Origin of the sequence: Rhodococcus sp. 06-462-5 (assembly GCF_002258315.1) — a bacterium.
Lineage (GTDB): Bacteria > Actinomycetota > Actinomycetes > Mycobacteriales > Mycobacteriaceae > Rhodococcoides.
Genome location: NZ_NOYD01000060.1, coordinates 1 through 57,671 on the forward strand (window position 1 = coordinate 1; position 57,671 = coordinate 57,671).

The 57,671-nt window shown below is 62.4% G+C and carries 52 protein-coding genes and 1 pseudogene (1 of these 53 running past the window's edge); 30 read left to right on the forward strand and 23 right to left on the reverse strand.

Annotated elements, in window-relative coordinates; all coding sequences use genetic code 11:
* The 14 genes from CH251_RS25855 to CH251_RS25925 all read left to right on the forward strand — a co-directional run.
* A partial coding sequence (locus CH251_RS25855; protein ID WP_141215049.1) for an alpha/beta fold hydrolase occupies positions 1-912 on the forward strand: 912 nt, incomplete at its 5' end.
* Complete coding sequence (locus tag CH251_RS25860; RefSeq protein ID WP_032364855.1) at positions 881-2,344, forward strand: methylmalonyl-CoA mutase family protein; 1,464 nt, start codon at positions 881-883, stop codon at positions 2,342-2,344. The genes CH251_RS25855 and CH251_RS25860, both read left to right, overlap by 32 nt.
* A gap of 98 nt (positions 2,345-2,442) precedes the next feature.
* Entirely contained in the window at positions 2,443-2,703 is a 261-nt protein-coding gene (locus CH251_RS25865) for a phosphopantetheine-binding protein (protein ID WP_032382025.1), read from the forward strand.
* The gene (locus tag CH251_RS25870) at positions 2,700-4,283 is read left to right on the forward strand and encodes an AMP-binding protein (RefSeq protein WP_015586172.1); all 1,584 of its coding nucleotides are present in this window, start codon (positions 2,700-2,702) and stop codon (positions 4,281-4,283) included. Before CH251_RS25865 ends, CH251_RS25870 begins: the two co-directional genes overlap by 4 nt.
* Positions 4,280-6,124 carry a condensation domain-containing protein gene (locus CH251_RS25875; protein ID WP_015586173.1) on the forward strand — a complete coding sequence of 615 codons (1,845 nt, stop codon included), beginning with the start codon at positions 4,280-4,282 and terminating at the stop codon, positions 6,122-6,124. Before CH251_RS25870 ends, CH251_RS25875 begins: the two co-directional genes overlap by 4 nt.
* Positions 6,108-7,430, forward strand: a complete 1,323-nt coding sequence (gene ccrA / locus CH251_RS25880) for a crotonyl-CoA carboxylase/reductase (protein WP_015586174.1) — start codon at positions 6,108-6,110, stop codon at positions 7,428-7,430. Before CH251_RS25875 ends, ccrA begins: the two co-directional genes overlap by 17 nt.
* Positions 7,427-7,882, forward strand: coding sequence for a cobalamin B12-binding domain-containing protein (locus tag CH251_RS25885; protein ID WP_015586175.1), 456 nt, complete (start codon positions 7,427-7,429; stop codon positions 7,880-7,882). The genes ccrA and CH251_RS25885 overlap by 4 nt, the downstream gene beginning before the upstream one ends.
* Positions 7,879-8,634, forward strand: coding sequence for a methylmalonyl Co-A mutase-associated GTPase MeaB (gene meaB, locus CH251_RS25890; protein ID WP_015586176.1), 756 nt, complete (start codon positions 7,879-7,881; stop codon positions 8,632-8,634). Before CH251_RS25885 ends, meaB begins: the two co-directional genes overlap by 4 nt.
* A 312-nt stretch (positions 8,635-8,946) precedes the next feature.
* Entirely contained in the window at positions 8,947-9,381 is a 435-nt protein-coding gene (mce, locus tag CH251_RS25895; protein ID WP_015586177.1) for a methylmalonyl-CoA epimerase, read from the forward strand.
* Between the two features lie 208 nt (positions 9,382-9,589).
* Positions 9,590-10,789 (forward strand): hypothetical protein, encoded by a 1,200-nt coding sequence (locus CH251_RS25900; protein WP_032384406.1) that lies wholly within the window; start codon positions 9,590-9,592, stop codon positions 10,787-10,789.
* Complete coding sequence (locus tag CH251_RS27670) at positions 10,786-10,938, forward strand: hypothetical protein (protein WP_155289037.1); 153 nt, start codon at positions 10,786-10,788, stop codon at positions 10,936-10,938. The genes CH251_RS25900 and CH251_RS27670 overlap by 4 nt, the downstream gene beginning before the upstream one ends.
* 390 nt (positions 10,939-11,328) lie before the next feature.
* Positions 11,329-12,165, forward strand: a complete 837-nt coding sequence (locus CH251_RS25910; RefSeq protein WP_015586180.1) for a hypothetical protein — start codon at positions 11,329-11,331, stop codon at positions 12,163-12,165.
* Positions 12,166-12,562: 397 nt separating this feature from the next.
* A complete protein-coding gene (locus tag CH251_RS25920; protein ID WP_032407149.1) occupies positions 12,563-12,793 on the forward strand; it encodes a heavy-metal-associated domain-containing protein in 231 nt (76 codons plus the stop codon).
* A 33-nt stretch (positions 12,794-12,826) separates the two neighbouring features.
* Positions 12,827-15,028 carry a heavy metal translocating P-type ATPase gene (locus CH251_RS25925; protein WP_037185689.1) on the forward strand — a complete coding sequence of 734 codons (2,202 nt, stop codon included), beginning with the start codon at positions 12,827-12,829 and terminating at the stop codon, positions 15,026-15,028.
* Between the two features lie 104 nt (positions 15,029-15,132).
* On the opposite strand, the gene CH251_RS25930 is transcribed toward CH251_RS25925, so the two are convergent.
* The 4 genes from CH251_RS25930 to CH251_RS25945 form a co-directional block, all read right to left on the reverse strand.
* Positions 15,133-15,759: a DUF305 domain-containing protein gene (locus CH251_RS25930; RefSeq protein ID WP_032364203.1), complete on the reverse strand. Its 627-nt coding sequence runs from the start codon at positions 15,757-15,759 to the stop codon at positions 15,133-15,135.
* Between the two features lie 85 nt (positions 15,760-15,844).
* Positions 15,845-16,264 (reverse strand): DUF6153 family protein, encoded by a 420-nt coding sequence (locus CH251_RS25935; RefSeq protein ID WP_032364204.1) that lies wholly within the window; start codon positions 16,262-16,264, stop codon positions 15,845-15,847.
* 51 nt (positions 16,265-16,315) lie between these two features.
* A complete protein-coding gene (locus tag CH251_RS25940) occupies positions 16,316-17,533 on the reverse strand; it encodes an MFS transporter (RefSeq protein WP_139278555.1) in 1,218 nt (405 codons plus the stop codon).
* A gap of 63 nt (positions 17,534-17,596) precedes the next feature.
* A complete protein-coding gene (locus CH251_RS25945) occupies positions 17,597-18,181 on the reverse strand; it encodes a TetR/AcrR family transcriptional regulator (protein WP_032407145.1) in 585 nt (194 codons plus the stop codon).
* A gap of 84 nt (positions 18,182-18,265) precedes the next feature.
* Between CH251_RS25945 and CH251_RS25950 the strand changes: the two genes are divergently transcribed.
* Positions 18,266-19,660, forward strand: coding sequence for an MFS transporter (locus tag CH251_RS25950; RefSeq protein ID WP_032407152.1), 1,395 nt, complete (start codon positions 18,266-18,268; stop codon positions 19,658-19,660).
* Positions 19,661-19,738: 78 nt separating this feature from the next.
* Here the strand turns inward: CH251_RS25950 and CH251_RS25955 are convergent, their stop codons facing one another.
* From CH251_RS25955 to CH251_RS25970, 4 genes are read right to left on the reverse strand one after another with little or no spacing between them, the layout of a single operon-like run.
* Complete coding sequence (locus CH251_RS25955) at positions 19,739-20,107, reverse strand: hypothetical protein (RefSeq protein ID WP_032407144.1); 369 nt, start codon at positions 20,105-20,107, stop codon at positions 19,739-19,741.
* Complete coding sequence (locus CH251_RS25960; protein ID WP_032407143.1) at positions 20,104-22,239, reverse strand: hypothetical protein; 2,136 nt, start codon at positions 22,237-22,239, stop codon at positions 20,104-20,106. Before CH251_RS25960 ends, CH251_RS25955 begins: the two co-directional genes overlap by 4 nt.
* On the reverse strand, positions 22,236-24,044 hold the full coding sequence (locus CH251_RS25965) for a hypothetical protein (RefSeq protein WP_072692251.1): 1,809 nt from the start codon (positions 24,042-24,044) through the stop codon (positions 22,236-22,238). The genes CH251_RS25960 and CH251_RS25965 overlap by 4 nt, the downstream gene beginning before the upstream one ends.
* A complete protein-coding gene (locus CH251_RS25970) occupies positions 24,041-25,561 on the reverse strand; it encodes a site-specific integrase (RefSeq protein WP_072692250.1) in 1,521 nt (506 codons plus the stop codon). Before CH251_RS25970 ends, CH251_RS25965 begins: the two co-directional genes overlap by 4 nt.
* 123 nt (positions 25,562-25,684) lie before the next feature.
* On the opposite strand from CH251_RS25970, the gene CH251_RS25975 reads away from it, so the two are divergent.
* From CH251_RS25975 to CH251_RS25990, 3 genes are all read left to right on the forward strand, one after another.
* On the forward strand, positions 25,685-26,440 hold the full coding sequence (locus tag CH251_RS25975) for a hypothetical protein (protein WP_139278554.1): 756 nt from the start codon (positions 25,685-25,687) through the stop codon (positions 26,438-26,440).
* Between the two features lie 400 nt (positions 26,441-26,840).
* Positions 26,841-27,302 carry a hypothetical protein gene (locus CH251_RS25985; protein ID WP_094717151.1) on the forward strand — a complete coding sequence of 154 codons (462 nt, stop codon included), beginning with the start codon at positions 26,841-26,843 and terminating at the stop codon, positions 27,300-27,302.
* Between the two features lie 94 nt (positions 27,303-27,396).
* Positions 27,397-27,657: a hypothetical protein gene (locus CH251_RS25990; RefSeq protein ID WP_032375870.1), complete on the forward strand. Its 261-nt coding sequence runs from the start codon at positions 27,397-27,399 to the stop codon at positions 27,655-27,657.
* A gap of 77 nt (positions 27,658-27,734) precedes the next feature.
* Here the strand turns inward: CH251_RS25990 and CH251_RS25995 are convergent, their stop codons facing one another.
* Positions 27,735-28,574: a hypothetical protein gene (locus CH251_RS25995; RefSeq protein ID WP_141215047.1), complete on the reverse strand. Its 840-nt coding sequence runs from the start codon at positions 28,572-28,574 to the stop codon at positions 27,735-27,737.
* Positions 28,575-29,123: 549 nt separating this feature from the next.
* Complete coding sequence (locus CH251_RS26000) at positions 29,124-30,101, reverse strand: hypothetical protein (RefSeq protein ID WP_032407140.1); 978 nt, start codon at positions 30,099-30,101, stop codon at positions 29,124-29,126.
* Between the two features lie 389 nt (positions 30,102-30,490).
* On the opposite strand from CH251_RS26000, the gene CH251_RS26005 reads away from it, so the two are divergent.
* The 4 genes from CH251_RS26005 (at position 30,491) to CH251_RS26020 (ending at position 34,766) form a co-directional block, all read left to right on the forward strand.
* Complete coding sequence (locus CH251_RS26005) at positions 30,491-31,669, forward strand: sensor histidine kinase (RefSeq protein ID WP_139278552.1); 1,179 nt, start codon at positions 30,491-30,493, stop codon at positions 31,667-31,669.
* Positions 31,666-32,334 carry a response regulator transcription factor gene (locus CH251_RS26010; RefSeq protein ID WP_015586188.1) on the forward strand — a complete coding sequence of 223 codons (669 nt, stop codon included), beginning with the start codon at positions 31,666-31,668 and terminating at the stop codon, positions 32,332-32,334. The genes CH251_RS26005 and CH251_RS26010 overlap by 4 nt, the downstream gene beginning before the upstream one ends.
* Positions 32,335-32,406: 72 nt before the next feature.
* Positions 32,407-33,609: a glycosyltransferase 87 family protein gene (locus CH251_RS26015; RefSeq protein ID WP_015586189.1), complete on the forward strand. Its 1,203-nt coding sequence runs from the start codon at positions 32,407-32,409 to the stop codon at positions 33,607-33,609.
* A complete protein-coding gene (locus CH251_RS26020; RefSeq protein ID WP_015586190.1) occupies positions 33,606-34,766 on the forward strand; it encodes a glycosyltransferase family 4 protein in 1,161 nt (386 codons plus the stop codon). The genes CH251_RS26015 and CH251_RS26020 overlap by 4 nt, the downstream gene beginning before the upstream one ends.
* A 289-nt stretch (positions 34,767-35,055) precedes the next feature.
* Here CH251_RS26020 and CH251_RS26025 read toward each other — a convergent pair whose 3' ends face one another.
* From CH251_RS26025 to CH251_RS26075, 12 genes and pseudogenes are all read right to left on the reverse strand, one after another.
* Positions 35,056-35,433: a hypothetical protein gene (locus CH251_RS26025; protein ID WP_015586192.1), complete on the reverse strand. Its 378-nt coding sequence runs from the start codon at positions 35,431-35,433 to the stop codon at positions 35,056-35,058.
* The gene (locus CH251_RS26030; protein WP_139278551.1) at positions 35,430-37,511 is read right to left on the reverse strand and encodes a hypothetical protein; all 2,082 of its coding nucleotides are present in this window, start codon (positions 37,509-37,511) and stop codon (positions 35,430-35,432) included. Before CH251_RS26030 ends, CH251_RS26025 begins: the two co-directional genes overlap by 4 nt.
* Entirely contained in the window at positions 37,508-39,427 is a 1,920-nt protein-coding gene (locus CH251_RS26035) for a hypothetical protein (RefSeq protein ID WP_015586194.1), read from the reverse strand. The genes CH251_RS26030 and CH251_RS26035 overlap by 4 nt, the downstream gene beginning before the upstream one ends.
* Positions 39,420-40,175, reverse strand: coding sequence for a site-specific integrase (locus CH251_RS28100; protein ID WP_230598334.1), 756 nt, complete (start codon positions 40,173-40,175; stop codon positions 39,420-39,422). The genes CH251_RS26035 and CH251_RS28100 overlap by 8 nt, the downstream gene beginning before the upstream one ends.
* Before the next feature lie 294 nt (positions 40,176-40,469).
* Positions 40,470-40,901: pseudogene (locus CH251_RS28330) on the reverse strand (site-specific integrase); the annotation flags it as partial.
* Between the two features lie 130 nt (positions 40,902-41,031).
* Complete coding sequence (locus CH251_RS26045) at positions 41,032-42,936, reverse strand: hypothetical protein (RefSeq protein ID WP_015586196.1); 1,905 nt, start codon at positions 42,934-42,936, stop codon at positions 41,032-41,034.
* Between the two features lie 752 nt (positions 42,937-43,688).
* Entirely contained in the window at positions 43,689-44,423 is a 735-nt protein-coding gene (locus CH251_RS26050) for a type 1 glutamine amidotransferase domain-containing protein (RefSeq protein ID WP_015586197.1), read from the reverse strand.
* The gene (locus CH251_RS26055; RefSeq protein ID WP_015586198.1) at positions 44,420-45,427 is read right to left on the reverse strand and encodes a cupin domain-containing protein; all 1,008 of its coding nucleotides are present in this window, start codon (positions 45,425-45,427) and stop codon (positions 44,420-44,422) included. Before CH251_RS26055 ends, CH251_RS26050 begins: the two co-directional genes overlap by 4 nt.
* Positions 45,424-46,902: a pyridoxal-dependent decarboxylase gene (locus tag CH251_RS26060; protein ID WP_015586199.1), complete on the reverse strand. Its 1,479-nt coding sequence runs from the start codon at positions 46,900-46,902 to the stop codon at positions 45,424-45,426. The genes CH251_RS26055 and CH251_RS26060 overlap by 4 nt, the downstream gene beginning before the upstream one ends.
* A complete protein-coding gene (locus tag CH251_RS26065; protein WP_015586200.1) occupies positions 46,899-47,210 on the reverse strand; it encodes an antibiotic biosynthesis monooxygenase in 312 nt (103 codons plus the stop codon). Before CH251_RS26065 ends, CH251_RS26060 begins: the two co-directional genes overlap by 4 nt.
* A 22-nt stretch (positions 47,211-47,232) precedes the next feature.
* Entirely contained in the window at positions 47,233-48,069 is an 837-nt protein-coding gene (locus CH251_RS26070; protein WP_015586201.1) for a hypothetical protein, read from the reverse strand.
* Positions 48,020-49,012, reverse strand: a complete 993-nt coding sequence (locus CH251_RS26075) for a DMT family transporter (RefSeq protein WP_230591638.1) — start codon at positions 49,010-49,012, stop codon at positions 48,020-48,022. Before CH251_RS26075 ends, CH251_RS26070 begins: the two co-directional genes overlap by 50 nt.
* 92 nt (positions 49,013-49,104) lie before the next feature.
* On the opposite strand from CH251_RS26075, the gene CH251_RS26080 reads away from it, so the two are divergent.
* The 4 genes from CH251_RS26080 to CH251_RS26095 all read left to right on the forward strand — a co-directional run bounded on the left by CH251_RS26080 (position 49,105) and on the right by CH251_RS26095 (position 52,270).
* A complete protein-coding gene (locus CH251_RS26080) occupies positions 49,105-49,962 on the forward strand; it encodes a LysR family transcriptional regulator (protein ID WP_158514280.1) in 858 nt (285 codons plus the stop codon).
* 374 nt (positions 49,963-50,336) lie between these two features.
* Positions 50,337-50,534, forward strand: a complete 198-nt coding sequence (locus CH251_RS26085; protein WP_032375875.1) for a hypothetical protein — start codon at positions 50,337-50,339, stop codon at positions 50,532-50,534.
* 106 nt (positions 50,535-50,640) lie between these two features.
* Entirely contained in the window at positions 50,641-51,210 is a 570-nt protein-coding gene (locus CH251_RS26090) for a MerR family transcriptional regulator (protein WP_015586205.1), read from the forward strand.
* A gap of 52 nt (positions 51,211-51,262) precedes the next feature.
* Complete coding sequence (locus CH251_RS26095; protein WP_139278550.1) at positions 51,263-52,270, forward strand: DUF6615 family protein; 1,008 nt, start codon at positions 51,263-51,265, stop codon at positions 52,268-52,270.
* A gap of 136 nt (positions 52,271-52,406) precedes the next feature.
* Here the strand turns inward: CH251_RS26095 and CH251_RS26100 are convergent, their stop codons facing one another.
* Entirely contained in the window at positions 52,407-53,273 is an 867-nt protein-coding gene (locus CH251_RS26100; protein WP_015586207.1) for a phosphoadenosine phosphosulfate reductase family protein, read from the reverse strand.
* A gap of 821 nt (positions 53,274-54,094) precedes the next feature.
* Between CH251_RS26100 and CH251_RS28105 the strand changes: the two genes are divergently transcribed.
* The 4 genes from CH251_RS28105 to CH251_RS26125 form a co-directional block, all read left to right on the forward strand.
* A complete protein-coding gene (locus tag CH251_RS28105; RefSeq protein WP_306436838.1) occupies positions 54,095-55,093 on the forward strand; it encodes a MinD/ParA family protein in 999 nt (332 codons plus the stop codon).
* Between the two features lie 750 nt (positions 55,094-55,843).
* The gene (locus CH251_RS26115) at positions 55,844-56,293 is read left to right on the forward strand and encodes a hypothetical protein (RefSeq protein WP_015586210.1); all 450 of its coding nucleotides are present in this window, start codon (positions 55,844-55,846) and stop codon (positions 56,291-56,293) included.
* A 458-nt stretch (positions 56,294-56,751) separates the two neighbouring features.
* The gene (locus CH251_RS28190; protein ID WP_306436839.1) at positions 56,752-57,150 is read left to right on the forward strand and encodes a hypothetical protein; all 399 of its coding nucleotides are present in this window, start codon (positions 56,752-56,754) and stop codon (positions 57,148-57,150) included.
* On the forward strand, positions 57,150-57,671 hold the 5' portion of the coding sequence (locus tag CH251_RS26125) for a hypothetical protein (protein WP_015586212.1). It continues 195 nt past the right edge of the window; only the first 522 of its 717 coding nucleotides appear in the window; its start codon is at positions 57,150-57,152; the stop codon falls past the right edge of the window. The genes CH251_RS28190 and CH251_RS26125 overlap by 1 nt, the downstream gene beginning before the upstream one ends.

Below are 57,671 nucleotides of genomic sequence, written 5' to 3' on the forward strand. Positions count from 1 at the left end.
TCGCTCTCTGCGATGCGTGTCGTAGCCGCCGTGCAGGAAACCTTCGACTGTGAAATCAGCGTCCGTGCACTCATGGAAGCCCCCACCGTAGCGGGCCTGAGCAAACAACTCTTCAACTGGTCCAGTTCCGACGAGATACCTCAGGTCGTGAAGTTGTGCCGAGGGCCAGGGCGTCCACTTTTCTGCATACACCCTGGTGGGGGCGTCAGCTGGGCGTACCGCGCCTTGGGAAGCATCGTGCAGCGCCCAATATTCGCTATTCAGCAAACCGTCGACGGCGAACGTCCGCGTACGGTCCGCGAAATGGCCGGCGAGTATGCCGACCTCGTCCAGTCAGTCCAGCCCGATGGGCCCTACGACCTGCTGGGATGGTCCTTCGGTGGTGTCGTCGCCCACCAGATGGCTACCGTGCTGGAACGGAGAGGGGCGCACGTACGTCGGCTAATACTGTTGGACGCAGCTCTAGTAGAACCCGGTACGACACGCTCGCCAGACGCGGATTTCAATGAGACCGACGTCCTGCGGCATTTCGTGTCCAAGAACGTCGACCTGCCCGATCTGAAAGAATTGACCTCTTACGAGCAGGCCACGGAATGGCTGGAAACTCATTCGTCACTCGGCGCAGCTATTCCGCCAGCTTGGATGATCAGCCACGTCGTTCGCAATCTCCGATTCAATTCTGACCTCTGGCACGGCCACACACCGGACCTATTCGGGGGCGGCGCTGTGGTGTTCCAGGGAAGCGATCACGAACGCGATCCAGGTTATTCAAGAGACTGGACACGTTTTATCGCTCGTCCAGTCACGGAGATCGCAGTGGAGTGCGAACACAACGACATGTTGAGTCCCGATGCGTTGGACGCCTACGGCGACCGGCTGCGTGCAGAACTGGAAGGCGACGATTATGAGTAAACCAGGCGAGTTTCCTTATGAGGCAGGTATTCATCCCAAGGGCTATGTGTCTAGGCCATGGACGATCAGGCAATTGGCTGGGCTTGGCGACGGCGTAGACACCAATAGGCGGTTCCATTATCTCCTCGACCAAGGCGAGACAGGTCTTTCGTTGGCTTTCGACCTGCCCACCCAGCTCGGACTCGACCCGGACGATCCAACGGCTGCCGGTGAGGTCGGTCGCGCCGGGGTCTCGGTGTCCACCGTCGACGACTTGGCCGCAGTGTTCGACGGAATACCGCTGGATCAGGTGTCAGTCTCTTTCACCATCAATGCGACCGCACCGATGATCTTGGCCCTATGGATCGTGGTTGCCGAAGAATCAGGCGTCAACCCTGCGCTATTACGTGGCACTTTGCAGAACGAAATGCTGAAAGAGCACGCGGCTCGCAAGGCGTTCGTGTTCGACTTGGACGACAGCTTCCGCTTCTCGTTAGACGTTATCGAGTACTGCATACGCAACTTGCCCAAGGTCAATCCGGTATCGATCTCGGGTGGACACGCCCGTGAAGCCGGTGCGAGCCGAGCAATGGAAGTGGCGCTCGGCATCGCTGATGCGGAGACGTACTTGCAAGGGATGCTGGAGCGGGGGTTTACCGTCGACGAGGTCGCACCCCGGCTCAGCTTCATCTTTGGGACCCATATGGAGGTTCTTGCCGAGGCGGCCAAGTTCCGTGTCCTACGCAGGATGTATGCCCGCCGCATGGTGGACCTCTTCGGCGCTGCTGACGCGAAGTCGAGCCGCATGCGTGTTCAGGTCAATACTTTCGGCTCCGCTCTCGCCGCCTCCGAACCGCTCAACAACATCGCGCGTACGACCATTCAGGCCGTAGCGGCCGTCCTCGGCGGGGTGCAGTCTCTGCATGTGTGCGGCTTCGACGAGGCCGAACAAACGCCTGGGCAGCTATCGGCACGCATTGCGCTGAGGATTCAGCAGATCATCTTGAAGGAAACCGATCTAGCCAGATACGTCGACCCCCTCGGCGGGTCCGAGGCAATAGCTCGCATCGCCGATGAAATCGAAGCAGAGGCTACGGGGTGGCTAGATGACATCGCTGCCCATGGTGGCTTGTTGGACTGTCTGCGCAGTGGCTGGCTGGAATCGCGCATTGACGACATGGCCTACGCCACCCGCGGCCCCGTCGTCGGCGTCGTCGAAGCCGAGAGTTCCGAAGAAGAGGAGTGGCTCACTGAAAGGCAACTGCGTTCGGGTGTCGTACCGGGCCGCCGCCGTCCCTTCGAGCGCGGGGTTTGTAGCGCAGAACTACGTGCTGTGACCGATGACGTGGCCGCGGGCCGCAATGTCATGAATTCGATGATCGCAGCAGCACGGGCTCGGGCCAGCATCGGCCAAATGCAACGGGCGGTGGCAGAAGGGCTCGAATCGAAATGACCGCATCTAACCGGAGCAGCAGCAGTCCGGGTCAATCCCGTACCCAAACACACTCAAGGGTGCAGCCAACTGACCACTCGGATGGGGAGCAGAGAAATATGAGCAAACAACGGATGGCTACCACTATTACGAGTTTCTGGGAACGGGCTCTCGGCGAAGAAAATCTCACGCTCGATGACAATTTCTTCGATTTGGGCGGTGATTCGCTCACGGCCGCGAAAATCCTTGCCCTTATCCAGCGGGAGTATGGGCTGCAAGCGGAATTGCATCTAATTTTTAACAACCCCACCATCGAAGAATTCGTGGAGGCCGTTGATGAAGAACTAGCAGGGGTAGCGCCGCGGGGAGAAGATGCATGACCGCCCCAAAATTCAAGTCACTGTGGGGAGGTCCGGCGACACCCGATTGTCACTTAACTGGATTTGTTCGCCGTGTCACCCACGATCCGGGGCGTACGGCTGTAGTCGACGCCGATCGTTCGTACACCTACGGAGAACTGGCAGCTTGGGCGCAAACGGTGTCGTCCAACTTGACGCTGGCCGGCGTGAACGTAGGAGACCGGGTTGCGGTATCGCTTCCGCGAGGCGCGGGTGCAGTCGCTGCATTACTCGGGGTGCTGCTGCATGGAGCGACGTACGTCCCGTTGGACCCCGAGTACCCCGTGGAACGGATTCAGTTCATGGTGGATGACTGCGCACCTCGCGCCCTAATCGCCACCACGCGATCACGTGTGAACCACCACGCCCCGCTGGTCGACATCGGGCTGCCCCCCGGAGTAACCCAACCGATCGACCTGCGCGCCGTCGCGTGCGATGCCGCACTTCCGGTCTACATCATCTACACATCCGGATCGACCGGCTGGCCGAAGGGCGTAGCGCTGAACCATCTCTGCATCGACACAATGGTCGATTGGCAAACATCCCACTCACCCCACCCCGAACTACGCACCGCACAGTTCGCCCCGCTAAATTTCGACGTCTCGTTCCAGGAGATATTGGGCACGCTGTGCGGCGGCGGCACGCTTGCGATCATGCCGGAGAAGCTACGCCGTGAACCAGCCCAATTGCTTCGATGGCTCTCCGATCAACGAATCGAGCGGCTGTTCGTCCCATTCGTTGCGTTGCAGATGCTGGCAGTGACGGCCCAGCGGGACATGCTGGCGCAACTGTGCTTGGTCGAGGTAAATACCGCCGGTGAGCAAGTAGTGTGCTCGGAAGATATTCGCGCAATGTTCGCATGTATGCCCGGCTGCCGGCTGGTCAACCACTACGGACAAAGCGAATCCGCCATGGTGACCTCGCACATCCTGGGGCCCGATCCGTATGCCTGGCCCAATCTGCCACCAATCGGCGAACCCCTGCCGGGATGCGAACTACTCATCGCGCCGGAAGTTCCAGAAACTCCGAACATCGGAGAGCTTCTCGTATCCGGAAATCCATTGTCGGATGGATATCTGGGGCGTCCCGAGCTGACAGTGGAGCGCTACGTCAGCATCCTTCCCTCACCAGCCGGTAACACCCGAGCCTTCCGTACCGGTGACCTGGTGGAGCTGACAGACAGCGGCTTGCGCTTCCTATCCCGAATGGACAGCCAGATCAAAGTGCGGGGAATCCGCGTTGATCTCCTAGAAATCGATGCGCAGTTGCTAACAGCTCCCGACTTCGCTGCAGCGGCGACGGTCATGGTGGTGACTAAGTCCGGCCATGCCAGCCTGCGCGCCGCAGTAGTCCTTCGTGAGGGCTGCACCGGCCCAGTCGAGGCCAACGCTCTTAAGCGACTACGCAAGGTACTGCCCGAGGTTTCGGTCCCTGTTTCGGTGACGGAACTGCCCGAACTGCCCAGGACCCCCAGCGGGAAGGTTAATCGTGAGAGAGTCGCTGAGCTCATCGCAGATGACTGCCGGCGGCGTCGCCGACACAGTCAGGGCGGTGACGAATGACCACAATCCTGCACGATAGGCCCGCCGATGCGGGCCAATACGCACTCTGGGCCGAAGCCACGATTGATCCCTCGATTAGTGGCGGCGGATATTTCGTGGCGACCTTTCGCGGTGTACTTGACGAGCATCACCTCGAGGCCGCTGCGCGCGCCGTGCTTGAACGACACGAGCCGCTGCGGTCGGTGCTGCGGCTTGTGCGGGGACAGTTGCGCCAGTGCGTCCTGCCGGCACTTGAGGCATGTTCTTTCGAGCGCGCCACTATCCCATGCGAAGACGGCTCCGAGTCGGCGGCGGTCCGAGAATGGTGCAAGCAGCGCGAACAGGACAAGCGCTGGGACCTAGCCACCGAGGCACCAATTCGTTTCCAACTTCTAACCCATGCTCCCAACCGCTGCTCGATGGTCTTCGAGGCTCATCACGCCGGCTTTGACGGGCGCAGCAAGTTTATTGTCGCCCGCGATTTCTCGAACTATCTGGGGAAACTGAGAATCGGCCATCAAGTGAATCCGACGCCGCTGGCCGCGCCCAGTACGCCCGTTGCCACGGAGGCAGTCACCGCGGAGGCCATCGAATTTTGGCGTACTGCTATCGACAAACGGATGCCCTTGACACTTCCCGAGGGCGGCCGTCTGGGGCAGCGGTCCATTGCTGCCTCGCCGACAATCGAACTGGAGCCCTCAGCGGTTGCCGCCCTTCGCGCGATCGCTCAAAACCTGCAGGTGAGCACATTCACGATGCTTTTCGCAGCGCTCACTCGACAAATGACGGCTTACGACAACATTGATCCGGTGTTGTCTGTGGCTTCGGACGTCAGTGACGAACACACCGGACATGTCGCCGGCTTGCAAACCAACGTGGTCCCCGTATCCATCGAAACCTCCCGCCAGATGGCGACGGAAAAATCCGTTGCCTCGGCCCGCCGGGCGCTCACACACTTGGCTCGCTATCGCCGCGTCCCGTTCGTGGACCTGGTGTCCGGTGTGCCCGGCAGACCCCTCGCTCGGCTCAGTACTGAGCTCGGCCTGTCATTTCCCCGTCCGCCAGCCCAACTTGACCTGGAAATCCCCGGCCTACGTTCGGAGTGGGAGTTTTTCACGCCAAACACAAACGCTGCTTTGGCCAGAACGCTGCAGATCCGTGCGCACTGGCCGCAGTGCCGGGTGCGGCTCGACTATCGCCAGGATCTGATGGGTGCAGCGGAAGCAGAAATATTTCTTGCCGATTTTCGCACTGCTGTCACAGATCTCGCTTCAGACCGAGAAACATCCTTGGTCAGCTCTACGAGCAAAGTCCGGCCCCGAGCAGCCGGCGCGGGGACCCCGTACATCTGTGCTGGCGTCCGCGCGGGGACACTATGTAACGACGACGCTCCCCACCCTCCGCGCTTGATGCCATCGGACGGTGTGAGATTCACCGTGCGTGGCCGGTCGGAACAGTTACTGCCCTGTTGTATAGCGGGCACGATCTGGGTTCATCTCGCCGACGGCCGCGAGGTTTGCACCGACGACTGTGGGTACGTCGCGGCAGACGGCGAGATGCGACACCTAGGACCTCGGGAGGGTCGGTGGATCCGCACCCGAAGCCTCATTGATGCCTCCGCAGTCGCCCGCGTCGCCCGAACCCACACTTGGGTACGAGAGGCGGAAGTGCAGCTGGTGAGGGGCCGTACCGACACCGCGGTGCTCAGTGTGTCTGGACCAACTCGCAATGTCCCGAGCGCACGAGAAATCCGAGCACATCTGCGGACTTTTCTGCACGCCAGTGATCTGCCTGGACGTATCAAAATCACCTGTACCGACACCCTACCGACGAACAAGGATGACAATGAACGAACTCTCTGAAGCTGTAATCGCGGGTGCCTCTCCGGACGTACTTGAGAGCCTTCCCGTCCCACCTGAATACAACGCCGCCTACCTAGATGTAGAAGACATCCAGATTTTCGCCGGCGTCGAGGACAAAGACGTTCGAAAGTCGATTCACCTCGGCAGTGTGCCCATGCCGGAACTTGCTCCTGATGAGGTGTTGGTCGCTGTTATGGCAGCGGCGATGAACTACAACACAATCTGGTCCGCTACCTTCGAGCCGATCCCCACTTTCAACTTCCTGCGGCACTACGCAAAACAGGGCGGCTGGGCCTCTCGTCACGACCAGCCGTACCACGTACTGGGGTCGGACGCAGCCGGGGTGATCGTGCGCGTCGGGGCCGGTGTGCGCAAGTGGAAGGTCGGGGACCATGTCGCCGTAGGGACGGCTCATGTCGATGACCAGGAACCGCTCACCCATCACGACGGCATGCTCGGCCACGAGCAGCGAGCATGGGGGTTTGAGACAAACTTCGGAGGCCTCGCTGACTATGCGGTCGTCCGCGCGAGTCAATTACTACCCAAGGCAGCGCACCTCACCTGGGAAGAGGCTGCCAGCAACCCATTGTGCGCGGGAACGGCCTACCGGATGCTCGTCAGCGAGCGCGGTGCCAACATGCGTCAAGGCGATGTAGTCCTCATTTGGGGCGCGGCGGGTGGCCTCGGTGGCTACGCCGTGCAATTCGTCCGCAACGGCGGCGGCATACCAATCGGCATAGTCAGCTCGGACGCAAAAGCCGAGGTCGCCCGCAAGCTTGGCTGTGAGCTGGTCATCGATCGGCGCGAGATCGGTGAGATTTCCGCTGACCCGGACGCCACCGTCGCGGCAGGAAAACTGCTGGGCAAGATCATCAGGCGAGAGATCGGAGAGGATCCGAACATCGTCTTCGAGCACGTTGGCCGCGAGACCTTCGGCCTCTCGGTATTCGTGGCCCGCCGCGGCGGCACAATCGTCACCTGTGGATCGAGCACGGGTTACCAACACACGTTCGACAACCGCTACTTGTGGATGCGCCTGAAAAGAATAGTAGGCAGCCACGGGGCGAATTTGTACGAGCAGTGGCAGACGAACCGCCTCATCCAGCGCGGCCAAGTGCAACCTATGTTGTCTGAAGTGCACCCGTTTCAAGAGACACCAGAAGCCGCACGCAGGATTCAACTAAACGAGCACCTCGGCAAAGTTGGCATACTTTGCCTAGCACCCTCGAGTGGGCTCGGTGTCACCGACGTCGACCTGCGTTCCCGGATCGGCGAGGCGCGGATCACACCGCTGGTGACGGCATGACAGCTCCGAACCCGAGCTTCGACGCAGGAAAGGCCGAAGGCCGCGTGCATCGTGTCCGAGTGGTGGTTGCCAAACCTGGGCTGGATGGCCACGATCGCGGTGCCAAAGTGGTGGCGCGCGCACTTCGTGATGCCGGCATGGAAGTTATCTACACCGGATTGCGTCAGACACCCGAGCAAATCGTCCGCACCACTTTGGAAGAGGGTGCCGACGCTGTCGGTCTGTCACTGCTATCGGGCGCTCACATGGAACTGGTACCCCGCGTAATCGAGCTGTTGGCCGAGAATAACGCGATGGAGATACCCATCTTCTGTGGCGGCGTCATTCCACCTGGAGACGCACGCAAGCTCGCTGAAATGGGAGTGCTCCGGGTCTTTACCTCTCGGGATTCCCTTCAGGAGATCACCCGTTGGGCACAAACGAACCTACATCCGCTCAAGGAGACGGAGTGACGAGGCACCAGAACTGTCAGACCTTGGAGTCTGCACGGCAAGGCAATATCAGGGCGCTGGCGCAACTAATGACTCGCGCGGAGAACTACGCCATCACTGAGGTTGACGTCATCTCTCCGGCTGCACCGGACCACCCCCGAACCGCCTGTACGGTGATTGGCTTGACAGGTCCTCCTGGTGTCGGAAAGTCGACGTTGATTTCATGTCTTATCGCCGAGTACCGCAAGCGGGGTCAGCGCGTGGCAGTGCTCTGCTTTGATCCGTCATCGCCGATAACCGGCGGTGCGCTCCTCGGTGACCGCATCCGTATGCAGGAGCACTCAGATGATCCCGGAGTTTTCATTCGGTCAGTGTCCAGTCGTGGCCATCTCGGAGGACTTTCGGCCACGGCCAGGACAATGATCGCGATCCTGTCTGAGATCGAATTTGACAGGATCTTGATCGAGACGGTCGGAACCGGGCAGTCAGAGGTGGAAATCGCATCAATCGCGGACGACACCATCGTTGTTCTAGCGCCTGGAGCAGGTGACGGCATCCAAATGGCCAAGGCTGGTGTTCTGGAAATCGCCGACCTCTACGTCGTAAACAAGGCAGATCAGAACGGAGTCCACGCAGTACTTCGCGAACTCCAGGCCGTGATCGAGCTTGGTCAACGCGACGTCCCCATTGTGACGACTACCGCCAGCCGTCAAGAAGGGGCCGCCGAGGTAGTTAGAGCCCTTGAGGCCAAGCGAAAATCTCCTATGACGTAGAGCTGGAGCAGATCGTTCCTCCAGTCATTACCTCTGCCGCGCTTTGCAAAGCAGCGAAGCTTTGGGCCACCGTTAGGTGATCGAAGTCTGCGACATCGACGGGGACACCTGCATGGCACGAAATCACCTGCGCAGCGGCTTGAACTGGGCCCGAGTCAAGGGTTGGGCTGAATTTGACGACCTAGGCAACCAAGCAAAGTAGGGACTGTTGGCAGAGTTCAGATTGACTGATCTTGTAAATATCAGTCAGACAAGCGGATTCGGTCATGTCAGCATGTTGCATAGCGAGCAGTTATGCGGTGGACTGTAGGCATGCTGACTCGAATTGACCATATCGGGATTGTTTGTTTCGACCTCGACAAAACCGTCGAATTCTACAGTGCCACCTATGGATTCGAGGTTACTCACCTGGAATCGAACGAGGAGGAGGGTATCCGTGAAGCGATGTTGAAGATCAACGAGACCCCGGACGGTTACGCCTCGTACCTCCAGCTGCTGGGCTCGACCCGGGACGACTCAGTAGTAGGCAAGTGGCTGGCCAAGAACGGAGAAGGCGTCCACCACATCGCATTCGGCACGAACGACGTGAGTGGCGAAACAGAAGCCATACGGAGTAAGGGCGTCCGGGCACTCTACGACGAGCCGAGACAAGGTTCAATGGGGTCCCGAATCAACTTCCTGCACCCAAAGGATTGCCACGGGGTCTTGACTGAACTCGTCACCGCCGCAACACCAGACTCCGAATGACAACTGCCAGTTAATGTTGCGATGGTCCATATCGTCAGAGTGTTGATGCGGATTTGTGCCATGGAGTGGTAGACGAGGGGGCGGGATGGGAAAATTGGCGCGGCGTTCGGATAGAAGAGGGCAGAAGCCTCGGAATGCGAAGGGCACTCGGGTTCGCCGTGATGGATTCGACGGTGAGTTCGTTCCAGGGCAACAATTTTCGGTCGACATGCGTATCCGCCGTCAGGCCGCCGAGGTGCTGGAAGCAAAGGTCACCGCGGCGCGGTGGCCCCTTGTGCTCGAGGCCATCGAGGCCGCAGCCTGGCCGGTGGAGACCTACCTGGGAAAATTCCTTAAGGGCGGCTACGACGTGATCCGGTTTCGGTCCGACCCGGCCGACGTGGGCGAGATGCTCCATAGGTTGTCCCGGATGACGAAGCTGCCGGTCGAAGCTGTTGCGCGGGAGCCCCACAAGCACTTGCCCTTCTGGCTCGATGACGAACCGGAATCGCACGATGTCGGCCTGCAGCCCTTCCGTTGGTTCCAGATGCTTTACTACAGCCACTTCCTTCTGCGCGCGTCGACGGCGGACCGGTATGCCTACTATGCGACGCCGGAGATGTCTGCGTTGATCGAGGCCGGCCAGAGTGCCGATCGAGACCATGATGTTGCTGTGACCGTGGCCGATCTTCCCTCGAGCAGAGGAGTTCTCTATCTCGCTCCAGCGGATGGAGTGCCCGACCACGGGCGGGTCCTGGTGTGGAACGAGACAGGTCGCGACAGTGGAAGTGGAACCGATGTTCTCCTGATAGCCATGCTTACCGTTCCTGCTTTGCGGTGGTGGTTGGCGCGGGCCGACGGGGCACTTCCTACTGACGGAAACCGGTTGTACCGCGTCGTCAACGACTACCTACCGGTGTTTCCTTTCGCCGAGGTCCAGCTCAGCCCAGCCGAATCCGATGCTGCGCCCAGTGCACCGAACCGATCAGGAGGCGCGGGTTTCACGGACGTCGGTCCCGACGAACCTGCGCATTCCGTGACCGCCATGAATGACCTGGATTACGTTGCGCGAACGTTCTTCTCGATGGTGAACATGCTGCGAGGCAACAAGTTCGTGGAGTCCACCCGCCAGCAGTCGGCGCGCATGCGAGACAACGACGGCGTAGTCAAGCGGATGCGTGAGGTGACGTATTTGTCGTACCGGCAGCCGCGGTCTGCATCCAGTGCTTCATCGTCGGAAGGATCTGGCAAGCTCTCGCACCGCCACGTCGTTCGGGGGCATTGGCGTCGGCATTGGTATCCATCGCAGAAGCGTCATCTACCCATGTGGATCGATGAGCATTTGCAGGGGCCCGCGGATGCCCCGATTGTCGTCAAGAGCAAGGTGACTGTGGTGCGCCCGCCTGCGGAGAATGAGAGTGTTGAATGACCAACGACCGTAGTTTCGATCCGGACGCCGATCACGGCCAGGCGGGCTGGGTGACTCTGCCCAGTGGACAGCGTGCTTACCGCTACCACGGCTCGGACGACCTGATCTACGACGGAGCAACCGCCCCCGAGGCCGACGCGTCGAACTAGACGTAGATTGGAACTCCTCGGCGCAGGCTCGAGAAGACCGATGCACCGTCATGCCGGAAAGAACGACGCAGCTCGTCCAGTCATTCACATGAATGATTGTTGCCTGGGAACCACAAAGCAGCGCTGTGCGTCCAACACAGCATGGACGACGACGAGTGCGCAGCCATCCGTGACGAGGGGCGCGACCCCAGCGACCCGGCCGTCGTAAGCGCCCTCGACCAGGTGAAACGAACGCTTCACCTATACCGGCATCTCGCCTGGACCTTCACGGCAGACGACCTCGACACTCGCACCCTCCACCGCTGAACGCGCCCACCTGCACGTTCGACAATCGAACATGCGTTCGATACGGTGTGGTGGTTCCTATCGGCGCGCGAAAGGTCGATCCACATGGCCACCGTCGACGCAATCGGGGACCTCACCGGCTTGGGCAAGGCCGAACAGCTCGCCGCGCTCCGACGCAGCATGGCCGCGATCCCCGGACGACGTGTCCACGCACCCATCGAGCCCGTCGACGCATCCCTGTTCGCCCCATCTCAGCCAACGGCCCCGCCCGCCGACGAACAGACCCTCAGCGGCCCTGTGCGTTCACAGACCCTGCGCACCATCCCCGTGCCCACGCCACTGTCGGAACTCCTCCCACGCGGTGCGCTGGCCCGCGGAACGGCCATCTCGATTACTGGTGCCGGATCGATCCTCGTCGGTCTCGTCGCTACAGCCAGCGCGGCCGGCCACCACGTCGCATTGATCGGGCAGTCGAAGTTCGGACTCCTCGCCGTCCACGAGCAGGGCGGCGACCTGTCGAAAATCCACCTGATCGACCCAGGCCAAACAGACCCCCTCGACGCTGCGAGCCTCTGTATCGAGGGCCTCGATCTGGTCGTGACGACCGTGCACGGACGCGATGTTCCGCCAACCCGGGCGCGTGCCCTGTTGGCCCGAAACCGTACGCACGCAGGAATTCTCGCGATCACGAACGGACGCATGCCCGGTCTCGACCTGGCAGTCTCCTCGCGGCCTGTCGCGTACGGCGGAATCGAGCAGGGCAGGGGCCGTATCCGGTCGATCACCCTCGAGACCACCGTGCACGGGCGCGGTATCGCCGAGCGCACCGGCCGCTACACCCTCACCGCGCCCACGTTCGGCGAACAGGGCCTGCGGTGGATCCCGAGCAGCGTCGACGCGGCCGTCCTGCACCGGCCACACGGTCTGGCGGTCGTGCAGTGAGCCCCGAGATGTACGAGAACTGGCCCGTCACTTTCGATCCGCCCACACGCCTCGTTGTCGATCCCCCTCAGAGAGTCTTGGTCAGCGTCGCGCTCACCGTGGCTGGCTCGTCTGGAGGATCCTTCCGTGACGGGGTGCCGCTCAAAGTCCGGTCGGAAGGTCTCGCGATGGACGTCAAGGCCCCTGGGCTTTTTCACGCATGGGCGAAAACTGGAAGGGGACAGTGGATTTGTTGTAGCTACGGTCTGTTGTTGACCAACTGACCGGTCAGGGCGCGCATGGTTGGTCAGCCTCTGATGCAGTATTAGGCCTTTTCAATTATACGGGGAGGGGGTATGGTCCGACATGTCAACAACATACCCCAGGGGGGTATGCATTCACGATTGAAGGAGCGGACATGATCACCACGAGCTACCGAGTTACCGGTATGACGTGCGGGCACTGCGAAGCCTCGGTTCGCGAAGAAGTCAACGCCGTAGCAGGGGTCGTCACAGTGGAGGCATCGGCGTCGGCGGGAACCCTGACGGTGACAAGCGCAGCCGAGCTCGACCAGGACCAAGTCATCGCCGCTGTTCGCGAGGCCGGATACACAGCGGAACAGCAACCCTCGGACCCGCGCACTGCGTAACCACCGAACTCGGTGGACGGAAGGACTCGCACGATGAACAACCACACACATGCCGGCGACGACACAGGGATGGCCGAGGCTGCGAACCCACACTCGGGCCACGACATGTCCGGGCACCGCGCGCCCCCCTCGGGACATGGCGAGCACACGGAGCGCGGCGGTCACGACGGACACGACGGCCACAGTGGGCATGCCGGCCACGGTGGGCATGCCGGCCACGGTGATCACGTCGGTATGTTCCGTCGCCTGTTCTGGATCATGCTGGCCCTCGCCGTCCCGGTGATCCTCGCTTCCGAGATGTTCGCGATGCTCCTCGGGTACTCGCTACCCGACGCAGCGTGGATCGCGTGGGTCTCCCCGGTACTGGGAACCGTGATGTATGCCTGGGGCGGGTCCCCGTTCCTCACCGGCGCGGTGAGTGAAATCCGTTCACGTGCACCAGGAATGATGCTTCTCATCGCCCTGGCGATCACCGTCGCATTCGTCGCGTCGATGGGAGCGAGCCTCGGCCTGCTCGATCATCAGCTCGACTTCTGGTGGGAACTGGCCCTGCTGATCGTGATCATGTTGCTCGGGCACTGGATCGAAATGCGATCTCTCGCGCAGACCACCTCCGCTCTGGACTCATTGGCAGCACTGCTCCCGGACACCGCCGAACGCGTCGACGGCGACGACGTAGTGCAGGTGTCCCCGGCCGAGTTGCTGCTCGGTGATCTGGTCGTCGTCCGCCCCGGCGGACGCGTACCCGCGGACGGCACCATCGTCTCCGGATCGGCGAGTATGGACGAGTCCATGATCACCGGCGAATCACGCACCGTCCGCCGCAGCGACGGCGACCAGGTCGTCGCCGGCACTGTCGCCACCGACTCCGGCCTGCGCATCCAGGTCACCGCAGTAGGGGAGGACACCGCCCTCGCCGGCATCGGCCGGCTCGTCGCCGACGCCCAGAACTCGACCTCGCGCGCTCAGCGCATCGCCGACACCGCCGCCGGCTGGCTGTTCTGGTTCGCTCTCGGATCCGCGATCATCACCGCCGCCGTGTGGACCCTGGTCGGGATGCCCGACGACGCCGTCATCCGCACCATCACCGTGCTGGTCATCGCCTGCCCGCACGCACTCGGACTCGCGATCCCGCTGGTGGTCTCCATCGCCACCGAACGCGCTGCCCGCGGCGGCGTTCTGGTCAAGGACCGGCTCGCACTCGAAACCATGCGAACAGTGGACACCGTGCTCTTCGACAAGACCGGGACCCTCACCAAGGGTGAACCCACCGTCACCGCAATCGAGGTGACGAACGGGCGCACTGCCGACAATGTCCTCGCTTTGGCTGCTGCCGCAGAAGCTGACTCAGAGCACCCACTCGCACGCGCCATCATCGGTGCCGCACGATCACGGAACCTAACCGTGCAGCCTGCGACTGACTTCCAGTCGTCCCCCGCGGTCGGGGTCGCAGCCGACGTCGACGGTACCCGCGTACAGGTCGGCGGGCCCGCGCTGCTCGAGCAGGAACACGGATCCGAACTCGCCGTCGCCGACCGGTGGCGCGGTGACGGGGCGATCATCCTGCACGTCCTCGCCGACGGGGCCGTGATCGGTGCGCTCGCGCTCGCCGACGAGATCCGGCCTGAATCACGCACCGCGATCGATGCACTCCACGCCCGCGGAATCGCGGTGGTGATGATCACCGGTGATGCCGATGCCGTCGCGAAGTCCGTCGCGACCGAACTCGGTGTGGACCGCTACTTCGCCGGGGTGAAGCCGGAAGACAAGTCCCACACCGTCGCTGCACTCCAGGGCGAAGGACGTACGGTGGCGATGGTCGGCGACGGAGTCAACGACGCACCGGCGCTCGCGCAAGCCGATGTCGGTATCGCGATCGGGGCCGGCACCGACGTCGCTATCGCATCGGCAGGAGTGATCCTCGCCAGCGACGACCCGCGGTCGGTGCTGTCGGTGATCGAACTCTCGCGCGCCTCGTACCGAAAGATGAAGCAAAACCTCTGGTGGGCAGCGGGATACAACCTGATCTCTGTCCCGCTCGCGGCAGGGGTGCTGGCACCGGTCGGGTTCGTACTGCCCATGTCCATCGGCGCGATCCTGATGTCGTTGTCGACGATCATCGTCGCCGCAAACGCGCAGCTGCTCCGGCGACTCGACCTCGCGCCCGACGCCATCACCGGAGCGGTGAACGACGGGAGTTCCGATGCTCCATCGCAGCGCGAACCGGTACTGTGAGAGCTGATCTCGTACCGGGAACGCAGCCCTGACAATTGTGGAACGCTGATGGCCGCACCCTCTCCGCCGGAGAGGATGCGGCCATCGTTGTGTGGCGGGCCGGGTCAGCCGAGCAGCCGCTGCATGGTCTCGATTTCCTGCTGCTGAGTGGCGACGATGGCGCGTGCCATCTCCAGGGCGTCAGGATTGGAACCGTCCGCGATTTCGGTGTTCGCCATCTCGATGGCACCGGTGTGGTGGGCGATCATCATCGTCAACCACTGGCGGTCGAATTCCGGTCCCGACGCTGCCATCAACGCGTCCATGTCCTGAGCGGTCATCATGCCGCTGCCAGAGCTGTGGTCCATCCCGCCCATGTCACTCATGTCCATGTCGGGCATGGGCTGGCCCCACTCGGTCAGCCATGCCGTCATCTGGTCCATCTCGGGCTGCTGTGCGCCGGCGATCGCCGATGCCAGCGACAGCACGTCCGGGTTGTCGGTGCGGCCGTTCGCCATGTCGGCCATCTCGACTGCTTGTGCGTGGTGCGGATACATCATCTGCGCGAACATCACGTCGGCATCGTTGAACTCTGCGGACGCGCTTGCTTGGGCCGAGGACATCGGTGCGGAGGACATCGAGCCCATGGAATGCCCGTCCATCGACGAATCGGTCGAGTCGTTGCTACAGCCGACGACGAGGAACGCGCTGGCGGCGGCAGCAGCGAGTGAAGCCATGACTTTGGTACGCATGTGGAATCTCCTTGCAAGAGTGGACAATCAGGGGTGTGTGACGTGTTTCGGTCCGCCGGTCGACGCGCGTCTACCGGGCTCCCTGTCACACTCGCAAGGTCACCGATCTGTCCAACTCCCACAAGGTCCACGGCGGTGCGCGCTCCAGGATGGAGTCTGTGCGCCCGGCGATCCCGTCCACCGCTGTCGGCGACTGGCCTGTCTCGGTGCTCATCGTCGGGACGGACAACGCGGCCCACGACACCGGAGTTCCCACACAGGGATGCATCATCTGATGCGCCGACGGACAATCGTGTTCCCCGAACATCACCGAAGCCGAGCTACTGCCCGGGGCTGTCGACGCCATCGCGGCATGACCACCGGTCATCGACTCCGACATCGGGCCAGCCATCGACGATGCCGGTGTCACAGAATGCATCAACAACACCCCGAACACCGTCACTGCAATCAACAATCCGATCGCCGAGGCTGTGCCCCGTCGAGTGCGACGAATCGTCGAGTTCATGCTCTCGACGGTAACAGGGCATACCCCCCAGGGGTAGCGTCGGTGCATCGTTCAGCTGGCCAGTCGGACGTCAGCTCTCGGTCGTGCGAACCAGTGAACCAACACCCCGCTCGCGACACTGAGTGTTGCGAGCGTCGGCATCGCCACCACGATCGCCCTGTCGAGCCCCCAGAAGGTTGCGAGCGCACCGATCCCAACCGCAGTAAGACCCTGTGACAGGTACGCCACCAAGTACATCAACGACAGTGTCGTCGCCCGCGTCTCGGCCTCGGGGGCTGCGACGACCATTCCGAGTCCGCCGTAGAACATCAGGCCGTAGCCCGCCCCGCTGATAACCGCAGCGAGCAGGAAGACGGTGAGCGAGTCCACGTGCGATGCGGCGACGAGGGTGACAGACCCGGCGGCGGAAAGCACCGAACCGGCCGAAGATGCAGTTGTCGGTGAACCGCGCCGGGCGATGACGGACGCGGGAACGATGGAAACAGCCCAACACGCAAGTGCACACGCGGCGACGAAAGCGTCGACGGTACCGACGAGATCCCTCACGATCTGCGCACCGAGCCCGATGAACACCGCGCCCATCATGAAGGCCACGGTGAGGGAAGCAACACCGATGGCGAACTGCATTCGATTCCTCGCGGGTACTCGCGCCCGACTGGGCCGCCATCGAACATTGCTGCGCGTGGCCTCCTCGGGGAGGAACCACACCAGCGGCAGCAGAGCAATCGTCACGCCGAGCAAGATGGCAAACGGAAGCGTGGTGGGCGACGCGGAGTACTGCACGAGCGCACCGCCGACAACGAGCGCGAGTGCGGTACCGCTGGCCGTCGCCGCAGTATTGACGGAAGTGGACAGTGCCGCGGTGCGGCGCGGTGCGAACTCGACGAGTGCGGCGCTGGCCGCACTCATCGCCAGCCCGACCCCGATTCCTTGAAGAGTGCGGCCGACGAAGATCGGGACGAGACCGCTCGTGACCACAAACAGCGCAGTGCCGACGGCGACCATGCCGACACCGGCAAGCAGTACGCGGCGTCGCCCGATCGAGTCCGAGAGAGACCCACACGCAACGAGAGCGAGAACCAGCGCTACCGGATAGGTAGCGAACAACGCGGTCGTGACGACCTCACCCACGCGCCACCGATCCGCTAAGAGCGGATAGACCATCGAGGGCGCGCCGCTCGCCCACAACGACACAACCAGGACGCCCGCCGCCGTCGACAACGCCACCGGTAACGGCAAGGTCTTGCGTGAACGAGGGCGACGGTTCACCGATCTACGCCGACCGAACCGAAGGTGTGCGACCAACCGAGCGGAAGGTGGTGCGCCCAAGCCTCAATGGGTGTCGAGTAGAGCAAGGACGGTCCTCACGATCAGATCGGGTGCGTCCATCGAATCCAGTCGCCCTGCTGCTATCTCGGCTCCGGCACCGTGAAGGACCTGATGGAGCACGGCGACTTGCCACGAGGTGGGCATGTCACGTGAAAACAGTCCTGCACTGCGTCCGCGTTCGATCAACGATTCGACCCGGCTCGCGGGGCCGTCGTGAAGCTCGCGGATACGCGCTGGGGGAAGTTCTTCCTCGGCGGCGGCAATGACCGATCGTGACCGGTCCACCAGCTCCCAGCTGCTGTGAATGAGCCGGGACAACGCTTCTCGGGGATCCCCACCCAGATCGACCGCAGCCAACGTCTGCTCACCGCGATCGATCACACGCGCCACCACGGCATCGATGAGCGCTGGGCGAGAGGCAAAGTGACCGTAGAGCGTCACCCGCCCGAGACCGGCTTCCCGTGCGATATCGCCCATCGTTGCGTTCTGCCGCCGAGACAGGCAGACGATCGCGGCATCGAGAATCCGCTCGACGTTGCGTACCGCGTCGGCTCGTTTACCGACGACCTGCGACGTATCGGTCGCCATGAACCCTCACTTCCCGAACACGTTTGTATGAGTTACGGTACCAGTGTCCAACTCAAACAACTATGTACAACTTAGGGGGCCGTGGTGACCACGTCGAAAACGACACCGGAAGCGGGCGAAGGGCTTCACCCGAAGCGATGGCTCGCACTGGCCCTGCTGGGCACAGCGCAGTTCATGCTGATTCTCGACGTCACAGTGGTCGCGATCGCGCTGCCGCAGATGGGCGTGGACCTGGCCCTATCGCGGGAGGCGGTGACGTGGGTCGTCGCCGCGTACACCCTGACCTTCGGCGGCTTGATGCTCCTCGGCGGGCGTAGCGCGGACCTGTTCGGGTCCAAACCAATCGTCTTCGCCGGCCTGGCCGTCTTCACCGCCGGCTCCCTGGCGGCCGGACTGGCTGCCAATGCCGAGTTCCTGCTCGGCGGCCGCATTGTCCAAGGCATTGGCGCGGCGATGCTCTCACCGGCGGCGTTGTCGGTGGTGGTGCGCCTGTTCGCCGGCGACGAACGCAACCGCGCCCTGGGCATCTGGTCTGCATTGGGCGGCGGCGGCGCGGCGGTCGGTGTCCTGCTCGGTGGCCTGATCACCGCCGGGCCAGGATGGCCGTGGGTGTTCTACATCAACATCCCGGTTGGCCTGATCGTCATCTTCGGCCTCCTCCGGGTTTTACCGCCGCTTACCCCGGCACCCGGGCCGCGTCCCGCGCTCGACATTCTCGGTGCAGCGCTGGTCACCGCTGCGACCGGCTCGGCCATCTACTCGTTGACCGTCGCCGGTGAAATCGGATGGACCAACCCGCAGACCCTCACCGCCGCCGGGGCCGCGGCAGCGCTCTACCTGTTGTTCTGCTGGCGACAGAAGACTGCGTCCTCCCCGCTGATGAACCTAGGACTGCTGGGCCGGCGTCCAGTCGGTGCCGGAGTGTTCGTGATTTTGATCGCCACAGCTTTGATGGTTGCAGTGTTCTTCTTGGGAACCTTCTATTTTCAGCAGTCCGCTGGGCATGGTCCCCTCGTGACCGGACTGTTGTTTCTACCGATTGCGGTGGCGACGATGACGGGAGCGAACCTCGGCGGACGCCTCATCGGACGATGGGGCGCGAGGATCCTCGGCACCGCCGGGATGCTCATCGCGGCGTTGGGATTGCTTGTGCCAGCGGTGTGGGCAACCACTGCGGCGACCACGATCGGCGTCAGCTTCGGCGCATTCGGTATCGGCGCGCTGTTCGTCGTCGCCTCGGCCACCGCGCTCGGGCAGATCGGCCCCGAGGAGGCCGGCATCGCATCCGGCCTGCTGAGCACCTTCCACGAGTTCGGTGCATCCATCGGCGTGGCAACCGTCTCGAGCATCGCTGCACTCAGCCTCGTCGCGGGTGGCGGTGACACCGGGTTCCAACACGCGTTCCTCTTCGCCGCAGCCGCTGCTGCACTGGCCGCAGTGATCTCTGCCTTCGTAATCCCGGCGCGTCCCACCGCCTGAGCACTCGTAGCGGTGTGGACCTGTTGTCCCGAAGAGCATCCGTTGGGTCCATGGGGCAACGTCCGACGATCTACGTCTTCAGTCCGTGGTCCGGAGGTGGGTGACGTTCGAGAGCTCCTCGACTCGGCGGAGAAGCGAACGGTTGTCGATCGACAATCGCTGGATGCTGGCAACTGCCAGCTCCAGGTCGGTGGTGAGGTCGCGGTTGCGCTGCCGAATCTGGGTTACTTCGTCCGAGCACCGGTGTGGGGCGACATGGTCGGTCACAGGTGATGTCGAACGCTTGAGCCGATTGACCGTATGGGGATAGCGTCGGCGAAATGTGGTGTTCGCCAACCCCATGTGTCGGGCGAGTGCGAGCACCGACGGTGTCCGGCCGGACGCATCCTGGAGGTGTTCGATCGCGGCGTCGATGGCGATCGTGTCTTCGTCGCGCTTCTTTGTCATCTCTTCCCCTTGTGGGTGCGATCGATATATGGGTCGGCGTGGCTGTAGCGGTCGAGGAAGTCGACCAGGCGGCGCAGCCGCTCACGCAATCGGTGGTCCAGTAGCGGTGGCAGGTCGGCTCTGGTGGTCAATTCCTGCTCCAGGTGGTGGTGTTCGGTCCGCAGTGCATCGAGGTTGGCTGTAGTGAGGGCAGTATTGCTGCATTCGAGCGGTTGGCAGTGACCGAGTTGTGGGAGCACGTTGCCGCCCTGGTCGGGCCGGGGTTGGCACATCGCTTTGTCGGGGTCGAAGACACAGAGCGCAAATGTTCCGGGGTAGATCGCGGGATCGGATCGCTTCATCAGCCGCTTGATGCGGGTGCTGTCTGTGATGACGGTCCCGGAGAACGCGGCTGCGGCGGCGAACGTGTCCAGACGGTAGTGGGCTAGGTCGGCGGCTGGACCGGTGACGGGTGCATGGAGGTGATCGGTGGCGATGGCCATCAAGTCTTCGCCGCGAGCGAGAGCCTGTTCGGCTTCGACTTCGGCGCGGAACCCTGAGTCCGAGGTGCCTGCATAGCCTTCGAACATTTGGATGCTCAGGTGACGGTAGGCGATGGCACCGGCGATCGACCCGCCCGGCCGACGGGCGATGAACCATGCCAGCGTCCTGCGAAATTGCCGTGTACTCAGAACCCACTGTTGGCCGTTGACCAACGGAATCGACTCTGTAAGAGCGTGTTCGGTGCAGTAAGAATTGATCCAGATCGCGAAGTCTTTCAGTTGTCCGGAGGTGGCTTTGGTGGTCAAGACCCCGACCGTGGCGTCGTTTCGGGGGCGGACCTTCTGCGAGCCGGGCGGGTGCGAGAACAGCAGAGCCCGGCCGTGCGGGTGCATCTTCTCGAGGACCGAGATCGCCCTGGCAGCGGGAGCCCCGACGGTCCACTCGGCGGTGACACCGTGAGGATCGGCTTCGCCTTTGAACGCCACGCCGGTCAGCGTCCATCGGTAGGGGGTGCCGTCGGTATCGCGCGCGGTGCTCAGGCAACCGCGGCGTAGGTGTTTGATCTCGGCGTCCCGCATCCCGGAAAGAAACGCGATGACGATGTAGCAGGCGATGTGCAACATTCGCTGCAGATGCAGGTACGACTTTGTGGGATGCTGGCGCGCGATTCCGTCGATCCATGGGCGACCGTGGAGTCGCCCCTCGATGGCGATAGGCATCCAGGTGTAGTCGGTGACTCCGACTCGCGCAGCGCAGGCAAGGACTTTGCCGCGGATCGCAGGGTTGGTGTCGAGTCCGTTTCTCCCGGTGCCGATTTCGGCGGCGATCTGTTGCATGTTGGGGCGGCCTTGATAACCGGGGAGCGGGTCGTTTTCGGCCTTGTGTCGTGAGAGATAGTGTTCGAGCGCTTCGGCGGCACCGCTGTTACGCCCGTACCGTCCGTTGGTGCGCCGTGAACGGTAATCATCTCGATGCGCAGCGGCGGCAAGGATGTCGCCGGAGAAGTCGTCGACGAAACGGATCGCCCAGGTGATCAGCGGGCCGAGAACGAGTTCGGGGATGCGGCCGGTCGCGTTCTCGGTGGTACCGGGTTTATGCATGGTCCAGCCGTCGATGCGGCGTGCGTCGAAGGACAAGGTGTCGGTGAGGCAAGTGCGGTACCGCCAGAGCATGCACACCGCCCGTCTGGAGTTCTCGCGCGATCCGAATCCGACGGACAGAGTCATCAAATGGCGGTGGTAGTCGAGGACGTCGGCCGCGGTCAACGAACCTAACGTCGGAACGGACGGTCGACCGGACTCCGGTGCGCGATCTGTGAGCCAGTGCAAGAACTTGCGCACTTCGACAAATGTGCTGCCGATCCCGACGACGGATTGACGCCGCTCGCCTGCAGGTAGTGGACCGGAGAGCATCGCCAGGCACAGCTCCTTGGCCGGCAATCGATAGGGGGCGGCGAGGGTGTCGAAGTTGACGACCACTGATCGAACATGTGCTTGTGTCACTGCAGCTTCCAGCCGCCAGGCATCGTCGCGGAATTGTGAGGTATCGGTCAGTGAGTAGCCAGGGCGAAGCCATAAACCGGTCAGGACGTAGCGGCCGTCGATCGATGGGCCAAGTTCGAGGTCGGTGCGAGTAGACGGGGTGTTCATGGATGCTCCCAAGGATCTTCGGCAAGTTCGAGGAGACACTCAGGTGCCTCGGCGGCTGCTGTGGCGATCTGCGTAGCAGTGAATTTGGGGTAGATGTCGTGGTGGATCGCGGTCCAAGTCGGTCCGTAGCGCGTCCACCAGGTGGGTTCGTCGAGCTCGGTGCGTCGCCTGGCTATGGTCGCGGTCAAGGTGGTGATGGCCGGTAGATGAGCGGTGGTGACGACGCAGTTGCCGCAGTGGAAGCAGTCCAGGAATGACACTCGTCGACAGGCACGGCCGGTAACAGGGTGAGCGGAGGAGTCGGCGCATGCTGTCCAGGCACCCTCCTCGCCTGCAGCCGGTTCATCGACGTCGGTGCCGGCGCGCACCTCGAGTTCTGTGACGCCGTGTTCGGCCAAGACGTGGGAATGTGCGGAGAGGGCCGCTGCTTCCGCATCACGGAGGGCCTCGGACATCGTCTCTCTCGCCCACTCCTTCGCGGTGGGATCGCCGCGAAGGTAGTGACTGAACAGCACTTCGACGCTGTTCGAGCGGGCAGCCGAGGGCAGATGTCCACCGACCGAGCGAGTGCGACGGACCTCGACACTGGTGCGTACTCGACGCATATCCAGCCCCAGTGGTGTGGTGTGTCCGAAGGCGTCGGCGTCCGTGTGTAGTCCTTGGAGCCTGCTCCACTTCGACAAATCGGCGCGGCCGGTAAGGGTTTGAGCGAACGGGTTGTGGTGTTCGGCGACGGTTCCGCGATCGTGGTTGGTGTTTCGCCATGATGACCAGAGTGCGGTCGGATCGCTGAGTGCCCGCCCACGCTCCATGAGGCGGTGCAGCAGCAGGTACAGCCCGCCGGGCGTGTGCAGTTCTCGGTGCGGGGGTCCGATTTCCCAGGTCACGGTGTCGTGCCATCGGTTCGGTCCGTTGCGGCGTTTACTCAACTGGACCTCGATGGCTCGGTCTCCGACGATCCGGTGCTCGGCGGGCAGTTCTTTGAGGGCTTCGACGTTGCGGCCGGTGACTGCAACGAACAGGGTCAGCAGTGGCGCCAGGTCGGCACGCGTGACGAACAGTTGACCCGCCCAGGCTGTGCGTTGATGACGGTGGCGGACGATCGGTCCGCCGGGCACCGGGACGACTCCGGTAGCTGCCATGTCCCAAATCAATTGCTCGGCTTGGGTTGTCGGTTTGACGTCCATCCCGTCTATAGCCTCGAGGTGCTCGTTTCCTGCTGTTGTGCGCGCGCGAATGGCCCCCACGTCGGTGCGGGCGGCATCGACTAGACGCGTGAATTCGCCGTCGGAGTACCCGGTCAGAGAAACGAGGGTGCCTTTGCCTGATGGGGTGCTGATGTGGTCGAGGACCTCGATATCGAGATGGCTCGCTAGGGGAGGAAGCCGAAGAAGCAGGCGGAGTTCGCTGAGCTCGCCTGTGCGGGTGGCGACGGTTCGCGGTGTGTCGATCCTGTTGAGGAACATCTCGACGTGGGTCACGGTCAGGTCAGCCGGTGAGGCGGGGCTGTTGTCGAGGCTCTCGAGAAAGCGCAGTAGCCGTGCGACGAACGAGAACACGGTAGTAGCCGAACTGTGGGTCCGTCTGTCACCGGCGGGACCTATGCGTAATGCCAAGGCTTCTGCCACCGGAGCATGCCAGTTCGGCATGGCCAGGACCTCGACGTCGAAGGTGCCGGTGCGTCCGTCGTCGCCGTGGAAGTCGACGACCAGAGACGGTACCGAGGATGGTCCTGATGGCGGGCGATAGATTCCGGGCGTAGGGAGCGGGGCATGTGTCCCGGGGTGAGTTCGCGATTCGGTCACAGCACAACACCGGCCGCCGGGAGAGTCGCTGCGTCGCCGGCACTGGCCGGATCCGGTGTGGGGATTTCCCAATCATCCGGCACAAGCGCCATTCTCGTCTCCATCTCGAGTTCGGCGAGCGCGTGGAGATAGATCTGTGTGGTCACCACGGATCGATGTCCGAGTCGGCGGCGTACCCAGTCCAGCGGGTCACCGAAGATGCGGGTGTAGTGCCCGCGCTGGTCCGGGTTCAGCTCGCCAAGGGCAGCGATGTGACCGCGTTGGAGCTGTTCGAGGGTGATGACGGCAAACGTGTGCCGGAGCATGTGAGCATGCGCCGACAGCGGCACACCGGCTCGCTGGCAGCGGGTGTTGGCCTCGGCGAACATCTTCTTCCACGCAGCCACTGACAGCGGCATGCCGTGCTCGCCGAGCCAGAACGCGGCGGGTTCGAGACCGCCGGGGCGCGCAATCAGCAACTGCTGGCGCTCCGCCCAATTCAGCTCCGAGACTTTCACGGTCCGCTTCAGCGCGGCACCGGTGACGTGCGTGGCGATCGCGTGTTCCGGATCTTCCACCACCAGAGGGTGCCGCATGCGCTCGTACCGTTGTTTCTCTCGGGCTGCAGCGATGACGTCGGCTCGGTCGAAGGCACTGTAAGTAGCCAGATCACGAACGAGGGAAGCCGGAACGTAGACCCACCGTGCGGAGCGGCCTTTCGCGATTGACCCGGGAAGCCAAAACCGCTGATAACCACTGCGATTGGTATCGATGTGTGGAAGCTCCAGCACGGTGAGTGCAGATTGTTCCGAGATCCGAAGGCCCGTTCGGACCATCACGTCGCAATAGGTAGCGTTACGCCCCGACCACCGGCCACGGAAACCTTCTCGCGGCATCCCGGCGGCGTCGAACCCGCGGACACCGACCTCGCGCCACCTGCGATAGTCGGCAAGGGGAAGCCACTGGATGCGGTCCCGGCCGCCGTCGTGACTGTAGGTGGCAGGGCGCAGCTCGTCGGATCGCCGCGAGACCGCATACCCGGTATGTGCAGGGGCAGGCCGTCGCCAGGTCTGTGGGATCGGATTGACTCGCACGTGTCCGGCGGTGTGAGCCCACCGGTAGAACCTGTTTACCGCCGCCACTTCACGGTTCCACGTGTTGCCGGACACGCGCGGGCCATCGGGATCATGTCGTCGCCAATGCAGATACGAAAGGTGGTCACTGTCTTCGATGTCACGCCAATGACGTTCGCGGTCAACATGGTTGACGAAAGTCAGGAAGCTCGCGAGGTCGCGGGCGTATCCGATCTGTGTCATCCTGGCCATGGTGGCCATCGCAGTGGTGCGGAAGAAATCGTTCAGATCGGTGTCGTAGTCGAAGGCGGGCGAGAGCAAGAACGGAGTCCCTGGAGTCTGACGAGTCTCTTTGAGCCAGTCGGTCCAGTCATCTGTGTAGGTGACGCCGTCTGCGGTAGGTGAAGATCGGGACTTGGAAAGTTCTGCGGCAGTGGTACGAACATGCCATCGGCTGCTTGTCATCGCCGCTCATGATCCGGTCAGTGACCGAGTATGCACAAGATTTGCTGCCTAAGTTTCAAAATTCCGATCGGGAACGGCAAGGGGTACCTTCAGCTCTTATGACGGTCGTTCATCTTGTGTCTATTGTCCAAGGTTGATTTAGAGGCTGCCTGCGATCAACGACTCCGGCGGTTGTGTGCGGACTCGATCGCCTGCCCGGGAGAAGCGTGCCGCCGGCTGGAAGATGCGCCCCTGCTCGGGGAGGTCGAAGCGAACGAGGTCAAGTGTAAATTCGAGACGGTGAATGTCCCGACGTGGCAACAACTCACAGCGCGCAATGCCGCGGCGACCGACCTCAACATGTCAGGCTCGCTGCACGTTGTCGGTGTGACCGACACAGGCTTCGTCGACGACCGTTTCGAGTTCCGCTACGGCCGGGGTGACCGCTGGTGGGTCGAACGCAATGGCGAGATCGTCTACTCATCGTCGAGCTCCACTGATACGGTCCCCGTCGCCCGCATCGATGGACAGATGGTCCACCAACGCACCACCAGCCTGATCCGCCTCGGCGCACTGTTCACCCCGCGAGATCTCTTCGGCCCGCGTTCACTCCTGACTCGGCGCACACCACCTCAGCACGTCACCCAGGGCCCGACGGCGATCGACCACGCTGACCGTCCGGCATGGTCGACCGAGCTGACATCGCCCACTGGACTCACCACGACAATCGTCATCGACGATGGAACCGGCCTCATCGCGAGCCTAAGCAGCCGCGATCACAGCAAGGCGCTCCACCTCGAGAAACTGACCGAACACGCTGAACTGCCCGACGATCGATTCGCGTGGGACGGTGACACCATCGAATCGAATGATCTGAGGAGCTTCCGGCTGTCCTGGTAGCTCACTGCCGAGTGACCCTGGCTGGTACGTGGTATCCGATCTGCATGCAGACGTGCGCGTATTCCTGCATGCACGGGTCGACGTGCGGATGTGGTCGATCCGTGCGCAGATCAGTTCTGGGGCGGGCAGCATGGACGACCATGGGCGATGTCATCGAGTTTGTGCCGCGGTTCTCACTGACTGATCGGCAGCGGAAGTTGTTACGGATCCACGCGTGGGTGTGCGCCGACATGGCGTACGACGACGTCGAGGAGCGCGGTGATGATCCGGTCGACACGGTGCGGTGGTGGTATTTGTTGAACCGACTTCCCGAATGCACATTCGCCGATTTGTGCCGCGGTTCTCACTGACTGATCGGCAGCGGGAGTTGTTACGGATCCACGCGTGGGTGTGCGCCGACATGGCGTACGACGACGTCGAGGAGCGCGGTGATGATCCGGTCGACACGGTGCGGTGGTGGTATTTGTTGAACCGACTTCCCGAATGCACATTCGCCGAGTCCGCTCTGTGGCGACGTCAGATGGCCCGATCTTTCGACGACTTGGCTCAGGACCTCGACGCCGGTCGGCTACCCCGGCCTCACACGATCGCCGAACAGCTCGCGCTCATGATCGTCATCGCCCAAGCCGCCGCAGCGCTGGCCGATGAGGTGTACGGCGACGATGTTGCCGTACTGGCGTCCCATCCGCGGGACGTCGACTGGGACGCCGTCACAGACGTTCTGATGGGCGACCGCGATGTCGAGGTGTTCTATCACCCGGCGACAGCGGCACACGGTCTACGTGTCTTTCCATGCGATACGTGGTTCACGGCCATGGACGGACACGAGCCACGTGACCCTCGGCGGGGATTTCGACGGTAGAAGCCTCGGGTCATCGCGAACACAACGCGACCAGCAACTTGCCATTGTTCGGCAGGTCTTTGATGCTTGATGGTGTTGTGCACTATGGCTTTCCGTGTTCGGGTACGGTGCGATTATGGCTACGAACATGCTTATCGACCCGGCTCGTGTCGTCACCGCCCGAGGCCGTCACCTCGGGAATTATCGCTTCGGGCTCGTCCGCTACGAGCCTGAGAAGTGGGGGCGGATCATCACAGCCCCAGATGAGGGTCAGACGATTCTCGTTGCACCGGTCGACGGCTCGGACGCGTTCGATCTATCGGTGATCCGCGACGCTGAGTTCGACGTTCTTCCGGTTACCTCGGATGGTGTCTGAGCCGCCCAGGGGGAGAAGCAGAGGGCTGACACCGTCGAGTGTGCTTCCGCGGCTGGGGGTGTGAGCCTTTGCTCGTGTCATCCGAGGCGACGGGACGGGCGGGGCACTTTCTCGGGTTCGTTGTTGTCGACGACGTTCCAGTAGCGGCCGTTGGCGTCCATTACCGAGTACCAGATGCTAACGAATGCGGGAGCCGGGTTCTGCTCGGCGGGATCGTCTGATTCCCACCGGATATTGAACGTTTCACCCGCCTCGAGCACGGCCTGCCTCCGCCAACCACCCGATCTGATCGGTGTGTCCTCCGACAGGGCTGTCTCTGCGAACGCCCGCATATTCACCGCGTCAGCGTCGTCTTCGACCTGGGCGCGGAAGCCGTGAATTTCGATCTCGTACAGCGGGTCCTTGCTGCGATTGGTGAATTCTGTGCGCCACTGTTGCTTTCGGTTCGCGTCGAGGCCGTCGGGCCACGGGAGCATGTGCAGTAGTCGGACCTGGTTCGCCTGGTCCTCCAGGTCCGAATGCCGCGTCGATTGGTACGACCGGAGGGCGAGTACGACGCCTGCGGCGGTGAACAGAGCACCACCTGCCGAGACCCATGCCGGCAGCGAGCCCAGATCCACGTTGGTGTGGGTACTCGTCAGAGCAAGGACGGCGACCAGGCCGAGCGCTACGGCCATGGACCACGCCCAGTCTCTTTTGCGTGGACGGGCACGCCAGAAATCGCTGATGGGGCACCCGATCGCGGCACAGCCCAATACAAGGCCTATGAGAGCTGTGGCTACCCAGAACTCCTGGAAGACCCGATCTACGGTCCACCCCGTCCGGTGGAGGGAAAAGGTGCCGAAAATGACGGCGAGTGCACCGCACACCAGGCCTGCGATGCGGCTCCAGGGGCGATCTCCACGCATTGCTTTCACCCAATCACCCTAAGGAGGTGAGCCCACCTGTGCCGCCTGCAGGCACCCTCGCGCCTGGCCGGGTTGGTGTGCAGTGCAACCATCGACTGCGAACTTCCGAACTGACCACGAACAGGCAGACTGGCGCAGCAGGGGCAAGGCCGCACAACGACCCCAGCCGCCCTGGAAGCTAGGCCGTAAGCACCGTGGCACTCGCGCACCAGACAGCTACACAGCACCCCTAGAGCCCGCCCCAGCACGATCGGCAGCCTGGCCGGGCCTTGCCCAACGGACGGTTCAACGCGCGTTCTCTGCGATCGACACCTGCTCGTCGTAGAGCACCGCGTCGAAGTGCACGAAGTTGCACCGCCTCGAATACGCCGGCTTCGTCATCGCCACCAATGCCAACAACGTGAGGGTGGATTCGTAGAGTGCGAACCATTCGTTCTCTGACCGTTTGCAAATGCGGGGTTCATCGCCGTGTGCGAGGTGATTGCGGGCGTCGACGAGGTCTCCTTCCCTTACCGCCCTCGGGCAGTTGGCCGCAGAGCCGATTTTGGGCCTCAGGCACTACGACGCGAAGGTTCCAGCCCAGTCACCAAGGGCGGTGACAAAACCTGCAGTGTCATCTGGGTCGACCTCGGCGATCCACTCGTGGCCGCGACGTATGCGCAGCTTGCCGTACGGGTTGGGTCTGCCCGGGGAATGTGTGTGCGGTCCGAAGCGAACGGGAGTGATGTAGCACGGTGTGTCGCCGTCGCTGATTTTCCCGGGGTGCACAGCGACAACGCAGTGTGCCTCGCAGGGATCGGTATGTGCCCGTGCGCGTCCGCCGTGATGGTTGCATGCAGCGACGAGTTGTTCCATCCGTCGGATTTGTTTCGCGGCCCTCAATCGGTCTCCGAAATCGAGTCCTTCGCTGTAGCAGGTGCGTAGGTAGCCGGATGCGCCTTCGGGTAGAGGTCCTATGGAGCCGAATTCTTGAACGCGGGTGACCAGGCCGGCTTGATTGACTCTGCTGTCGGTTTCGTATTCGTCGCGAGTGTGGTCGAGTAGGTCGCGTCGTTCGTCAGCGTCGGTTTCGAGTTCATCGGCAACAGAGAGTCGTTGTGTGGTGGTCAGGTCGTCGAGTAGGGAGATGAAGTAGTCGTCGACGAGCTGCTCTGCCAGTGCCGAGGACGTCCACGTTTCTCCATGGCGCAGGCCGTCGGTCGAAACTGTTTGTGGCCCAATTCTATTGGATGTTCGGAGCTGCACGATCAATTTCGATATGGCCGTGGCTATCTCTGGGTAGGTGTCGAGCCACATAGCTGCGTCCCATGCGGATTCCGATAGTTGAGTGAGGTAAAAAGCAAGGCTGTGAGCGTACGAGGCGCTGGCGACGGTGGTGATCTTGATGGAATGTTCTTCTGAGTCGAAGCCCGGCCACGTCGCGATTACCGCTGCCCGGTCGTGTGATGCCTTCATTACGCTGTAGCTGGTCATGATGGTGCCGCCTTCTCGTTTGAGAGCCGGGCCGAGCCGGGCGACCAGGAGTGCACGTGGCACTGCCAGACTGGTTGCCAAGCAGGGACAGCCGAAATAGTGGAAGATTCGCCGGAAACCCCGTAGCACCACCACGGCGTCGCTCCTGACCATTCGAGTATGTCACCCGAACGTGGCTGAGGGCAACGACAAGGGCTATGTCCGGCTCGCCGTAGGTCGTTCAACCTGTGTCACCGTCCACAGTCGATCTAGAAGCTGTCTGCGATCAGCTTCGCCGCGCGCCCACGACTGCATCGTGGGCGGCCGCGCAATCTTCGATTTGAAGCGGATCTTCTCAAAGTAGGGTCGTGTCGGTGATTGCCGAACTGACAGCCGGAATCAAAACGGCCCTGCGCCCGACGTTGCCCACAATGAGAGGGCGGACCGACGAGCCTGGTAGTCGGCCGAGATTCATGGCGCTTGCAGCTGGAGCGGTGCTTGTCGCCGTGCTGTTCGGTACTGCGATAGGTCAACTGACGAGTATGGTCAACTCGGTCGCCGCCAGTTACGTCCTCGGCGCTGTTCAGACACTTCCCCTCCTTCTGATCCGGGTGGCACCTCTGCTGACCTGGCAGTTGATCGCACTCGGGATGTTCGCCGGAACGCTGTCAGGGCTGGTTCAGGAAGAGGTTTTCCCATGGCCGGCGGCAAGTTGCATTGCGGCGGGGCTCGCCCTGTATCGAGTGGCCCGAGTGCATCCGCCGAACGTGGGAGCCGCGGTCGCCCTCGTGTCCTTCCTGGCGGTCGTGGTCCCGACTGTCTTGACGGTGAAGATGCCACCGTTCGCTTTGCTGATCATTGCCGCGACGTTGGCTGCGATCACCGTCGCGGGAGTGGTCATGATGCGACTGTCGTCGGCGGAAACCGCCCTGGCGGACGAACAGCAGCTCCGCATGGGACAGGAGCGGCGTCAGGCGGTGATCGAAGAGCGGGCGCGGATCGCACGGGAACTGCACGATGTAGTGGCGCACCACATGTCGATGATCGCGGTGCAGGCACAGGCCGCACGGTTCAAGAGCCCCGACCTCCCACCCGAGGCGATTGCGACGTTCGACGACATACATCGCGCATCGGCAACCGCACTGACCGAGATGCGCCAGGTTATCGAGGTCCTTCGTGACCCGGACGAGGCAACTGAACACTCACCGGCACCGAACCTGTCCGACATCGGCGCCCTTGTGAGCCAATGGAGCGCGGCCGGAGCCCACGTCACGTTGTATACGGACGGGGAGCTCGACACGCTGCCGGAAGCGCTGTCCACTACCGTCTACCGCATCCTCCAGGAATCGCTCGCCAATGCAGCACGTCACGCACCCGGCACGAAGGTTGAGATACGCGTGACCCGCACGAACGACGAGCTTCGGGTGACTGTCGGCAACGAAACCGAACAGGTGTCCGCCGATTCGAGAGGCCGAGGACACGGACTTGTCGGTATCTCCGAGCGGGCAGCCGCATTCGGCGGAAGCATGACTGCCGGGATGACGAAGAACGGACGATTCGAGGTGTCTGTAATCTTCCCAGTTCGCGGACGAAACATCCCACCACGCAGTAACATTGGCGATGATCCGAGCGCAGTGGAGCGCCGCCGATGACCATCAGGGTTCTGCTGGCGGACGACCAGGAATTGGTGCGCGACGGAATCGCAGCCGTACTCAGGGCCGAACCTGACATCGTCGTGGTCGGTGAGGCCGCGAACGGTGCGGAGGCCGTCGATCTTGCTGTCAGCCTGCGGCCCGACGTTGTCGTGATGGACATCCGAATGCCAGTGCTCGATGGAATCCGGGCGACCGAGCAGATCCTCGCATCACTGGGCGAGAGGACGAACTCGATCCGCGTGCTGATGCTCACGACGTTCGACCTCGACGATTACGTGTACGAAGCGCTCAGTGTCGGTGCAAGCGGGTTTCTGCTCAAGCAATCCACCGCAGCGGATTTCGTCCGGGGCGTCCGCACAGTCGCGTCCGGGGAATCGATGCTGGCACCGACTGTCACAACCCGGCTCATCTCGGAGTTCGCCCGGCGTCGGCGCGGTCGCCCGAACACCGCCGCAGTGTCGGCGTTGACTCCCCGAGAGCTCGACGTGTTGGACGCTCTGGCCACGGGTCTGTCGAATCGAGAGATCGCGTCCGATCTCGTGCTGGCGGAGGAGACAGTGAAGACCCACGTCGGGCGGATTCTCACCAAGCTCGACCTTCGTGACCGGACGCAGGCTGTCGTTTTCTACTACGAAAATGAACTCTCCCACCGACTCGACTAGCTCCTCCGGGGGATGCCGAGTTTGGCTCCGATGCGTGACGACATAGTCCCACTGTCTTTGTAGCGTCGAAACATGCTCTTACAGAGGGATTCTCGTAGCATTGTCGGTCGGGACCGCCTACTCGTCGGGATCTACGTGGCACTCGCCGCGTACACGGCCGTGTACGTGATGACCACCGAATTGACCACGCATCGGGTGTGGGGAGTGTGCGCTGTCACTGGCTATCTCGCTGCGGGTGCGGTCCTGTTGCGATCACGTAATCGACCTCGAGCGGCTGGTGTCGCTGTGTTGGGCGCTGTGTTGGTTCCGATGATCGTGCTGATCGGGGGCGCACTCGCGCAGCTCGAGGTTGCAGTAGTCATCGACTCGGCCCGCCACTTGCTCGACACCGGCAGTCCATATGTCAATGACCCTCACGAGCTGACTCAGTACAACCCGTACCTTCCGGCGATGGCGTTGTTCGGGCTGCCTGGCGTCGTCCTGGAGGGTCCGCTCGGGGACCCCAGAGTCTGGTTCGGAGTGTTCTTCGCCGCCTGTGTGCTCATCGTTGTTCGGCTGACGAGATCCGACCGGGGACGAATCGATCAGGAGTCGTTCGGGAAGCTCGGGCTTCTCACAGCGTCCCCTCTCATCGCGATTCCGCTGTGCACAGGTGGGGTGGATCTGCCGGTCATCGGTGCTTGTCTGCTCGGTTTGGCGCTGATGGCGGCAGACCGCCGATGGGCCGCGGCTGCTGTGTTGGCGTTCGCATGCGCACTGAAGTGGACCGCATGGCCGGTAGCCATCGTCGCGTTGGTACTACATCGTCAACGCGCCGGTACATGGTCAGCAGTGCGGGTCAGTGCGGTGTCCGTTGCTCTGGCGGGAGCGGTAGTCGTTCCTCCAGTGATCCTCGATGGCGGCGCACTGGTGGAGCACACGGTGTTGTTCCCACTCGGTCGCGCAGACGTTCCGACTCCGGCAGGCTCGTCGGTGATCGGCGGCGCGTTGGCGGAAGCGGGCGAGTACGGCCACATCGTTTCTTTGCTCGCACTTTTCGTCGGTGCCATCGTCATCGGAATCAGACTGTGCGTGAAACCACCGCGCACGTTCGCGGCGGCCTGCTCGATCGCTGCACTCGGGCTCACCGTGCTGTTCCTTCTTGCCCCTTCGGCCAGGTTCGGGTACTTCGCCTACCCTTTGATGTTCTGGGGAATGGCGTGGATTGCGAGGGTTCCCGGAACGGACACCGCCGTCTCGAGTCCCAATCGTGAAAGCGAGCGGGTCGCGGCATGAGCCGGACCTTGATCGTGACCAACGACTTCCCGCCGAGGCAGGGCGGCATCGAAACGTTCGCATCGGAAATGGCTCACCGCTTTCCGTCCGAGTCGATCGTGGTCTACACCTCGGCGGAACGCGGAGCAGCCGCATACGACGCTTCGCTTCCATTCTTGGTCATACGGGACCGCAGCCGAACCCTGCTTCCGACGGGACGGGTGATGCGCAGGGCAGGTCGAATCGCGCTCGAACACGGCTGCGATACCGCGTGGATCGCTGCCGCAGCTCCCCTGGGCCTGATCGCTCCCGCGCTTCGGGCCTGCGGGGTGAAGCGGGTCGTCGCCACCACTCACGGGCATGAAACATGGTGGGCCAAGGTTCCTTTGACGCGGTGGGGATTGCACACAATTGGCCGTTGGGTCGACGTGCTGACGTACATCTCCGGCCATACCTACCGCGCAATCCTGCCAGCGGTTACGCCCGATACAGCGTTGGTGCGTTTGAGCCCGGGCGTCGACGTCGAACAATTCAACCCCGTGCGCGGCTCCGTGGCGGGCCCCGATCCATCCCCGGACGGCAACAGCGGCGTGATCGTGTGCACCGCGCGTCTCGTCCCGCGGAAAGGCCAGGACTCGTTGATTCGTGCGCTTCCTGCGGTTCTGGAACGACATCCCGACACCACGTTGCTTCTCGTCGGCGACGGCCCTGACCGTCGACGTCTGCAGCGTCTGGCCCGGACAAAGGGCGTGGAGAACGCGGTGACCTTCGTTGGGGGACTTCCGCACGAGCTCGTTGCGCAAGTCCTCGCCGGCGCCACGATCTTCGCGATGCCGTGCCGAACGCGTCGCCTGGGACTCGAAGAGGAGGGACTCGGTATCGCATACCTGGAGGCCTCCGCCATGGGACTGCCGATCATCGCGGGTGATTCCGGAGGTGCCCCCGAAACCGTGCAGGCAGGCCGAACTGGCTATGTAGTCAAAGACGTCGAGCAATTGACCCAAGCCATCGTCGAACTCCTCGACAACCCGGTCCGCGCCCGCGCGATGGGTGAACGCGGACGCAGTTGGGTTGCGGCGCAATGGACTTGGAATACCGCGTATTCAACTCTTCTCACTGCTCTGTTCCCGAACGTCCTGGCAGACGGCCAGGATCGGTCGAGTACGCCACAACAGTGATTCGCAAAACCGCCTGACCCTGCGATCTAGACCTACAGCTCAGAGCGGTGGCGGTAACTCGGGGCGGGTGTGAGCCGGTCCGGGCACGAGAGCTGCAACACCGGAGTCGCCGGAGCTTCGAGGTGGGGTGAGATTGTCGCATTGGGCTCAAGGCTTCGCTCCATTCGCGTTGGCCACTGGCTTGCGTATCCGCCCGGGAAGCGTTTGGGCACGCGATATGTCAACCTGACCAGCGAGGTCACGGCTACGGCCGACGCGGATCGGAGTTGGGCTGGAGAAGGTGCCAGCTTCATCGAGGTCTGAGTGTGGTGACGCCGGACGTCTTATCGAGCTCCGCTGTCATCGCTGCGTTGTCGAGGGTGAGTTGACGGATTGCGTTCGCGTAGATCGCCACTAGCTTTTTCAGGTCGGAGTTATCGCGCCGCAGTCGAGCGAGATCGTCTGCTGCACTGTCTTTTCGGCTGACCTGTGTCGCTGCCCGACTCTTGTTTTGTTGCTGGAACCAGGTGATGAGGGCGGGATAGTTCCGGTAGAACGTCGCGTGGGTAATGCCGAGACGGTCCTCTACCGAGGTGACGGTTGCTCGACGCCCCGATGTTTCGCATTCGGTAAGCACGCCATCCATCGCGGCCTGGACTGCGGCGTCATCGGGGAGTGGTTTCTTCACGGTGCTGTGAGTGAAACGTTGTGCTCGTCGGTGAGGAATTCTGCGATTTCGGATCGTTTGAGTTGGAGGCGGTGACGAACATAGGGGCCCAGACGGACGGTGTCGGAGAGTTCGCGGTCGTAGGACTGCAGCGCTTCCTTCATCTGCTCGCGGTTGCCGGTGGTCAGTGCTGCGTTGCGGCAGCGCAGTGGTTGGCAGTCCGGCAGTGACGGTCCGTCTCGTCCGTCGCTTCGTCGGCAGAGCGCGCGGTCGGGGTTGTGGACGCAGGTCACGAATTCGCCTGGGTAGATGTGGGGGTCGTGACGTGCCATGTGGCGTTGCATTCGTTTGGGGTCGTTGATGACCGTGCCGTCGAATCGAACGTGACGCTCGAATTCAGCGAGCCGTCGTTCTGCCTCGGCGGCGGCGGGTCCGGTCAGACGGTGCAGATCCGGGTTGGTGATCAGGTCGGCGAGCTTGTCGCCGCGGGCGATGTCGTCTTCGGCTTCGTCGCGGAACCCCGACTGGGAGGTGCCGGCGTAGCCCTCGAACATCTGGACGCGCACGTGGCGATATTGCAGTGCCCCGGCGATGCTCCCGCCGGGGCGTCTCGCGATGTACCAGGCCAGGGTTCGCCGGAACTGTCGGCTGCTCAGCTTCCATGCCGCGCCATTGACCTCGGGAATCCGATCGCGGTGACCGAGTTTGCTGCTGAATTTGTCGATCCAACTTACGAAGTCGGCCAGGTCGCGGTTCGTGGCAGCGGTAGATTTCACATGGTTGGGCCGCGGGCTGCCGCTTCTTCTCGAGGTCGGGGGCAGCGCAAACAGGTATTTCTCCGTCGTGGGTTGCAACCGTTCCAGGACTGCAACTGCCCGTTGTGCAGGCGCGGTAACGACCCAGGTGGCGGCGACCCCGGTGGCCTGTCGTTCACCTTTGAACGCCACTCCGGTTATCCGGTGCCTTGCGACCTTTCCGGTGTCGTCCCGCCATACCGATACGCATCCTCGCTGTAGGTGTTTGACCTCGCTGTCCCGCATGCCGGAGAGGTAGATGATCACGATGTAGCAGGCGATGTACAGCATCCTGGTGAGTTCTTCGAGTTCCGCATATCGGATCCGTCCCCGCCAGAGTTGTCCGTCCAACAGTCCGTCGATCGGTGCCCGCAGGTAGGTGTCGTCGTCGATCCCGAGCTCGGCGACGGCAGCGATGATGACCGCGCCGGCGGGCCGGGTCGGGCCGACGACCGAGCGGCCGAGATTGGCTTCGCGGCGCAGGTGACTCAAATTCACCGTTCCTTGGTAGGCCGGAAGCGCGCGTCGTTCACCGCGATAGCGAGCTATTACCCGGGAGATCGCCGCGACGTTGGCCCGTGTGTCTGTCTGCGGCCCTCGGCGATCTTGTCCCGGCGCGGCCGGGGGTCTTTGCAGCGTGTGCCACTCTGCCCCGGCGCGGAGCACATCGGGTGCGAAATCGTCGACCCATCGCATGGCCCAGACCAGTAGCGGTGCGTGCACCTGCTCGGGTATGCGGGCGGTCTCGTTCTCGTGTCCGTGCTGGGAGTGTCCGGACCGGGGTGTATCGAGGGCGGCGGCCGGATCGAAGGTCAAAGGATCATCGAGGTGTGCACGGCAGAGCCACAGCAGCTGAAAGGCCCGCGGAAGGTGCGCTCTGCTTCCGTCGGTGAGGCGGAGCTCGTGCACATGCTGCTTGAAGGCCCGTAGGTCGTCGCGCGTGATCGCGGAGATCGAGCGTAGGCCACGGTTGTCGACCCAGCGCAGGACCGCACCCACTTGCCCGGACAGGTTTGCGACCGTGTCGATCGCCTTGATGCGTTCGCACCCGCGAGGACGATCCGCCCGGAGCAATGCGTAAGTAACCTGTTTCGCGACCTCGCGAAAACTCTTAGGAACATTGGTGAAGTCGATGGATATCTGCTTCTGGTGTTGTTGTCGCTGTGCGGGTCCCAGCCTCCACACCGTGTCCGAAAAGCGTGCCGTGTCTTCGAGTACCGCGCCCGGTCGCAAAGTTCGGTCCCCGAGCACCAGCGTTTCGGCAGATATCCGTGCTGGCCCGGGGTGGGGTGCTGGCAAGCTCATGCGAGTTCCTTCAATCCGTCGAGCAGGTCGGCGGGTAGGTCGTCAGGTTTCGCGGCGCGGGCCTGTTCCTGTTGCGCATCAGTAAATTTGGGAAGTATCAGGCGGGTGATGATCAGCCAAGTGACGCCGTGCCGACCACACCAATCGTCGATGTCGCGTTGGTCGAGATCACGTTGAAGCCAGTCGAGCAACGAGAAAAGGTGGGGGAGGTGGCGTTCGGTGACCAACGCGTTCGGGCAGCGCAGGCAGGTCAGGAAGGACACCCCACACACTCCGCCGCCGCTGAATGGGCTGTGCTCGAAGTCCAGACACGAACTCACCAAGGTGTCCAGTTCGCCGTCGACTGCGCGCCGGATCTGATCGACCGAAACACCCAGTCCGGCGGCGGTGCCAGTTGGATCCGACACGAATGCAGCCGCCCCAGTGGGTCCGAGAATTCTCCCACGGAAGGCATGAGCATTGTGTTCTGCCTCGTGGAGTGCTTCGGTGAGTACCTCATCGGCCCAGTCACGCACCCTAGGATCGCTACGCAGGTAGTGCAGAAATGACACATCCGGCGTGTTCGTTCTCGACGCAGACCTGAGATGCCCTCCGACAGCGCGTGTTCGACGCACTTCCACCGTGGTTTTCAGACGGTTCATCGACAACACCAACGGTTCCGCCCCCGGACCATTGCCGTCGGCTGTCAGACCATGCTGCGCAACCCACTTGCGATGCTCGAGCCATCGGCCAACCTGCAGATCGAAAGGGTCGATGTGACCGTTGGCTGCCGAGCGCGTCCGGATGAAGTCCGCTGTTCCTCGCATGTTGTCACGTGTCCAAATGGACCACACCCGTCGGCTACCGCTGAATGCTCTGCTACTGCTGGTCAACTCGTGGAGCAGTAGGAAGAAGCCGCCGGGGGTGTGCAGTCCGGAGTCGTTCGGGCCGCCCTCCCAGTGCACTGTTTCGCAGGTACGAGCCTTTCCTCGCCGGCGCTTGATCACGTTGACCGCTACCGCGCGATCCTCCAGAACGCGGTGCTCGGGCGAAAGCTCCTTGATTGTTTCGCTGTTACGGCCACTGAGTCCGACGCCCAGCACGAGCAGGGGCAGCACGTCGCGGGTCGTGAGAAATAGTTGACCGGCCTTCGTCAGCCATCCGGCCAGGTCGGTGACAGATCCGGAGACAGTGCTCGGGCGTTGCGGTGGTGTGACGGCACCGGTGCTCGCCATCTCCGCCAGATGCGCGGCTCGCTCGCGTTCTGCCGCTGAAAGCGTGTGCGGCTGCAGCTCGAACACGGACAGCAATCGCCGCGACGACCGCAGCCGCCCGCGAAGGGCAGCGACGTCCGAACGTGCCGCTGCCATGATCGCCATGAACTCGCGGTCCGAGTATCCGGGAGCCGCGCCGGCCCCGGGTCGGTGAGGTTCATGGAAGTCACCCGGTCGCGCTACGTATTCTGCGACCTCCCAGTGCAATCGGGTGACCGGCAGGTGGCGAAGTATCAGTTTCACTGCAGCCATCTGTTGGGTCACGCGCGTCGCAGTGGTTCTTTTGAGCTGCAGTGCGCGATAGTGCTCGAGATTCGCCACCGTCACTCGGTCCAAACAGACAGGCGGCTGTGGGAGATCGCCGAGGAACCTCAGGAAACGCTGCAGAGTGATCCACCCGTTGTCGGCACCCGAACGGGTGCGCACCTGACCCACCGGCCCGATTCGAGCCGCCCATGCGACAGCCAGATCGGCGTGAAGCTCAGGGCAGGGCAACCGCGCGAACGAATAGTGCGCTGTCCTGTTGTCCTCGCCGTAGAACCGCACAACCGGCGGGTCGCCTGCTGATTGCTCGGTGACATCGGGCTGGTAGTAGCCATCTGGATGCGGTGCCACGTGATGCAGTCCCGCACGGCGCACTTGGCCGTTGATCGGCTCAGACAACGCAATTGTCCGCGCAGGATAAGTCGGGGTCGACTCGCTTCTCGACAACGGTGGGCTCCCACCCGTCGGGGACCAACGCCACGCGCGTCTCCATCTCCAATTCCGAGAGGGTGTGCAGGTAGATCTGTGTCGTCTCGATCGAGCGATGCCCCAATCGAATGCGGATCCAGTTCAGCGGGTCGCCGAACACACGTTGGTACGTCTCGCGCTGAGGTCCCGACATCGGTGTCAGCTCCTTGATATGCCCGCGCCACAGTTGTTCGAGAGTGATCACGGCAAACGAATGCCGAAGCATGTGCGGATGACACCGGATCGGGACCTCGCGGCGCACACAGCGGCGGTTTGCTGTCTTGAACACTTCCTGCCACGCGGACGGCTTGCTCGGAAGACCGTCCTCGTTGATCCACAGGGCAATTGGCTCCAAGCCCTCGCGGCACTCGATGAAAGTACGGCGCCGCTCGTCGTGGGTGAGCTTGGCAGCGTCGACCCGTTCGCCGCCGATTCGAACGAACGGCCGAAGCCGATTGGCAACGATCAGCGGACTCCGAATCTGCTCGTACGCGCCGTTCGCCTGGGCCATCTCGATGGCTTCCGCCCGCTCTATCGCGATGTAGTTCCATACCTCGGTCAACGTCGACATCGGGAAGTAGATGTGGCGGGCCGATCCACCCTTGGCGATACTCCGCGGAAGCCACGATCGAACGTTCAACGTGCCCGCTACTGGGTGAGGGAATTCGAACACACTCAAGCTTGTCTGCTCGGACAACCGTAAACCGGTGCGAATCATCAGGTCGCAATAAGCCCCGTTCCGTGAGGCAAACCGTCCGCGGAACGCCGGATCCGGCAACCCTGCCATGTCGAAACCTCGGACACCTATATCGCGCCACCGCCGATACGTGGCCGGTGGGAGCCACGCGACGTCATTGACTCGGCCCCTGTGCGATGACTCTGCCGGTGTTTGACCGCGGGGTCTCCGTGGATCTCGGCTGCGAGATAGGCGCTGCACGAACGGGTTACATGCGGCGTGCCCGCGTACGACTGCCCAGCGATAGAACTGGTTCACCGTCGCTACCTCACGGTCCCACGTCGTAGCTTCTACTCGTGCGCCCGCCGGGTCGAGCAATCGCCAATGCTTGTACGCATCACGATCGCCTGGCGTTGCATCAGTCCATGATCTCTGGGATCGGTTGTCCCATAGGAATTTCAGGAACCGTTTCAGGTCGTACGCATACGCTGCCTGGGTGGTCGGCGGTGCGTTGATCAACTCCGTGGTGAAAAAGTCGTTCAGGCGTACGTCGTATCGTCCGGACGGATCGATCAGGTACGGAGTGCCATCCGGCGTTTTGCCGGTGTGAGGCAATCTGTCGAGATCCTCCGATTCAGCCCCCGGGTCGTTCACTGACCGAGGTATAGGCAACTGCTGACGAGTGAAAAACAGTCGCCAGCCCAATACGCCGGAACCCCCCGAATGCACAGCCGCAAGCTATCACCGATACCTGCGGACAAAGTTCAGAACCGCATAACGCCTCGATCACCAATGGTGCCCCGCCGACGCCGCCCAGCCCGTCGAGTAGCTACCGGAGCGGGGTGTTCGGGCTGGCCGATCAGTCTTGTTCTGTAATCGGTGTTTTCCGATGGGCAAGTGCGTTACTCATCAACGCATCCATCCATTCCCGTGTCATGTCCAAGCCTGAGTGGTTTTCCAGCAGTTCAGCGGCGGTAGCCGCCACCTTCTGTGAGAATAGAGCCAGAATGCTGATTGACTCGTGCGCCACCAGAGTCGTCACCACATTCAGTGCGTCACCACGCGCGCGTTGCAAGGCGTACGGCTCGTGAGCGTCGAGCTGCAAGTCCTTCAGGAGCTCTCTTGCGCCTTCCCAGTTAGGCTTTTTGTGGGCGTGCGCGTATGCGCCCAATACTCGATTCCAAGCCGACAGTCGACTCCACCCGGCGGTCTCTATCCACCGCTGGGGCTTGTTGTGTACGGATTTTTCAAGGCGCTGCGCTTTCTCCGGTTTCGTCCGGTGGACTCTTGATCGAGCGATTTGTTCGAGCGTGCATCGAAGCGAGGCCATCGCCCGGTCGTCGTCTTCCAACCACAGCCAGTATGCGGACCGCAACGTCGACGACACCAGAGCCAGTGGAGTCGATGCTGCTGGTAGCAGAGGACCGTTGCGTGTCCACAGAGCAGCAAGAGCTGCCAACTCGGCAACCACGATGTAGTTCGTCCCGCGCGAGGCCACCGAGTCAATGTTGAAATCGTCGCCTAGTTCGTCTCGCTCGGCGGCGAGGGCTCGTAGCGCAAACGATGCACTCGCCTGGCGATGAGCGCCGAAGGCTAAAGTCGCAAGCTCGTCGTCCCGATACAAGCGACCTGCGGGCCGATGATTCCAGGCCAGCGACTCGTACGTGGATCGTTGATCGTCTAGGTAGCGAACAAACACCGGCAAGAGGCCTTCATCGGGCGACAATGGCATGACTGTAGGCAATCTCGGCAGTACGAACGATGCCGAATAAGGGAGGGCATCATCTGGTGGTTCTTCACACGCGACGTCAGCCGACGGCCGTACGGCAAGGTTGATACTTGCTATCAACGTCACGGCGTCCTCGGGATCGCCCTGCCGATACAGGCCAGCAGCCGTCATGTACTGGATCTGGGTAAGGCTCAAGCTCAACGCGTCCGCTATGCAGTCCACCGCGCCGTATACGACACTTGGTACATCGAATCTGCTCAGGAGCGCGGCCGACTCCCACCACATGGCTTCCTCGAAGAGTCGCGCATGCATTATTTCGCTGAGAACGCCGTAGACGACGGCTGGGCATACTTCACGTCCGTTCGCCAGGACGACGTGCTTATGAGGTGCGGTTGGCTCCTCTGTGCTTGCGGAGCTGTCGTCGCCCTCGATATCTTGCGCAGTAGTCGGGTCTGCGTCGCCCTCGATGTTGGATGATTCCGGCGGTGCGCCAGGATTTGGCATGCGCTCGGCGTATGCGGTCCACGCACGCGCGATGAAGTCCTCCACTTTTTCAGACGGATGTTGCTCGACTCCGACGACAGGTGCCATGACCGCAGTCCATCGTTCGAGTTGTTGTCGGGCGATCGTGGCAGCGGCCACCACTTGTCCTGCGAGAAGCAGTCGGGTGGCCGCGACGCAGCTGTCCACTCCCCAACCGAGGTCGTGAGGCCATTTGCCATAATAGGCTGACGGTGCGCGATCCAAAGTGAGGTTCAGCTTGCGATGCGCGATATCCAGTATTGCTATCGGTGCCAGAAAAAGGATTGCTTCGAATCGGAATCCATCCGGCAGCTTCTCCGTGTTCTTCATCCTGACGTTGTGGCGCGCAATCAGAGTCTCGGCCAATCGATCGGGTCCAGATCCGCACATGCGCTCGTAATCGCGCACTTTGGTGCCGACTCGCCGTCCACGGTCATCTTTGCGCTTCGCTTTGCGTTCTGCGCTGCTCAGATGGTCCATATCGCCAGGCGACGGAATGCTTGCTCTGTCCATTCGTGCAGCCTACGAGGTCGAGCAATGCTAGGTCGCCGAATGCAGTCAGCCAGCTGTAGAGTGGTCCCAGCATGCACGACGCCTCCGGGGTGATTGAGGCGAGGTCTTGAATCGTTTTGGCCGGTGATCCGGGAAGTGCTATCGCAGGTATCGAAGCGGTCAATTCCGTAAGGTCTGCCGGGCAGCGGCGCGGCAGAATTGATGCGACAATAGGACTACTTAAAGTATCTGCCTTCTACTCTTCGCAGAGTTCGTTCTCATCGTTTGGAGGAATGGGTTGCTCAAGCGAAAAGGTGAATTACCTGCTATAATTGGTGGATGCCGGAAAAGCATCGGTAAATCTATTGAATGGAGGATCTATTTGAATCATGATAGATAAATTATACACCTTAGCGGCGATCATTGTTGCCGTGACAGAAGTAATTAAGGCAACAACGGGATTGGTTGTAGCAGCGTCTACATTGATCCCTTCGATATTAATGTTGATTTGCATTATTGCGGCGCTTTAATCGATGGAAAGACCCGTCACTCGACCTAGGGTGGCGGGTTTTCTGTATCTGTAATGTCGGTTTTCATGGTCGTGTTTTCGTTTCGGTCGGTCAGTGGTTAAGAATGCTGGTCGTGGCGACTTCGGCCAAGACGTCAATCCTGACAGACAGAATAGGCCTCTAAAATTCCAAATCCCACGCACGTTACAGCGTTCCGAGCAGTTCCATCCAGGGATAAAGCCGAGAGGTCAACCGGCCGGTGAACTAGCGAGTTCCTGAACGGGTAGTCGAACTGGAGTAGTTTGCGATACGTTGGGTCAGCTGTTCTGCGACCGCCTCGGTGGAGGCGGGGTTCTGTCCGGTGATGAGCGTGTCGGTGATTTCGATGTGCTGCTGCCACGGGTGTCCTGCGGTGTACGTGCCGCCCCGGCGCTGGATTTCCTGCTCGACGGTGAAGGGGAGCGTGCCGAGCAGTCCTACATCGGCTTCCTCTTGGTCCGAGAAACTCGTCATCGTCAGGGCTGCATACGGCCACGTTGCTCCGGATGCTGTGTCGGCAAGCAACGCCGCAGTTCCATGGCAGACCGTCGCGATCGGGGTCCCCTCCCGTCGGAGCGCGCGGAGAAACTCTCCAACGTGAGAGTTCTTGTGCAGGTCCACCACTGGCCCGTAGCCGCCGGGCACAAAGATCCCGTCGACGGTAGAGGGGTCAACCGTTTCGAGCGCGGCCGGCGCGCGCAAATTTTCGCTCAGACCGGATAGGTACGTTCTGTACCCGTCAGGGTCTGGGCTGTGAGGGGCGTGCATGCTGTCGGGCTCGACGTGCGCAGCGCCGCCGCCGGGTGTCGCGATGATCGTCCGTATGTTTGCGGCCGTGAAGATTCGATGGGCTGTGATGAACTCTTCGGCCCAGAAGCCGCATGGTTGAGTGGAGCCGTCATTGAGCGTCAGAATGTGGGCTTCGGACAGCAGGATCGTGATGGTCGACGTTGGTGTCACCGTTGTGCGTCTTTCTCTTCGCGGTAGAGACCGAGGGCGGTCATCGCGGGCGCGTCGTTGAACTCGAACAGCACGGCTGGAATGTCGGTGTCGTTGACGTAGCTGACAGTCGACCACGATGGAACGGCGAGGCTGTCTCCTTCGCTGCACCGGAACGGCTTTCCGTCGACGTGGATGGTGGACAACCCTTGTGCCCCGATCAAGACGGCGGAAGCGGTGCGCCGCATCGGTTGTGTTTGGATCCCTGCAGGTAGGAGTGTGAATGCAGCATCGATGACCGGTGTGACAGGGTCGTGGGTTCCTTCTGCGTGCAGGGTGTGTCGGTATGCGTGGTGCGGGTCGGCCTCGTGGGTCCGCTGTTGCTCACCGAGAGCGCGAAGTACGTTGTCCCACTTGTAGAGCAGCGGCTCGCTCAGGTTTCGGTGGTGTCTGTCTTGCGCGAAAATGTGGGGCTCGAGGTGGGTGTTGTCGGTGTGGAGCTCGAACTGTGTCGCGGCGAGGGCGGCGACGAGGGGGTCGTTGGTGCAATCCTGCCAGATGGCGGGGGAGTCGGTGGGGCTGTCGTTGCCGTGCTCATGCCATTCGCCGGCGGGGGTGATCACCACGTCGCGAGGCTCGAGATACATCTTGGTTCCACCGACGGCCGTCCATGCCCCGTCACCCTCGTGCATGTAGCGCAGGGCCGTCGGCGCGTGCCGATGCGGGGTCATACCTTCACCGCGGTTGATGATCTGCAGCCCCGAATAGAGATATCCGACGGCGGCCTCGCGGGCATGGCCCGGATTGGCGAGGGTCAGTACCCGTAGAGCTGCTCGGTCGCCCTTGACCATGTCGGCGGCCGCGATCGCGAGCGGTCGAAGCTCGGCATAACTCCAGTGCACGGCATGGGAGTCGGGGGCCGGGGCCCACGGCAAGTTCTCGTTGGCCGCGGACCACCGCCCGATGGCGGAGATTGCTGCCGCCTTCTCGTGCAGCATGGCCTCGGTGGAAATGGTGGTGGTCACGATGCAGGTACCTCCTGTTGGGTGACGGTCACTGAAGCGAGTGGTCGGGGTGTGCCGACGACGGCGTCGGCTGCCTCGGTAAGTTCGGCAACCAGTTGGTCGATGTGGTCGGCAGTGGTGTGGATGTTGCCGATGGACACTCGGATGACGTAGTGGCCGTCGAGCTCGGAGTGGGAGAGCAGCGTCCGGTGGGTGCTGTTGACGGTCTCGAGGATCTTCCGCGTCGCCTGTCCGTCGGCAGAGGAGATCCGGAGGCAGAGCAAGGGGAGCGGCGAATCGTTCGCGAGATGCCACCGCGGGTCTGCGGCAAGGGCGTCTCGCAGCCTCGTCGCCAGGGTGAGACTGTGTTCGAGTCGAGTTCGGATGCCTCGTATTCCGAAGGCGCGCAGGGTCCACCACAGTTTCAGAGCTCGGAATTGTCGCCCAAGGTTGAGGGTGTAATTCATGTAGTCGATACCGCCGGTGGTGTCGGTACGCAGGTATTCGGGAACCAGTGTGAAGGCGGCTTCGAGTGCTCCGGGGTGACGGCAGAACAGTGCCCCGCACTCCATAGGGGTGAAGAGCACTTTGTGTGGGTTGGCGACGAGAGAATCGGCGGCCGCGAGTGACGGAAGGACCTGCGCGATGGCCGGGGCTATGCGCCAGAAGCCTCCGTACGCGGCGTCGACGTGCAGCCACACTCGGTGGTCGCGGCACACGGCCGCAATCGCCTCGACCGGGTCGAGAGCACCTGAAGTGGTCGTACCGACGGTGGCGACAACAGCGATCGGTGTGTAACCGTCCGCGACGTCCGATCCAATGCGAGTCGACAGAGCAGCAGGATCGAGTTGGCCGCTAGCGTCGGTGGGTAGGCGTACGACATTGTCGAGCCCGATGCCGAGAGCGATCGCAGCTTTGTCGACCGACGAGTGGGCCTGGTCGGAGGCGTAGATCCGGCCGGGTTTCTGGCCGGATGTTCCGTGATGTCGAACCTCGGGCTGTGCCCGGTGGCGGGCGGTGGCCAACGCGTAGAACGTGCCCAGTGATGCACCGTCGACGAGCAGTGCGTCTGCGGCGGGGTAGTCGAGCAGTTCGGCGAGCCATCTGGTGACGGTGTCTTCGACGGCGGCAGCCGAGGGCGCGCTCTTCCACAACATGACGTTGACGTTCAATGCCGCAGCGGTCATCTCGGCGAGGATGGCCGGTCCGGAGGAACTGTTGCTGAAGTAGGCGTGGAATCGTGGATGGTTCCAGTGCGTCAAATGCGGAACGACGTTGTTCCAGGTGTCGTCGAGTATGTCGGCGAAATCTGTTGCCTCGGACGGCAGCTCGCTGTCGATCGCGTCGGCGACATCGGCCGCATCGGCCGGCGTCGTGACGGGCACGTCGTCGAGCGCGGCGAAGTGTCGACATATTCGATCGAGGGTGTCGGTGCCGAAGGCTTTGAGCTGCTCGGGAGTCCAGTCGCCAGTCGGCTTTGTTGGGTCGGGGGTCATTCGACGTCGACCGGCAGCTCGTGGGCGAAGACGACCTCGCGGGGGCGTTCGCAGTACCGGCGGTAGAAATCTTCGAGTAGTGGCGTCTCCGATTCGAGGAGGTGCGTGGCGTGCTCGGCGCTTTCCCAGGGGTAGGTCATCGTTACGCGTTGGGGGTCCGATGCGTGCTGGAAGAAGCGCGCGTGGCCCGCCCACCCCGGGTGGTGGTGTGCGTTGTCGTCGAGGAGTTCGTCCATTTCTTGCAGGACCGAGAGGGCGTTCTCGGCCGCTTCGGCGGTCAGGTGCCAGGTTTCGATGACGGTGATCATGAGAGGGCGAAGCCTTTCTGTTTCAGTTGCTCTGACCGGTGCTGTCGAAGTGCTCTTGCAGCAGTGAATCGCCGCCGGGGACGAATCGTTGGCAGATGAGTTGGTGGGCGCGCCGGTTCTCGGCCTGGCTCTTCCAGAGCCGTCGTGCGGAATCTGCTGCGACGCCGGGAAGTTCAGCCGTCTTGAGCGTTGTACGGACGATCTTGGCGCGGGTGAGCATCACGTCGTGATCCCGGTTGAACACGGCGGAGAACCCGGGTTCGAGCCAGGGCGGTTCCATGGAAGGCCGGACGAAGTCACGGTAGATCTCCGGTGAGAAATCGGACGCGTACCGCATGCTCTCGGTCGCCCCGGCGTAGAGAGTCCCTAGTTCGGTGAGTTGGTGGGCGAGAGTGGGCCACTGCTTGTTTGCAAGGCACTCCAGCACTGCCGCGAGCCGGCTGTTCATGGATATGACGAACAGGTGGAACAGGTGGTGGCCCTTCTTCCAGCGTGTGATCGCTTGTCGTGCAGAGTCGTTCGGAGCCTGCGGGGTGCGATTGTCCGCACTGTGGTCCGTCGGCGCTGCCAATTGGGAAGGATCTCGTTCCCGTGCGGACACGGCTGCTGCGGCGGAGGCATCGCCGACGACTACGGCCAGGGCGTCGAGTAGGCGGAGTCGTGAGTCGTTGTCCAGAGTGGACTGCGGCAGATCTGTGGTGATGGCGGTGACGACGGTCAGTGCGCTGACCGCCCACGCGTGCGGGTCGTTGCTGCGGGAGATCCTGAAGTAGGTGTCGTATTCGGCGCTGCGGGCGACAGGGATGGTGCTATCGGTGGGTAGGACGACTCGATCGATGCTCGTCGGAGATGGGGTCATGAAGGCCTCTTCCGTGGCTTGAAGTGGAGTCAGGGTGGTGGGGGTGTCGGGTTGCGGTCCAGACGGCTCCGACGACGACGGCGGCTCCGGCTAGTTGAATCCAGGTGGGTCGCTCGCTGAGGACAACGAATCCGAACGCGATAGCCAGCACAGGCTGCAGCAGGAGTAGGGCCGCGACGGTATTAGCCGCCAGCGATCGGGATCCCGAACTGATGAACAGCCAGGCGGCAACCTGTCCGAGCAAAGCGAGCGCGATCATCCATCCCCACGCGGCCGCGGAGATGTCGAGATCGAGGTCTCCGAGGCCTGCCGAGACAATGCCGGCAGTGACCGTTGCCGATGCGGTGGCCACACAGATCGGGGTGACCAGATGGCTGGGGCTTCGCTGGGTGGAGCGGCGGTTCAGGAACAGGTAGGCCGCGTACGCGGCACCGGCGGAGATTCCCAGGATGGACCCGCGGAGCGCGTTGTCGGCTCCTGTTCCGCCGATGAGTCCGCCGGCGAGTGCAACGCCGAGCAGCATGCAAGGCACCGCCATGAGGAATCGTCGGGGGATTGCGGTTCGATCGACGACGAGCGCGATCAGCGGCAGCACGACGACCTGGACATTGATAAGGACGGTGGCGATCGAGGCACCGACGTCGAGGATGCTCGCGGTCCACATCACGTAGTCCGCTCCGAGGAAGACTCCGGCACCAATGGCCATGGGATACAACCTCGTCGGCATTGCGCCGCGTCGGTGAAGTTCCCACAGCGCCATCGGAACGAGAGCCGCCAGCGCGATCAGACATCGTAGAAATGCCGCCGTCCCCGAGGTGACATCGGCGAGTTTGACGAAGGTTGCGGACAGTGACAGCGACGCGGCACCGGCGATGACCAGCGCCGCATTCCCGCCCACCCCCCGATCGGCGGCGTCAGCTCTCGGTATCGCGGTTCTGGTCACCTGGTCAAGGCAACCAGTTACAAACCGATAAGTCTACTAGCCAGTTCTACCGCTGAAACAGTAGTATCACTTATATGTTGTCGTGGGATCGGATGAAAGTTTTCGCCGCAGTAGCCGAACAAGGTTCGGTCACTCGAGCTGCAGAATCTTTACACCTCACCGGACCCGGAGTGTCGCAACACATCCGCAAGTTGGAGAAGGAAGCCGGCACCACCCTGGTCGAGAGAGAGGGAAGGTCGATACGGCTGACCCCCGCCGGTCGCGCACTGGCGACACGTGCGGCCGCCATGTCCGCTCTCGCCGAAGCCGCAGAAGACGACCTTGCCTCGATCGACACCGACGTTGCCGGAGCGCTGAGAGTAGGCGCGGTCGCAAGTGCATTACGTCGGCTGGTGGTCCCAGCTCTGGCAGACCTTGCTCGCACGTATCCACTGCTGCGCCCCGAGGTCGTCGACGGAGAAGGAATCGATTTGCTCGACCGCCTCCAGCACCGCACCCTCGATCTCGTCGTCTTCGAGTCCTGGGACCATCGGCCGGCGACGGTCCCCGCAGGTATCGACGTCCACACGCTCCACACCGAGGATGTACACCTCGCGGTACCGATCGAGGACAACCGTGAGATGGCAACCCTCTCCGGCGAAACGGAATCGATCTGGACGGTATGCCCATCAGGGTCGGATGCGCACTCCGCGCTCGTGCACGCATTGCGCGAAGCTGGAGTCGAACCGACGATCCGCTACGAGGTGTCCGACTACTCGACCCAACTGGCCCTCGTCGAAGCAGGTCTGGCCGTCGCGCTGGTTCCGGACACCGCGCGAGTCCGAACGGCCAGGGTGCGGTATCTGCCGACCGAGCCGGCCGTGACACGTTCGCTACGTGCGGCGAGCTCGACCCGAATCCCGGCAGTCGGCGCGCTCCTGAATGCGATGAACGTGATTCTCGCAGGCTGATTCCGCGGCCGATCTCACCCGTAACGCTCGGTTATCAGGACTGCTCAAAAGGTAACGGGCAGGCACATGACATCTGCGAAACAGGTTGTATGGCAGTGATTGTCAGGGCGCAGGTATGCGCTAGATCCGGGTTCACGGCCACCGGAGGCGGGGAGATCGAGAATGCTGAACGTCAGCAGGGCGACGGTGGTGGCCGAACACTGTCCGACACGCCCGTGGGATCAAGCTTCGTAGAATTCCCCTATTCGGGGAATTCTACGTTCCGTTCAAGACCTCCGCCATCGGTGCCATAATCGTTACGGTGCGGCGATGAACAGCATCACGCCCCATGAAATGACCCCACTCAGCCCGATTGCATCGGCAGGTTTGCTCGGATGAGCGGCGACGACGTGCTGAACTTCTGCTCCCTGGTAGTGGCAGTCACTGCCGTTATAGCGATCCGTTCCTTCACGGAGTTCCGATCCAAGCGGGTCACGATAGCCGTCTTCCTCGCGGTGTTTCTGCTCTTCAGGTTCGGTGTTCCTCGTCTTACGCCGTTCATCGGATGGCTGCTCGGTTTGTCCGCCGAGTAACGGTGGGGGCGGACGTGCAGAGGTGGCCCGCTGGCCGGGAGAGAAAGCAGAGCGATGTCGAGCGGTATCGTGCATCGAACGATCGATTAAAGGGTGGGTGCGAGTTGTGAGCTGCAGCGAACAGGGTTCGTTCGAGGACATCGTGCCGGGGCTTTTCAAGACCTCGAACGGCACCGCCGCCGACGCCGTGAACGGGTGTCTGGGGTACAAATCGCCCCAGGTCCAGCAAGTGACTGGGGTAACGTACCGCCAGCTCGACTACTGGGCCCGTACAGGGCTTGTGTCACCGTCGATCCGCCCTGCATCCGGTTCGGGATCGCAAAGGATGTATGCCTTCTCCGACATCGTGGTGGTCAAAGTGATTCGTCGTCTCCTCGAGGCCGGAGTGTCTTTGCAGAATGTACGCATTGCGATCGAGTGCCTGCGTGCGCGTGACGCCCAGGGGCTGGCGTCTGTAACTCTGCTCTGCGACGGTATTTCGGTGTACGAGTGCACATCTGACGACGAGATAGTGGACTTGCTACACGGTGGTCAGGGCGTGTTCGGCATCGCGATCGGACATACAGTCGCGGACGTGGCTGCCGATATCCGTGCGCTCCCTGCAGTTTCTGTGGGAAGCGACAAGGTCACCCGAATCGACGAACTGGGATCGCGACGCGACCGCAAGAGCGCCTGAAGTCGGCCCCGGGATGAGTACACACTTCAGTGCCAATTACATGGTCCACGCGATGAATGAAGCAGCCTCTGATACCTGGGATCTGATGGAGACGGGAATTGCAGGCGGCATCGGACCTGGAGAAGAGACGCTCACCGACCTCAACTTGATCAAGCTTCAGCAGCGTATTCCGGCGCTGAGAGTGACGAAATACGCCAAGGCGGTCGAGGCGGGCAACGGTGCGGATTGGGAGTGGTGGATCGGTTCTTCGGCCGACGAGCGGTGGATCAAGCTTCGTATTCAAGCAAAACGCGCCAGCCACAAATTCAACCGCTATGAGCAGCTCGGACACTCAGTTAAAGAAGTCAAGCAGTACGAGACCCTGATTTTGAAGAGCAGGCTCGACGGTGCAACTCCGTTGTATGTCTTCTTCAACGGGTGGCCCGAAGATAGATTTCTCGTAAAGGGCCAGTACATCGATGCGATCGCACGCAACCTCAGGGCGGTGCACGGCGGGCACGTTCCGTATCCGATGTGGGGCTCGTTGGATTGGGGGTGCGCAGTCTCCGCGGCGCAGAAGGTCAAAGAAATTTATGAGAACCCATCCACATCAGTCTTCCCGCCAGCTCTCATCCCAGCTGCTACCCGCCGAAACAAGCGCTATATCCCACGGTATCTCGTGCATTCGACCCCTTGGGCGTATCTACTTCACTCCGGGCCTTCGGGCGCGGCTCCGACTGTGCGGCAGGTGGCCGAGAACCTGCACCACATGGAGGGAAACAGATCGCCGCTCACCGACGATGCCTTCGAAGCAATGACTTACCCGATTCCGTCTCGCGAAGCCGAGCAGGCCGCCTACGGCATGTACACGATGAGGAAATTTCTCGACCCCCGCGATGAGGCGCGTTACGCTCAGCGCCTCGCGAGCGCCGAACAATTCGCTCATGAGATCGGCAGAGACGATCTGGTGGGTCGAATGCTGAACCTGCCCGACGAGACCGAGCGGACAGGGCCGGGGTATCGCCTGTTGTTGGAGCTCAACCCGGAAAGTTCAGACCTCATGAACCTACGCCTGAGCTAGCGCCGATCGGCCGACAAGAGGTCGTTTGGTTCTGATGCAAAAAAAGTAGTCGGAGGCCACCGTGTGGTGTGCCTCCGACTCACCCTGTGCAATCTCAGTGCCAGGAATGCTACACGCGCACAGTCGATATGGCGATCTACACGAACTCGCGTATTCGCGGGAGCACTGCGGCGATCTCCTCGAACAGGCTCGGCCAACCTCGACGCAGACGAGTGACCCTGCCCGATTCGAGGAAATTTCCGTCGAGAATGTGTGAAACCCGCAGATTCGCTGCAGGTGCGCCCAGCGCGGCCAGTTTGGCGTAGACAGGGTTGCTCGGAAGGTCGTGCTGATGCGAATAGGCGAGCACATCGTCCGCGGACCAGTCCCATACCGGCCCATAGGCCACAGTTCCATCGGTGCGGCGAACCGTCCCCCCGTGGTGTCGACGCTGCTCCGCTTTGTTGCTGCAGCAGCTCGCGCCTTGGCAGCGCTCGCTGATCTCACGTGCGAGAGCGGAGTAGTACATCGACCACCTGCCGGTTCCTTTCCTGGATTCGTCTGCCCGCACGCCCCAGACCTCCCCGTCACCGAACTTGGTGTGCGCAGCCCGGGCAGGCTGCGCAATCAAGGTCTCGAAGCCTCGTGCGGGTACATGAGCCGACGGGCTACCGCCGTGGTCCCATTCCCCGGTCCGGGCCATCACTGTCAGCAGCGTTGGTTCAGCGCGAATGATGTGCAGGTCCAGTCCCAGCTTCGTCGCAATCTGCTCGACGTAGGCGTAGGTCTCGGGGTATTCGAGACCGGAATCGAAAAAGGCTACCGGGACATCTGGGTCCGCCTGGCGGGCGAGATCGACAGCAACGACGGAATCTTTTCCACCGCTGAATGCGACGTACCCATCGAATTCGTCGAGGTGTTCGGCCACGCGATCGACGATCGTCGAAATGTCATGCCGCGAGGATCGAAGGGACCGTAGTCGAGTGAGATCGAGGCCGTCGAAATCGTTGCTACGCACCGCCACAACGATAGTCGGGACACGGACACTTCAGACTGGACAAAGCAGAAGCTGTACCCGAACAGGCGGAATTACCGGTTGCACAACGGCGGTCCGTGGGGCCGCTCGGCAGCAGTTTTCGGGGTGTTCGAGGTGTCCGGTGCCGGTGTTATGTTCGCCCGGATATCGTCCGTTGAATGAGCAAGAGGAAGAGGTGGCGACCGATGAGTCCCACAGAGTCCGACCCAGGCAGCGCGTTGCCCCGGTGGGTGGTCGATCCGTCGGCGGCGAACAATGCGACCGATCAGTCGAACCATTCCGAGCCGGAAGGGGGGTCGGAAGATCGCCACGATGGGCAGGACGGTGACCTCGTCCAGGACTCGGGCGTAGGCCATCCAGAACCCGCCCGTGAACAGCCTGTAGCCAGCGAATTCGTGCCGAACGACGCACCCAAAGTCGCAGCCAACAACGCTGATGAAAACGTGTCGAAAAACGTATCCCAAGCCCGGTCCAAAGTCGCATCAGAATTCGCGCAGAGAGACCGGCCCAGCTCCGCACCCAGCAGCTCCCCCTCGGCGAGCCAGCCCAATTCTGGTGCACATCGACCCACCTCGGAGCCGGCCTCACGGCCGCCGCGCGTCAACGATGGTCAGGCACCAATGCCGGACCGGCCCTCGGCCTGGCCAGGGCAGGGCGGCTCCGCACCCGCTGTTGAGCAATGGCACACCAACAAGTCGGTCGACAGTTCAGCACCGACGTCTCACCCGGAGCCAACAAGCGCCTCCGACTCTCTGGCAGTGACAGCTCATCGCCCCTTCACCTCGCAGCCCGTTCAGTTGGTAGAACCAGTGCCGACAGCAATTCCGACAGCAAGGCCGACAGCAGCTGTTGCCCCTCCGCGGTCGATCGACGAACTGGAGCTGATCCGCCGTGCGCAACTGCCTCCGAGCAAAGGTTGGCGACGGTGGCTCTACCGACTCTCGTTCGGTTCAGCCAATCCCGGACAGTCGCCGGCTGAACTCGAGTACGAGCAGCTCCTGCGCCGCGTACGGCAACCGGTTCGAGGGAACTACAAGATCGCAGTCCTGTCCATGAAGGGCGGGGTCGGAAAAACAACCACGACAACAGGGCTTGGATCGACATTCGCAGCACTGCGGGGCGAGCGCGTCATTGCCTATGACGCCAACCCAGATTTCGGGACGCTCGCCTACCGCATTCACCGAGACAGTGACCGCACAGTGCGGGACTTGCTCGCGGACAAAGAAGTACACAGCTACTCCGACGTACGGAGCTACACCTCGCAAGCGCGAAGCAGGCTCGAAGTTCTTGCAAGCGAGCGTGATCCGTCCGTTTCCGAGGCATTCAACGAGCACGACTACACCGCCGCACTGCGCATCCTCGAACAGTTCTACAACATCATCTTGACCGATTGCGGCACCGGTCTCATGAACTCGGCCATGGCAGGGGTCCTCAAAGAAGCCGACGCATTGGTCCTGGTCTCCTCCGCGGCCAAGGACGGAGCGCGCAGCGCTGGGGCGACCCTCGAATGGCTGTCGCGACACGGCTTCGACGACCTGGTCAAACGCACCGTTGTCGTCATCAACGAATCACGGAAGGGCTCGACGGCCCTCGATGTCGAGCAACTCAAGTCCTACTTCGCAGAACGCACTCGCGCCGTCCAGGTCGTCCCGTACGACGACCACCTTGCCGAAGGCGACACCATCGATCTCGAGTTACTGGGCAAGCCTGCACAACGCGCGTTCGTCGAGCTGGCTGCTCTCCTCGCCGACGACTTTCCTGCCAACGTCGGCCGGCACGCACCAGCGCCCGGCCCGAGTCCTTGGTGAGTTGGACCGTGCCGGTGAAAGTTGGCCTGTCCGTGGTGTCCGGGCGCGCCGTTAGAGTGCAGAGATGGTCGAACTATCAAGGGGCAGTGCGGCGCTCGACGTTGTGACGACCGCCTACAAGGCCGCAACAGGATGCGCGGTTTCGTGGCCACCAGCCGGCGTTTCTGGTGACTCCGCGTGCGCGCGGTGCGGTGGCGCGACAGAAGGTTCCGGACGGCGAGTGCGTGAGACTGTGTCGAGAACGTTCACCGGGTTCGACGGGTGGGTAGACGTTGCGGCTCCTACGATGTGTCACGTCTGCGTCTGGGTGTACACGACAACGGCACTTCGCTCGGACCTCCTGCTGGTCACCAGTGATCCAGTGTGCGCCACAAAATTGTCGAAGACCCGCTTACGTCGCGTTCTGGGACAAGCGATCTCTCCGACGTCCGCCGTCGTGGTTCCGTTACGCCCTGGGCGCAAGCACATTCTTCCTCATGCCCGGTGGGGTCGGGTCGCCGTCGACGACGTCGCGCTTCCATGGACAGAGCACGACGCGGAACGCCTGAGCGCAGTCGTGCGATTGCGACGGCGAGGGTTCTCCCTGGCAGCGCTTGCGCGCGCAGCGCCGGCATTCAGCACGCTCAAGAACATTCCTCATCGAACGTGGACGTCTGTGTTCGCGGATTGGGACAGCCTCGATCCGTGGCGAGAGCGTCCTGTGTACCTCGACCTCGCAGCGACGGCTTCAACGTCAACCAGAGGCACGGCATGACCCCGACCAGAGCTACGACACCGACCCGAACCTGGCTGGACGCAGCGAGCTTTCTGCCGCCCGTCACCGGTGCGGCAGCAATAGCTGAACGACTGTTGTTGCTGCTGCACTACGGAATCAACTGGGACACCGGGTGGGTGGGACGCCGGAGAGAGCTGTACTGGGACCACCACCTGCCAGACCGAGTCCGGGTCGCGACATACACCGGCGGAGCCGACCTCGATCGATGGTGGAGCACCGTGGCAACCGATCTCGAGTCAGCGCCGTCGACGAAAGAACAACGCCTCGAACTATCGGTCCTTCTACGCGAGGAATCGATACCGGTCCTGACCCTCTTACGGGAAAACACCACCGCCCTCGTACTCCGAACACGGATCGTGGCCGAAGCTGTTCAAGCGCGCCGGTCCACCGCAGCGACTGCTACATCGCCCAGGAGGCAGAAGTGACCTCGACCATGCGCTGGCAGCTCGACATCACAGCGGTCTCGGCAATCTCGCACCGCGGTGAACACAGCGCCACCACAACGACCTTGTTCCGGCGCGAAAAAATACAGCAGCCCAACGGTTCCGCAGCCTTGGTTCCGATTGTGTCCGGGAACTCCTTCCGAGGGGCGCTCCGGCGGATCGGGGAGGAGCTATTACGGGACGTCCTCGCATACGAAGGGCTTCTCAGCTTGTCTGCAGCACACACACTTCGGAACGGGGGCAGCCTGACCAAGGTCACCGGAGAGCCGCTGTCCGGCGAACGGCTACACCGGCTCCGTACATTGAACCCACAGGTCAGCGTGTTCGGCGGGAGCGGCGGCGGTCGAATGATCGACGGCTGTCTCCGCGTGGGCAAAGTGATCCCGCACGTCCTCGAAACCGACCACCTCATGAGCCGTCCCGCACCGGACCGTGCTGTCTTGAGCCAATTCGACACCATGGCGCTCGAACGGTACAGCCGGTTCGACGATTCCACCGATCATGACTTCCCCGCAGTCGGCCGAACCGACGCAGCCACCGTCGACGGTAGCTCTCTGATGCGTTATGAGATCGAAACGCTGCCTGCCGGTACACGATTCGAGTCCTTTTTGCGTCTCGATCGCGCAACCGATCTGGACGTGGCCTTCTTCTCCGACGTCGTTGGCAGGTTCGTCGAGTCCGGAACCATCGGCGGGCGTACAGCTATCGGACACGGCCTCGTCCGCACCAGATTCGAGCGGACCCTTCTCGCCGGCGACGAGCCGAAAGAGCTCGACTGGCGAACCCATCTTCGAGAGCGCCGTGACGAGGCGCTGGAAGTCATGGAGGCGTTGACGTGATGAGGCCGTTCGAGGTAAAAGCACACCTGGCGGTCGGACTTGCGCATGCAGCTCCGTGGGCGACGAGCCTCGATGGCTTGCTCGCATCCGAGATGTGGGAAGACGAAAAAGCCGCTGCTCGGGACCGCGGACAGTACCTCGAAGCCGCCGGCCCCGACGAGGTGCCCGCCGATCTGGATCTACCACTCGCTCGGTGCACTCTGGGGGGAGGCGACGACTGGCATTGGTGCGCGACATACGCCTATCCCGAAGACCTGGCCGACGCCCCGGAAATCCATCACTGGAGCGGACGACCCGACCACCGTGCGCTCGAGCAACTCGCGAGGTACCGACCATCGGTCATCTCCGACCGGCAGGGCCGATATCGCGCACGCCAAATGCCGCTCCTACTGACCTCCACGCGGACTGTGCTCTGGAGAGGTGTCGGCGACATCGACCGGGTGAGCGCAACCCTGGCGTCGATCGATGCGATCGGGAAGAAGCGCAGCCAGGGCGAGGGGCAGGTGCTGAGATGGGAAGTG

Excerpts from the sequence above, each read along its gene's own strand:
- CH251_RS26030 (WP_139278551.1), bottom strand. The coding sequence starts at position 37,511 with ATGAGCTTGCCAGCACCCCACCCCGGGCCAGCACGGATATCTGCCGAA.
- CH251_RS27670 (WP_155289037.1), top strand. The coding sequence starts at position 10,786 with ATGACCAACGACCGTAGTTTCGATCCGGACGCCGATCACGGCCAGGCG.
- CH251_RS25925 (WP_037185689.1), top strand. The coding sequence starts at position 12,827 with ATGAACAACCACACACATGCCGGCGACGACACAGGGATGGCCGAGGCT.
- CH251_RS26115 (WP_015586210.1), top strand. The coding sequence starts at position 55,844 with ATGACCCCGACCAGAGCTACGACACCGACCCGAACCTGGCTGGACGCA.
- CH251_RS25875 (WP_015586173.1), top strand. The coding sequence starts at position 4,280 with ATGACCACAATCCTGCACGATAGGCCCGCCGATGCGGGCCAATACGCA.
- CH251_RS25870 (WP_015586172.1), top strand. The coding sequence starts at position 2,700 with ATGACCGCCCCAAAATTCAAGTCACTGTGGGGAGGTCCGGCGACACCC.
- CH251_RS26065 (WP_015586200.1), bottom strand. The coding sequence starts at position 47,210 with ATGATCACCGTCATCGAAACCTGGCACCTGACCGCCGAAGCGGCCGAG.
- CH251_RS26020 (WP_015586190.1), top strand. The coding sequence starts at position 33,606 with ATGAGCCGGACCTTGATCGTGACCAACGACTTCCCGCCGAGGCAGGGC.
- CH251_RS25960 (WP_032407143.1), bottom strand. The coding sequence starts at position 22,239 with ATGAACACCCCGTCTACTCGCACCGACCTCGAACTTGGCCCATCGATC.
- CH251_RS25985 (WP_094717151.1), top strand. The coding sequence starts at position 26,841 with ATGGCGTACGACGACGTCGAGGAGCGCGGTGATGATCCGGTCGACACG.
- CH251_RS26010 (WP_015586188.1), top strand. The coding sequence starts at position 31,666 with ATGACCATCAGGGTTCTGCTGGCGGACGACCAGGAATTGGTGCGCGAC.
- CH251_RS25955 (WP_032407144.1), bottom strand. The coding sequence starts at position 20,107 with ATGACAAAGAAGCGCGACGAAGACACGATCGCCATCGACGCCGCGATC.
- CH251_RS25900 (WP_032384406.1), top strand. The coding sequence starts at position 9,590 with ATGCGTATCCGCCGTCAGGCCGCCGAGGTGCTGGAAGCAAAGGTCACC.
- CH251_RS26080 (WP_158514280.1), top strand. The coding sequence starts at position 49,105 with ATGAAAGTTTTCGCCGCAGTAGCCGAACAAGGTTCGGTCACTCGAGCT.
- CH251_RS25910 (WP_015586180.1), top strand. The coding sequence starts at position 11,329 with ATGGCCACCGTCGACGCAATCGGGGACCTCACCGGCTTGGGCAAGGCC.
- CH251_RS25945 (WP_032407145.1), bottom strand. The coding sequence starts at position 18,181 with ATGGCGACCGATACGTCGCAGGTCGTCGGTAAACGAGCCGACGCGGTA.
- CH251_RS25885 (WP_015586175.1), top strand. The coding sequence starts at position 7,427 with ATGACAGCTCCGAACCCGAGCTTCGACGCAGGAAAGGCCGAAGGCCGC.
- CH251_RS25970 (WP_072692250.1), bottom strand. The coding sequence starts at position 25,561 with ATGACAAGCAGCCGATGGCATGTTCGTACCACTGCCGCAGAACTTTCC.
- CH251_RS26060 (WP_015586199.1), bottom strand. The coding sequence starts at position 46,902 with ATGACCCCCGACCCAACAAAGCCGACTGGCGACTGGACTCCCGAGCAG.
- CH251_RS26085 (WP_032375875.1), top strand. The coding sequence starts at position 50,337 with ATGAGCGGCGACGACGTGCTGAACTTCTGCTCCCTGGTAGTGGCAGTC.
- CH251_RS26070 (WP_015586201.1), bottom strand. The coding sequence starts at position 48,069 with ATGACCCCATCTCCGACGAGCATCGATCGAGTCGTCCTACCCACCGAT.
- CH251_RS25920 (WP_032407149.1), top strand. The coding sequence starts at position 12,563 with ATGATCACCACGAGCTACCGAGTTACCGGTATGACGTGCGGGCACTGC.
- ccrA (WP_015586174.1), top strand. The coding sequence starts at position 6,108 with ATGAACGAACTCTCTGAAGCTGTAATCGCGGGTGCCTCTCCGGACGTA.
- CH251_RS25930 (WP_032364203.1), bottom strand. The coding sequence starts at position 15,759 with ATGCGTACCAAAGTCATGGCTTCACTCGCTGCTGCCGCCGCCAGCGCG.
- mce (WP_015586177.1), top strand. The coding sequence starts at position 8,947 with ATGCTGACTCGAATTGACCATATCGGGATTGTTTGTTTCGACCTCGAC.
- CH251_RS26095 (WP_139278550.1), top strand. The coding sequence starts at position 51,263 with ATGAATGAAGCAGCCTCTGATACCTGGGATCTGATGGAGACGGGAATT.
- CH251_RS26005 (WP_139278552.1), top strand. The coding sequence starts at position 30,491 with ATGGCGCTTGCAGCTGGAGCGGTGCTTGTCGCCGTGCTGTTCGGTACT.
- CH251_RS25935 (WP_032364204.1), bottom strand. The coding sequence starts at position 16,264 with ATGAACTCGACGATTCGTCGCACTCGACGGGGCACAGCCTCGGCGATC.
- CH251_RS26045 (WP_015586196.1), bottom strand. The coding sequence starts at position 42,936 with ATGGACAGAGCAAGCATTCCGTCGCCTGGCGATATGGACCATCTGAGC.
- CH251_RS26015 (WP_015586189.1), top strand. The coding sequence starts at position 32,407 with ATGCTCTTACAGAGGGATTCTCGTAGCATTGTCGGTCGGGACCGCCTA.
- CH251_RS25865 (WP_032382025.1), top strand. The coding sequence starts at position 2,443 with ATGAGCAAACAACGGATGGCTACCACTATTACGAGTTTCTGGGAACGG.